The organism is Micromonospora sp. DSM 43699, assembly GCF_055517075.1.
The window spans coordinates 1-56,932 of record NZ_JBTMMT010000027.1; the positions used below are offsets into that span (position 1 = coordinate 1).

General features: G+C 71.2%; 56 protein-coding genes (1 of these 56 cut by a window edge). 30 read left to right on the top strand and 26 right to left on the bottom strand.

The features are described 5' to 3' along the window. The first annotated feature begins 154 nt into the window (after positions 1-154). Positions 155-1,060, top strand: coding sequence for a polysaccharide deacetylase family protein (locus AC0AIB_RS15430; protein ID WP_465096927.1), 906 nt, complete (start codon positions 155-157; stop codon positions 1,058-1,060). Between the two features lie 60 nt (positions 1,061-1,120). On the opposite strand, the gene corA is transcribed toward AC0AIB_RS15430, so the two are convergent. Next, positions 1,121-2,269: a magnesium/cobalt transporter CorA gene (gene corA, locus AC0AIB_RS15435; protein WP_328341188.1), complete on the bottom strand. Its 1,149-nt coding sequence runs from the start codon at positions 2,267-2,269 to the stop codon at positions 1,121-1,123. 484 nt (positions 2,270-2,753) lie between these two features. Then, on the bottom strand, positions 2,754-3,848 hold the full coding sequence (locus AC0AIB_RS15440) for an aminotransferase-like domain-containing protein (protein ID WP_328341186.1): 1,095 nt from the start codon (positions 3,846-3,848) through the stop codon (positions 2,754-2,756). 157 nt (positions 3,849-4,005) lie between these two features. Between AC0AIB_RS15440 and AC0AIB_RS15445 the strand changes: the two genes are divergently transcribed. The 7 genes from AC0AIB_RS15445 to AC0AIB_RS15475 all read left to right on the top strand — a co-directional run bounded on the left by AC0AIB_RS15445 (position 4,006) and on the right by AC0AIB_RS15475 (position 9,463). Next, on the top strand, positions 4,006-4,815 hold the full coding sequence (locus AC0AIB_RS15445) for a hypothetical protein (RefSeq protein ID WP_465096928.1): 810 nt from the start codon (positions 4,006-4,008) through the stop codon (positions 4,813-4,815). Positions 4,816-4,946: 131 nt separating this feature from the next. Next, positions 4,947-5,678 (top strand): phosphocholine cytidylyltransferase family protein, encoded by a 732-nt coding sequence (locus tag AC0AIB_RS15450; RefSeq protein ID WP_465096929.1) that lies wholly within the window; start codon positions 4,947-4,949, stop codon positions 5,676-5,678. Further along, positions 5,666-6,733, top strand: a complete 1,068-nt coding sequence (locus AC0AIB_RS15455) for an iron-containing alcohol dehydrogenase family protein (protein WP_328341180.1) — start codon at positions 5,666-5,668, stop codon at positions 6,731-6,733. Before AC0AIB_RS15450 ends, AC0AIB_RS15455 begins: the two co-directional genes overlap by 13 nt. Beyond that, positions 6,708-7,430: a CDP-alcohol phosphatidyltransferase family protein gene (locus tag AC0AIB_RS15460; RefSeq protein ID WP_328341178.1), complete on the top strand. Its 723-nt coding sequence runs from the start codon at positions 6,708-6,710 to the stop codon at positions 7,428-7,430. The genes AC0AIB_RS15455 and AC0AIB_RS15460 overlap by 26 nt, the downstream gene beginning before the upstream one ends. 313 nt (positions 7,431-7,743) lie before the next feature. Further along, on the top strand, positions 7,744-8,553 hold the full coding sequence (locus AC0AIB_RS15465; RefSeq protein WP_328341176.1) for a pectate lyase: 810 nt from the start codon (positions 7,744-7,746) through the stop codon (positions 8,551-8,553). Between the two features lie 173 nt (positions 8,554-8,726). Then, entirely contained in the window at positions 8,727-9,134 is a 408-nt protein-coding gene (locus AC0AIB_RS15470) for a ribbon-helix-helix domain-containing protein (RefSeq protein ID WP_465096930.1), read from the top strand. A 26-nt stretch (positions 9,135-9,160) separates the two neighbouring features. Further along, positions 9,161-9,463: a type II toxin-antitoxin system PemK/MazF family toxin gene (locus AC0AIB_RS15475; protein ID WP_465096931.1), complete on the top strand. Its 303-nt coding sequence runs from the start codon at positions 9,161-9,163 to the stop codon at positions 9,461-9,463. A gap of 168 nt (positions 9,464-9,631) precedes the next feature. Here the strand turns inward: AC0AIB_RS15475 and AC0AIB_RS15480 are convergent, their stop codons facing one another. The 5 genes from AC0AIB_RS15480 to AC0AIB_RS15500 all read right to left on the bottom strand — a co-directional run bounded on the left by AC0AIB_RS15480 (position 9,632) and on the right by AC0AIB_RS15500 (position 13,227). Next, the gene (locus AC0AIB_RS15480; protein WP_465096932.1) at positions 9,632-10,243 is read right to left on the bottom strand and encodes an RloB family protein; all 612 of its coding nucleotides are present in this window, start codon (positions 10,241-10,243) and stop codon (positions 9,632-9,634) included. Between the two features lie 7 nt (positions 10,244-10,250). Next, on the bottom strand, positions 10,251-11,579 hold the full coding sequence (locus AC0AIB_RS15485) for an AAA family ATPase (RefSeq protein ID WP_465096933.1): 1,329 nt from the start codon (positions 11,577-11,579) through the stop codon (positions 10,251-10,253). 259 nt (positions 11,580-11,838) lie between these two features. After that, the gene (locus AC0AIB_RS15490; protein ID WP_465096934.1) at positions 11,839-12,066 is read right to left on the bottom strand and encodes a helix-turn-helix transcriptional regulator; all 228 of its coding nucleotides are present in this window, start codon (positions 12,064-12,066) and stop codon (positions 11,839-11,841) included. 91 nt (positions 12,067-12,157) lie between these two features. Then, positions 12,158-12,331 carry a DUF397 domain-containing protein gene (locus AC0AIB_RS15495; protein ID WP_465096935.1) on the bottom strand — a complete coding sequence of 58 codons (174 nt, stop codon included), beginning with the start codon at positions 12,329-12,331 and terminating at the stop codon, positions 12,158-12,160. Between the two features lie 14 nt (positions 12,332-12,345). Further along, on the bottom strand, positions 12,346-13,227 hold the full coding sequence (locus AC0AIB_RS15500; RefSeq protein ID WP_465096936.1) for a helix-turn-helix domain-containing protein: 882 nt from the start codon (positions 13,225-13,227) through the stop codon (positions 12,346-12,348). Positions 13,228-13,373: 146 nt separating this feature from the next. Between AC0AIB_RS15500 and AC0AIB_RS15505 the strand changes: the two genes are divergently transcribed. Genes AC0AIB_RS15505 through AC0AIB_RS15515 form a run of 3 tightly spaced genes read left to right on the top strand, consistent with a single transcriptional unit; the run spans position 13,374 to position 14,969 of the window. Continuing rightward, positions 13,374-13,616: a hypothetical protein gene (locus AC0AIB_RS15505; RefSeq protein ID WP_465096937.1), complete on the top strand. Its 243-nt coding sequence runs from the start codon at positions 13,374-13,376 to the stop codon at positions 13,614-13,616. Then, positions 13,613-13,783, top strand: coding sequence for a hypothetical protein (locus tag AC0AIB_RS15510; protein ID WP_465096938.1), 171 nt, complete (start codon positions 13,613-13,615; stop codon positions 13,781-13,783). The genes AC0AIB_RS15505 and AC0AIB_RS15510 overlap by 4 nt, the downstream gene beginning before the upstream one ends. Beyond that, positions 13,770-14,969: a helix-turn-helix domain-containing protein gene (locus AC0AIB_RS15515; protein WP_465096939.1), complete on the top strand. Its 1,200-nt coding sequence runs from the start codon at positions 13,770-13,772 to the stop codon at positions 14,967-14,969. Before AC0AIB_RS15510 ends, AC0AIB_RS15515 begins: the two co-directional genes overlap by 14 nt. Before the next feature lie 269 nt (positions 14,970-15,238). On the opposite strand, the gene AC0AIB_RS15520 is transcribed toward AC0AIB_RS15515, so the two are convergent. Then, on the bottom strand, positions 15,239-16,513 hold the full coding sequence (locus AC0AIB_RS15520) for a glycosyltransferase (RefSeq protein WP_465096940.1): 1,275 nt from the start codon (positions 16,511-16,513) through the stop codon (positions 15,239-15,241). 80 nt (positions 16,514-16,593) lie between these two features. Here AC0AIB_RS15520 and AC0AIB_RS15525 point away from each other — a divergent pair, with 80 nt between their 5' ends. The 9 genes from AC0AIB_RS15525 (at position 16,594) to AC0AIB_RS15565 (ending at position 26,139) form a co-directional block, all read left to right on the top strand. Further along, on the top strand, positions 16,594-17,454 hold the full coding sequence (locus tag AC0AIB_RS15525; protein ID WP_465096941.1) for an Fpg/Nei family DNA glycosylase: 861 nt from the start codon (positions 16,594-16,596) through the stop codon (positions 17,452-17,454). A gap of 329 nt (positions 17,455-17,783) precedes the next feature. Beyond that, the gene (locus AC0AIB_RS15530; RefSeq protein ID WP_465096942.1) at positions 17,784-19,295 is read left to right on the top strand and encodes a sugar transferase; all 1,512 of its coding nucleotides are present in this window, start codon (positions 17,784-17,786) and stop codon (positions 19,293-19,295) included. A 40-nt stretch (positions 19,296-19,335) separates the two neighbouring features. After that, positions 19,336-20,559, top strand: coding sequence for a histidine kinase (locus AC0AIB_RS15535; protein WP_328341135.1), 1,224 nt, complete (start codon positions 19,336-19,338; stop codon positions 20,557-20,559). Between the two features lie 17 nt (positions 20,560-20,576). After that, on the top strand, positions 20,577-21,338 hold the full coding sequence (locus AC0AIB_RS15540; protein WP_328348963.1) for a LytR/AlgR family response regulator transcription factor: 762 nt from the start codon (positions 20,577-20,579) through the stop codon (positions 21,336-21,338). Positions 21,339-21,372: 34 nt separating this feature from the next. Next, positions 21,373-22,224: a siderophore-interacting protein gene (locus AC0AIB_RS15545; protein WP_328341133.1), complete on the top strand. Its 852-nt coding sequence runs from the start codon at positions 21,373-21,375 to the stop codon at positions 22,222-22,224. A 63-nt stretch (positions 22,225-22,287) separates the two neighbouring features. Continuing rightward, positions 22,288-23,226 carry an ABC transporter substrate-binding protein gene (locus AC0AIB_RS15550; protein WP_328341131.1) on the top strand — a complete coding sequence of 313 codons (939 nt, stop codon included), beginning with the start codon at positions 22,288-22,290 and terminating at the stop codon, positions 23,224-23,226. Beyond that, positions 23,223-24,272, top strand: a complete 1,050-nt coding sequence (locus AC0AIB_RS15555) for a FecCD family ABC transporter permease (protein WP_465096943.1) — start codon at positions 23,223-23,225, stop codon at positions 24,270-24,272. Before AC0AIB_RS15550 ends, AC0AIB_RS15555 begins: the two co-directional genes overlap by 4 nt. Then, on the top strand, positions 24,269-25,345 hold the full coding sequence (locus AC0AIB_RS15560) for a FecCD family ABC transporter permease (protein WP_465096944.1): 1,077 nt from the start codon (positions 24,269-24,271) through the stop codon (positions 25,343-25,345). Before AC0AIB_RS15555 ends, AC0AIB_RS15560 begins: the two co-directional genes overlap by 4 nt. Continuing rightward, positions 25,342-26,139, top strand: a complete 798-nt coding sequence (locus tag AC0AIB_RS15565) for an ABC transporter ATP-binding protein (protein ID WP_328348962.1) — start codon at positions 25,342-25,344, stop codon at positions 26,137-26,139. The genes AC0AIB_RS15560 and AC0AIB_RS15565 overlap by 4 nt, the downstream gene beginning before the upstream one ends. 128 nt (positions 26,140-26,267) lie before the next feature. On the opposite strand, the gene AC0AIB_RS15570 is transcribed toward AC0AIB_RS15565, so the two are convergent. The 3 genes from AC0AIB_RS15570 to AC0AIB_RS15580 all read right to left on the bottom strand — a co-directional run bounded on the left by AC0AIB_RS15570 (position 26,268) and on the right by AC0AIB_RS15580 (position 31,400). Continuing rightward, a complete protein-coding gene (locus AC0AIB_RS15570; RefSeq protein WP_465096945.1) occupies positions 26,268-27,644 on the bottom strand; it encodes a hypothetical protein in 1,377 nt (458 codons plus the stop codon). A gap of 77 nt (positions 27,645-27,721) precedes the next feature. Further along, entirely contained in the window at positions 27,722-29,836 is a 2,115-nt protein-coding gene (locus AC0AIB_RS15575) for a choice-of-anchor D domain-containing protein (RefSeq protein ID WP_328341123.1), read from the bottom strand. A gap of 184 nt (positions 29,837-30,020) precedes the next feature. After that, entirely contained in the window at positions 30,021-31,400 is a 1,380-nt protein-coding gene (locus tag AC0AIB_RS15580) for a hypothetical protein (protein WP_465096946.1), read from the bottom strand. A gap of 261 nt (positions 31,401-31,661) precedes the next feature. Here AC0AIB_RS15580 and AC0AIB_RS15585 point away from each other — a divergent pair, with 261 nt between their 5' ends. The 7 genes from AC0AIB_RS15585 (at position 31,662) to AC0AIB_RS15615 (ending at position 39,612) form a co-directional block, all read left to right on the top strand. Continuing rightward, entirely contained in the window at positions 31,662-32,090 is a 429-nt protein-coding gene (locus AC0AIB_RS15585; protein ID WP_442930591.1) for a hypothetical protein, read from the top strand. Position 32,091: 1 nt separating this feature from the next. After that, complete coding sequence (locus tag AC0AIB_RS15590; protein ID WP_465096947.1) at positions 32,092-33,732, top strand: sodium/solute symporter; 1,641 nt, start codon at positions 32,092-32,094, stop codon at positions 33,730-33,732. 124 nt (positions 33,733-33,856) lie between these two features. Beyond that, positions 33,857-34,621 (top strand): ABC transporter ATP-binding protein, encoded by a 765-nt coding sequence (locus AC0AIB_RS15595; protein ID WP_328341117.1) that lies wholly within the window; start codon positions 33,857-33,859, stop codon positions 34,619-34,621. Beyond that, a complete protein-coding gene (locus tag AC0AIB_RS15600) occupies positions 34,606-36,294 on the top strand; it encodes an ABC transporter permease (RefSeq protein WP_465096948.1) in 1,689 nt (562 codons plus the stop codon). Before AC0AIB_RS15595 ends, AC0AIB_RS15600 begins: the two co-directional genes overlap by 16 nt. Then, positions 36,294-36,824, top strand: coding sequence for an SRPBCC family protein (locus AC0AIB_RS15605; protein ID WP_465096949.1), 531 nt, complete (start codon positions 36,294-36,296; stop codon positions 36,822-36,824). Before AC0AIB_RS15600 ends, AC0AIB_RS15605 begins: the two co-directional genes overlap by 1 nt. A gap of 230 nt (positions 36,825-37,054) precedes the next feature. Next, the gene (locus AC0AIB_RS15610; protein WP_328341067.1) at positions 37,055-38,194 is read left to right on the top strand and encodes a tryptophan dimethylallyltransferase family protein; all 1,140 of its coding nucleotides are present in this window, start codon (positions 37,055-37,057) and stop codon (positions 38,192-38,194) included. Between the two features lie 26 nt (positions 38,195-38,220). After that, a complete protein-coding gene (locus AC0AIB_RS15615) occupies positions 38,221-39,612 on the top strand; it encodes a tryptophanase (protein ID WP_328341065.1) in 1,392 nt (463 codons plus the stop codon). A gap of 84 nt (positions 39,613-39,696) precedes the next feature. Here AC0AIB_RS15615 and AC0AIB_RS15620 read toward each other — a convergent pair whose 3' ends face one another. The 6 genes from AC0AIB_RS15620 to AC0AIB_RS15645 form a co-directional block, all read right to left on the bottom strand. Further along, positions 39,697-40,236: a GTP-binding protein gene (locus tag AC0AIB_RS15620; protein ID WP_328341063.1), complete on the bottom strand. Its 540-nt coding sequence runs from the start codon at positions 40,234-40,236 to the stop codon at positions 39,697-39,699. Between the two features lie 34 nt (positions 40,237-40,270). Then, on the bottom strand, positions 40,271-40,636 hold the full coding sequence (locus tag AC0AIB_RS15625) for a DUF742 domain-containing protein (RefSeq protein ID WP_328341061.1): 366 nt from the start codon (positions 40,634-40,636) through the stop codon (positions 40,271-40,273). Continuing rightward, on the bottom strand, positions 40,633-41,064 hold the full coding sequence (locus AC0AIB_RS15630; RefSeq protein WP_328341060.1) for a roadblock/LC7 domain-containing protein: 432 nt from the start codon (positions 41,062-41,064) through the stop codon (positions 40,633-40,635). Before AC0AIB_RS15630 ends, AC0AIB_RS15625 begins: the two co-directional genes overlap by 4 nt. Next, positions 41,061-43,469, bottom strand: coding sequence for a sensor histidine kinase (locus tag AC0AIB_RS15635; protein WP_328341058.1), 2,409 nt, complete (start codon positions 43,467-43,469; stop codon positions 41,061-41,063). Before AC0AIB_RS15635 ends, AC0AIB_RS15630 begins: the two co-directional genes overlap by 4 nt. Before the next feature lie 453 nt (positions 43,470-43,922). Continuing rightward, entirely contained in the window at positions 43,923-45,836 is a 1,914-nt protein-coding gene (locus AC0AIB_RS15640; RefSeq protein ID WP_328341056.1) for an EAL domain-containing protein, read from the bottom strand. Next, positions 45,823-46,446, bottom strand: coding sequence for an RNA polymerase sigma factor (locus tag AC0AIB_RS15645; RefSeq protein WP_328341054.1), 624 nt, complete (start codon positions 46,444-46,446; stop codon positions 45,823-45,825). The genes AC0AIB_RS15640 and AC0AIB_RS15645 overlap by 14 nt, the downstream gene beginning before the upstream one ends. Positions 46,447-47,219: 773 nt before the next feature. Between AC0AIB_RS15645 and AC0AIB_RS15650 the strand changes: the two genes are divergently transcribed. Beyond that, positions 47,220-47,933 (top strand): RICIN domain-containing protein, encoded by a 714-nt coding sequence (locus AC0AIB_RS15650; RefSeq protein ID WP_328341052.1) that lies wholly within the window; start codon positions 47,220-47,222, stop codon positions 47,931-47,933. Between the two features lie 223 nt (positions 47,934-48,156). Further along, positions 48,157-49,239 (top strand): NAD-dependent epimerase/dehydratase family protein, encoded by a 1,083-nt coding sequence (locus AC0AIB_RS15655; RefSeq protein WP_465096950.1) that lies wholly within the window; start codon positions 48,157-48,159, stop codon positions 49,237-49,239. Positions 49,240-49,365: 126 nt separating this feature from the next. Here AC0AIB_RS15655 and AC0AIB_RS15660 read toward each other — a convergent pair whose 3' ends face one another. The 4 genes from AC0AIB_RS15660 to AC0AIB_RS15675 form a co-directional block, all read right to left on the bottom strand. Continuing rightward, the gene (locus AC0AIB_RS15660; protein ID WP_328341048.1) at positions 49,366-50,115 is read right to left on the bottom strand and encodes a ZIP family metal transporter; all 750 of its coding nucleotides are present in this window, start codon (positions 50,113-50,115) and stop codon (positions 49,366-49,368) included. 103 nt (positions 50,116-50,218) lie between these two features. Beyond that, positions 50,219-51,427 (bottom strand): GNAT family N-acetyltransferase, encoded by a 1,209-nt coding sequence (locus tag AC0AIB_RS15665; RefSeq protein WP_328341046.1) that lies wholly within the window; start codon positions 51,425-51,427, stop codon positions 50,219-50,221. Between the two features lie 50 nt (positions 51,428-51,477). After that, on the bottom strand, positions 51,478-52,197 hold the full coding sequence (locus AC0AIB_RS15670) for a PP2C family protein-serine/threonine phosphatase (protein WP_328341044.1): 720 nt from the start codon (positions 52,195-52,197) through the stop codon (positions 51,478-51,480). An 85-nt stretch (positions 52,198-52,282) separates the two neighbouring features. Continuing rightward, entirely contained in the window at positions 52,283-52,843 is a 561-nt protein-coding gene (locus tag AC0AIB_RS15675) for a helix-turn-helix domain-containing protein (RefSeq protein ID WP_328341042.1), read from the bottom strand. Between the two features lie 69 nt (positions 52,844-52,912). On the opposite strand from AC0AIB_RS15675, the gene AC0AIB_RS15680 reads away from it, so the two are divergent. Further along, the gene (locus AC0AIB_RS15680; RefSeq protein WP_465096951.1) at positions 52,913-54,226 is read left to right on the top strand and encodes a benzoate/H(+) symporter BenE family transporter; all 1,314 of its coding nucleotides are present in this window, start codon (positions 52,913-52,915) and stop codon (positions 54,224-54,226) included. Here the strand turns inward: AC0AIB_RS15680 and AC0AIB_RS15685 are convergent. The 5 genes from AC0AIB_RS15685 to AC0AIB_RS15705 all read right to left on the bottom strand — a co-directional run. Then, positions 54,213-54,485, bottom strand: coding sequence for a hypothetical protein (locus AC0AIB_RS15685; RefSeq protein WP_328341038.1), 273 nt, complete (start codon positions 54,483-54,485; stop codon positions 54,213-54,215). The genes AC0AIB_RS15680 and AC0AIB_RS15685 overlap by 14 nt on opposite strands. A 672-nt stretch (positions 54,486-55,157) precedes the next feature. Beyond that, on the bottom strand, positions 55,158-55,520 hold the full coding sequence (locus tag AC0AIB_RS15690) for a hypothetical protein (RefSeq protein WP_328341036.1): 363 nt from the start codon (positions 55,518-55,520) through the stop codon (positions 55,158-55,160). Positions 55,521-55,588: 68 nt separating this feature from the next. Then, on the bottom strand, positions 55,589-55,837 hold the full coding sequence (locus tag AC0AIB_RS15695) for a hypothetical protein (RefSeq protein WP_328341034.1): 249 nt from the start codon (positions 55,835-55,837) through the stop codon (positions 55,589-55,591). 79 nt (positions 55,838-55,916) lie between these two features. Continuing rightward, on the bottom strand, positions 55,917-56,375 hold the full coding sequence (gene mscL, locus AC0AIB_RS15700) for a large conductance mechanosensitive channel protein MscL (RefSeq protein ID WP_328341032.1): 459 nt from the start codon (positions 56,373-56,375) through the stop codon (positions 55,917-55,919). Positions 56,376-56,415: 40 nt separating this feature from the next. Further along, on the bottom strand, positions 56,416-56,932 hold the 3' portion of the coding sequence (locus AC0AIB_RS15705) for a FadR/GntR family transcriptional regulator (RefSeq protein WP_328341030.1). It continues 167 nt past the right edge of the window; the window shows 517 of its 684 coding nt (coding positions 168-684); its start codon lies off the right edge, out of view; its stop codon occupies positions 56,416-56,418.

Consider the following 56,932-nt stretch of genomic DNA (forward strand, 5'->3'; position numbering starts at 1 on the left):
GCGCGGAGACGACCCACGGGTCGTCCCGCGCCGCCGACGTGTGACGGCCCGGGTCTTTCGGTAGGGCCCGGCCCCCGGAGCTACCGGCACATGCGGGTTTAAGCCGGAGCTTATGGGATCGTCCGGAGGGCGTCCGGCTCCTACAGTGCTGACTATGCAGACGCCGACCACCGACCCGGATCTCCCGGACCCCGAGCCGGTCCGTGCCCCCGCGGAGCCGGGCCGTGCCCCGGCGGCCAGGCGGGACCGGGCCGTGTCCCGGCGGCGGATCCTCTCCGGCACCGCTGCCGCGCTGGCCGGTGCGGGGGTGGCCCTGACCGGCGAGTTCGGGTACGCCGAGGCCACCGCCGGCAACAAACTGCCCGTCTACGGCGGGTACGCGGCCACCGTGCACGGCGACCGGCGTACCCCGCCGAAGTCCTCCCGGGTCGACGTGGTGTGGAGTGTGGACACCACCCGCCGGCTGATCGCGCTCACCTTCGACGACGGTCCGGCGCCGAACTGGACCCCACGGGTGCTGTCGATCCTCGAGGAGACCGACACCCCGGCCACCTTCTTCATGGTCGGTCGCCGGGCCCGCGAGTACGGCCGCCTGGTGACCCACCGGCTGGACCGGCACGAGATCGGCAACCACACCTGGGACCACCAGGACCTGGCGAAGATGACCTACGAGCAGGCCTGTGCCGCGATCGGCCGGGCGCACAACGAGCTGACCCGGCTCTGCGGCCGGGAGCCCACCCTGCTCCGCCCGCCGTACGGGCACCTGGCCGGCAGCACCCTGCTCGCCGCCAACGACCTCGGCTACCAGGTGGTCCTCTGGAACCGGCAGATGCTCGAATCCCGGTTCACCCAGAATCCGGACGGCCTGGTCGACTACGTGGTCGACTCCTGTGACCCGGGCACCATCCTGCTCGCCCACGACACCGGGCCAGCCGACCGGCTGGTGGCGATCCGGGGGCTGGCCGCGATGATCACCGGTCTGCGGCGGCGGGGCTTCGAGTTCGTCACCGTCTCCGAGCTGCTGGCGGCGGCGAACCCGGCAGCCACACCGGCCGGCTGAGCGGCCACCGGCCCGGCCGAGCGGACCACCGGGGGTGCGGCCCGGCCGGCCGAGCGGCGGTCAGAGCCAGCCGTTGCGCCGGAACCACCGGTACAGCGCCAGCGAGATGGCGAGCATCAGCGCGAGCACCCCCGGATAGCCGTACGTCCATTTCAGCTCGGGCATGTTCTCGAAGTTCATGCCGTAGACCCCGGCGAACGCGGTCCAGACCGCGGCGATGGCGGCCCAGGCGGCGATCTTGCGCATGTCGTTGTTCTGGTCGACGGTGACCTGCGCCAGCCGGGCCTGGAGGATCGAGTTGAGCAGGTCGTCGTAGGAGTTGACCTGCTCGACGGTGCGGCTGAGGTGGTCCTGCACGTCGCGGAAGTAGCGCCGTACCTCCTGCGGCACCTCCCGGTGCACCTGCGCGGTAAGCGTCATCAGCGGCCGTTGCAGCGGGATCACCGCCCGCTTGAACTCCACCAGCTCACGCTTCATCTGGTAGATCCGCTGGATCCGCCCGCTGCTCTGCCGGTCGAAGACGTCCGCTTCGAGCACGTCGAGGTCGTCCTCAAGCTGGTCGGCCACCTCCAGGTAGAGGTCCACCACCCGGTCGGTGATCGCGTACGCCACCGCCCACGGCCCGTGTCGCAGGAGGTCCCGCTTGGCCTCCAGGTCGGCCCGGACCGGCGCCAACCGGCAGGCGTCCCCGTGCCGGACGCTGATCAGGAAGTTCGGGCCGATGAAGAGCATCACCTGGCCGGTCTCGACCACCTCGGAGGTCTCGGTCAGCTCGGTGTGCTCGCAGTACCGGGCGGTCCGTAGCACCAGGAAGCTGACCTCGCCGAAGCGCTCCAGCTTGGGCCGCTGCTGGGCCTTCACCGCGTCCTCGACGGCCAACTCGTGCAACCCGTACGTCTCGGCGATGGCGGTCATCTCGGCCAGCTCCGGTTCGTGCAGCCCGAGCCAGACGAACCCGTCGCGCTCGTCGCGGGCGGCGGCCAGCGCCTCGGCGTAGTGCCACTGGCCGGGGCGGCGTTCGCCGTCGACGTAGAGGCCGCAGTCCACCACCCCGCTGCGCCCGGGGCCGACGGGGGCGGGGTTACGCGGGGAGCCGTCGGCGTTGAGGATGCGCGACATCGCCCGGACCGGTGAGACCCAGGCGCGGGGATTCAGCACCCGGCCGCCGTGGAGTGTCGCCGACCGCTCCCGTTCCGCCCGGTCCGTCATGGCGTTCCCCCTCCCGGGTGTGCTGCTGCGGCTTGCAGGCTACGCCGCCACCGGCCCGTGCGACCCTCGGACGATCGGTGACCTCCGGTGCCGGACGGGCGGCGGAGGGTCGACGGGCGTGATCCTGGTCACGGCGAGCGGACGGCTGCGCGTTCCATCCGGGACCGGTCGGCCGGGACCGGCCCGCGTCGGCCGGGAGCGGGGCGGTTGCGCCGGTCCGGGCGGGGCGGCAGCCGGGAAGGTCGACCGGGTGGTGGTACCGGGCGGGTCGGGCCGCGTTCAGGGGGGTGAGGGGGCGACCCGACCCACCCGGCACCGTTGGGGCGGGGGGTAAAGCTGCGGCGTCGTCGTCCGCCCGGCGGCGGTGGGGCTGGTCACCGGTCGAACGTGAGCGACGCTCGCAGCATTGTGGGTCGCCGGGCCGGTCGAGGCGAGCCCTCGACCGGCCGACGCCGTACTTTTGTCGGAAACCCGACAGATATTGTCAGCCGCGGACGGCTGCCACCGCGTCCGCCAGCCGACGGACGCCCTCGTCGATCCGGTCCGCGGTCACCGCGGAGAACGCCAGCCGCAGCGCGTGCCGCCCGCCGTCGACCATGAAGTCGCTGCCCTTGACCACGGCGACGCCCCGCTCGGCGGCGGCCGGGGCCAGCCGGTCCACGTCCACGTCGTCCGGGAACTCCACCCAGAGGAAGTAGCCGCCGTCCGGCTCGACGAAGGTCACCTCGGGCAGGTGCCGGCGCAGCGACTCGGCCAGCACCCCGGCCCGCTCGCCCAGCGCCGACGACACCGTGGCGATGGACCGCTGGACGTCACCGGAGACGCAGAACTGGTGCACGATCGCCTGCGCCACCATGCCCGGCGAGATGTAGAGGCTGGTCGCCGACTTGGCGATGTCCGCGATCAGGCTCGCCGGCCCGACCAGGTAACCGACCCGGACCCCGGGGCAGACGGTCTTGGTGAAGCTTGACGCGTGCACCACCACGCCCCGGGTGTCCATCGACAGCATCGACGGCAGCGGCTCACCCCGGAACCGGATGTCGGCGTACGGGTCGTCCTCGAAGATGGTGAAGCCGTACTCGGCGGCGAGGTCGAGCAACTCCCGCCGCTTGTCCAGGGAGAGGGTCACCCCGGCCGGGTTCTGGTAGTTGGGGATCACGTGGGCCAGCCGGGGGCGTACCCCGGATTCGAGGAGCTTGCGCAGCTCGGCGGTGTCCAGACCGTCCGGCTCGATGCCCACGCCGTGGATCTCGCCGCCCATCCGCTGGAGGTTGAGCAGGGTCCGGTCGTACGTGGGCCGCTCCACCACCACGGCGTCGCCGCGCCGGACCAGGTGGTCGAAGAGGAACGCGTCGGCCTGGAGCGAGCCGTTGGTGACGAGCACCTGATCCGCCTCGACGCCGTGCTTCTCGGCGATCCACTTCCGCAGGGGCGGGTAACCGACGGAGGTGCCGTACGCGGTGACCCCGGCGGGGTCGGCGTCGAAGGCACGGACGGCGGCGGCCTTGAGCCCCTCGACATCCACGATGTCCAGCGAGGGCGCGCCACGGGCGAACGAGATCAGCTGCTCGGCGGTCATGCGCACGAGCCTAGGGCCTGGCCGGGGCGCTCCGGCCGGCATACACGCCAAGTTCAACATGCGGGCACGACCGCCGGGCGGAACCGGTCGACCCCGGTGCAGGTCGGGACAGGACCGGACATCGGCGCGGGCGGTCGGCGCTCGCTACTGTCGAAGTGTGCCCACCGAGCCCCTCCGCTGCGCCGGCGCGTTGATCGTGGACGATGGCGTCGAGCTCGCGCCGCACCGGTTCGCCGGTCTGGTCGCCCCGGCGGTCGAGCGGGCGTTCGTGGCCGGGATGCTCGCCGGCCGCGACGGTGGCGGCGCCGAGCTGAGCCAGCGGTACGGCGGACCGGCCGCCACCGGTTTCCTGGTGGAGTTCCGCACCCGGCTCGCCGCGCCGGGAGGCGTCGTCGACCGGGCCGGCTTCGCGGCGGTCAACCGCTACCGCGACCCGGCGACCTGCCAGCGGGCGCTTGACAAGCAGGTCGCGCACGGCATGATCGCCCGCCGGCCGGACGGCGGCTTCACCGCCACCGAGCGGGGCGTCGACTTCCTCACCGAGCTCTACCAGGTGCACGCCGAGGTGACCGAGGAGCTGTGGGCCGGGCACGATGACCGGGTGCACCGGCTGGTCGAGGCGTGCGGCCGGGTGCTGGCGTACGCGGTGCTGCTGGCCGGTGAGCCGGCTGCCGAACCGGGGCCGGCGTTCGCCGCGATGGCCCCGCCGTACGAGCCGGACGGCACCCCGTCGGGGGTGCTGCTGCTCAACCGGATCGGCACGCTGCGTTACCACCGGGCGGACGCGCACGCCGCCGCGTGGACCGCCGCCGGGCACACCGCGACAAGCGTCGGGGAGCTGCCGGACGGGCCGGAGCGGCGGGCCATCGAGCTGGAGACCGACCGTCGGGCGGCCGGCCCGTACGCGACGTTGACCGCCGACGAGCGGCTGGGCGTGCTCGCCGACCTGGCCGCCCTGCCCGGCTGAGCCACCGACCCGCCCTGCCCGGCTGAACTCCCGGTTGGCGGCGGGTGCCCGGTGACGCGGGGCTATCCTCCACGGTGACCTGGAACGGTGACCCGCAAAGGTGACCTGGAGTCGTACGAGGGAGGCCCCGCATGATCGGGATGGTGCTCGCGGCCGGTGCGGGGCGCCGACTGCGCCCGTACACCGACACCCTGCCCAAGGCGTTGGTGCCGGTGGACGGTGAGACCACCATCCTGGACATCGCGCTGCGCAACCTGGCCGAGGTGGGGCTCACCGAGATCGTGATCGTGGTCGGCTACGCCGCCGACGCGGTCGTACAGCGGCAGCCGGCCCTGGAGGAGAAGTACGGCGTCACCCTCAGCCTGGTGCACAACGACAAGGCCGAGGAGTGGAACAACGCCTACTCGCTGTGGCTGGCCCGGGAGCACTTCGCCCGGGGCGTGCTGCTCGTCAACGGGGACACCGTGCACCCGGTGAGCGTGGAGAAGACCCTGCTGGCCGAGCGCGGGCCGGGCATCCTGCTGGCCGTGGACACCCTCAAGGCGCTGGCCGAGGAGGAGATGAAGACCACCTTCGACGCCGCCGGCCAGCTCACCCGGATCACCAAGCTGATGGATCCGGGCGAGGCGTACGGGGAGTACATCGGCGCGACGCTGATCGAGCCGCAGGTGGCCGGGGCGCTCGCCGACGCGCTGGAGGCGACCTGGCGGCGGGACCCGAACCTCTACTACGAGGACGGCTACCAGGAGTTCGCCGACCGGGGTGGCGAGGTGCGGGCCGCGCCGATCGGTGACGTCTCCTGGGTCGAGGTCGACAACCACGACGACCTGACCCGGGCGCGGGAGATCGCGTGCCGCTACTAGCCCGTACCATCCTGACCCCGCTGCACATCGACGTGCGGCGCGGGGCGGTCGCCGACCTCGCCACGATCCTGGCCGACGGGCGGATCTCCGCCGGCGGCGACGTGGCGGTGGCGGTCGGCCCCGGGCAGGGCGAACAGATCGCCGAGCTGATCCGGCCGTCGCTGCGCTCGGCGGACGTGTTCACCGTGGCCGGCGGCACCCTCGACGCCGCCGACGAGTTGGGCGGCAAGCTCCGCGAACGCTCGTACGACGCGGTGGTCGGCATCGGCGGCGGCAAGACCATCGACGTGGCGAAGTACGCCGCCACCCGGCGCGGGCTGCCGATGGTGACCATGGCGACCAGCCTCGCCAACGACGGCATCGCCTCTCCGGTGGCCAGCCTGATCAACGGCGGCATCAAGGGCTCCTACGGGGTGCACATCCCGATCGCGGTGATCGTCGACCTCGACTTCGTGGCGGCCGGGCCGGACCGGCACAACCGGGCTGGCATCGGCGACGTGGTGAGCAACATCAGCGCCCTGGCCGACTGGGAACTGGCCCGCCGGGTACGCGGCGAACCGGTCGACGGCCTGGCCGCCTCGCTGGCCCGGATGGGCGCGGAGGCGGTGCTCGCGCACACCGGCGACATGACCGACGACGCGTTCGTCACGGTGCTGGCCGAGGCGCTGATCTCCAGCGGCCTGGCGATGGCGGTCTGCGGCAGCAGCCGACCGGCCAGCGGCGGCTGCCACGAGATCATGCACGCGATCGACGCCCTCTTTCCCGGCACCTCGTCGCACGGCGAGCTGGCCGGGCTCGGCGCGCTGTTCTGCACCTACCTGCGGGGTGACCTGCGGCGCTTCGCCGAGATGTCGGCCTGCCTGGGCCGGCACGGGCTGCCCCGGCACCCCGCCGACGTGGGCCTGACCGACGACCAGTTCGTCGAGGCGGTGCAGTTCGCCCCGGCCACCCGCCCCGACCGGTACACCATCCTGGAGCACCTGGCCATGTCGGTTACCGAGACGCGGGAGCGGCTGGCAGACTACGCCGGTGCACTCCGCGACCACTGTGGCTGAACCCCGTCCCACCGTTGCCGACTTCCACCGGGTAAACCGGGGCGGCGGCCTGTTCAGCGAGTCGGTCAGCCAGTGGCTGGGTGCCGTCTTCGCCCTGGTCGCCCAGCGTCTCGGGCTGCGCCCGACCGCGTTGACCATCACCAACCTGGTGCTCGGCCTGGCCGCCTCGGTGACGGTGGTGGCGCTCGCCGACCGGGTCGCCGCCGGCACCGTCCCGGCCTGGGTAGTCGGGCTGGTCGCGCTCGTCGGCTGGCAGGTGGCGTACGCCCTGGACTGCGCGGACGGGCAGCTCGCCCGGGTGACCGGGCAGGGCAGCGCGGCCGGTGCCCGGGTCGACGTGCTCTGTGACGTGGCCGCCCAGATCGCCCTGGTCGCCGCCCTGTCCGCCACCGCCGTGGCGCAGCGCCCGGAAACGCCGACCTGGCTGATCGCGACCTTCGCCGGCACCTGGATGGTCAACCTGGTGACCTCGGTGATGCAGTCCGGCCCGAACGCGGCCAGCATGGTCACCTCGACCTCCCTGCCGGTACGCCTGGCGAAGCTGGTCCGCGACTACGGCGCGGTGATCTTCGTGGCGGGGTTGGTGCTGATGCTCGCCCCGGCGCTGGTGTTCTGGGTGATCGTGGCGTTCACCATCGTCAACGGCGGGTTCCTGCTGGCCAGCATCGCCTTCTCGGCCCGCGCCTCGCTGCGCTGACCCACACTCGCGCGGGCCATGTCGGCCCGCCCGGCTTGATCGACTCAGCTGGGTCGATGGAGTGGTATCAAGCGCTCCGATACCGCTACATCGCACCATCGAGTCGGGTTGATCCCCTGCACGGGCGCGCTGATCTCTGGGCAACAGAATCTTGGCTTCCCCGAGCGCAGACCCTTCCAAGAAATCGACGTTTATCGTAACGTGACACCTTGCAGGCAAGCGCTTTCCCGAGGTGTACGGCACGCCGGTGAGCGCCCTGCGGCGCGGACCCGTCCGCCACCACCACCCGTCCCTTGATCCATTCGGAGGACACGTGAGCACACGTGAGAACGGCGCACCAGCACGCCACCGGCGGTGGCGACTCGCCCTGGTGCCGCTCGCCACCGTCGGGCTGGTCGCTGCCGGCCTGGTCGTGACCCAGACCGGTGCCCAGGCCGCCACCTGGCCCACGGCCAAGAGCACCACCACCGTCACCAGCACCCAGTCGGTCAGCGGCACCAAGGACTACGGCCTGGTGCGCTTCAAGGCCGGCGGCGCGATGGGCGACGGCGGCCAGAGCGAGAGCCAGAAGCCGATCCTCGAACTGGCCGACGGCGCGACCATCAAGAACGTGATCATCGGCTCGCCGGCCGCCGACGGCATCCACTGCAAGGGCACCTGCACGCTGGTCAACGTGTGGTGGGAGGACGTCGGCGAGGACGCCGCCACCTTCAAGGGCGGCTCGTCGGCGAACTACACGGTCGACGGCGGCGGTGCCCGGTCCGCCTCCGACAAGGTGTTCCAGCACAACGGCGGCGGCAAGCTGACCATCAAGAACTTCGACGTCAGCAACTTCGGCAAGCTGTACCGGTCGTGCGGCAACTGCTCGACCCAGTACAAGCGGACCGTCGTCATCCAGAACGTCACGGTGACCGCCCCCGGCAAGGTGCTCGCCGGCATCAACACCAACTACGGCGACACCGCGACGTTCTCGGGCATCACCATCTACGGCGACAGCAGCCGGAAGATCTCCATCTGCGACCGCTACACGGGCAACAGCTCCGGTGCCGAGCCCGTCAAGACCGGCAGCGGGCCCGACGGTACGTACTGCAAGTACACGTCCTCGAACATCGTCTACAAGTAAGCCGGCTTCCCGCACCTGCAAGTAGGGTCCGGCATCGAAGTTCGGCCATCGCCCAGGCGGGCCGCGCACGTACCCCGAAGGGGTGTGCGCGGCCCGTCGCCGTCGACAGCAGAGCAGGTCAGCGCCGCGCGGGAGGGTTTGACGGACCGATCAGATCGCGCCATACTCGCTGTATGACACCTGTACGACAGGAGCTGCCGGCCGGCAGCAGTGGAAAGGCGCGGAAGCCAGCCAAGGACCCGACCAAACTGGGACGCGCCGCTGCGAGCGCTGCGAGCGCGGCCAAGAAGCGTTCGGCGCGTGGAAAGGGGCAGGGCGCGACGTCCGGCACCAAGGTCGCTCAGGTCCGCCTCCAACCGGACGAACTGGTCAACCTGGAAATGGTGGTACGGCAACTGAACCTCGGCTCCACCTCCGAAGCCCTGCGGGAAGGGCTCCGCCTACTGGTCCGCGAAGCGGCGGAAGACCAGGCCGCGGAGGAGATCCGCGCGTACTACAAGGGCGAGCAGGCTCCCCGCCCCGCAGGCGTGGCCCCCGCCACCGAGGCAGAACTCCAGGCAGCGGACGACGCCCAGTGGTAGGTGTCGACACCGCCCTGCGGGGTGAGGTGTGGGTGTGCGCGATGCCGCAGCCGATCGGGCCGCATCCTGTGCTCGTGCTGACCGTCAACCGCATCGCCCTGCCCCTGTCGTCCGTCACGGTCGCGCTGGTGACCGGCACCGCCGGGCCGTCGGCGACCCATGTTCCGGTCGGACGCGAAGCCGGCCTGACCAAATATGACCAGTCATACGTGAACTGCACCGACCTGCACACCGTCGACAAACCTCGGCTACGCCGACGACTCGGCCGGCTGGCACCCGCCGAGCTTCGTCGCATCGAAGAGTGCATACGGCAGATTCTCGGCCTATAGCCGGGCGGGATGTGTGCTGACGGCCCTCAGCTCAGTGCTGCCATTCACTCCGGCCGTGAGATCGGGGTTGGGTCAAAGTAGCGGTATCGACCGCGCTCGTACACCTCTACTTCGCCCCCACGTAGGCGTACCAGCCGGCCGGGGCCGTTCAGCCTTCGCAGCTATCGACTAAAAGGCGCCGAGCGCCCGTAGCAGGTGATGCATCCCGGAGGACGGGTTGTCATCCGGGAAAGACGTGCCATTTTTCTCGTGCCGACGTTCCAGTTGCTCGGCACGGCGGGCCGCTTGCTTTCGTAACGGCAGGTAGATGCTGGTGTCGATGCTCTTTCCTGGTCGGCCGTCAAGCTTGCGGCTCATCTTCTCGGCTTCCGCCGTGTCGACGAACTTGGTGTGCTCGCAGTGGTGCAGGATCAGCCACAGCTCGAAGCACGGGTTCGAGATCACCAGCCCGACACCCTTGGCCTGAGCGAGCTGCTTGGCGCGATGCAGGTTGGGGTGGTTCTTCGGCCATTCCACGTCGAAGATGCACCAGCATTCGTCCACCTCCGGGTCGGTCAGGCGTTCGGCCGCCATCTGCACGAGCGTGAGCGGGACGCCCTGGTCGGGGTGGATTTCGAGGTTGAGGGCGGTGTTGTCCGCGATTTCGGGCAGCTTCTTCAGCCCGTTGATGTAGTCGGGCTCGGAGTTCCTGCCCTCGCAGAACACGACGACCGTGCGCAATTCTGGGCGTCGAGCGACGGTGCGCTTGAGCGGTTTCGTTTCCCGGCGGCGTGGGCTCATCGTGTTATCAGCCGATCAGACCGAGCGCCCGCAGGAACTCCGTCTGGTCTACCTGGGGGAGCGCGCCGAACCGGCCGTGCAGGTAGGCGCTTTCGATGTTCTGCGATTTCCGCACCCGCTCACCGGCGAACTCGGCGAGCGCGCCGAGCCGGGTGGAGCCGTCAGGCTGCTTTTCCGTGAGCCAGACCTCGTCCCGGTTCAGGTGGTTGAGCAGGCTGGTGTCATGCGAGGTGAAGATGAGTTGAGCGCCGTGGGGGTTGGTGACCGGGCTCTGGAAGACCCGCAGCAGCTCTGCGGACAACGTCGGATGCAGGCTGGCGTCCAGCTCGTCGAAGATGACGATCGACCCTGCCCGTAGCGCGGTCAGCACCGCCCCGATCAGGCCGAACCACGTTTTTGTTCCTTCCGATTCGGCAGAGAAGTCGAGCGGCGCGGAATCGTTTCCGGATCTGTGCAGGAGTCGTAGACGGCGTTGGGCCATCGTCCCGCCGCCGGCAGAGACAACTTCCTGCATGTCGATGACCACATCTTCGATGCCCAGGTCGGCAAGGCGCAGTAGTGCCAGTGCCTGTTGCCGACTGCTCAGCGTCGACCAATCTTTCCCCTCGTCGCCGGGGGCGGTTTCTCCTTCGCTGACGAAGGGAACCAGTAATGGCTGTTCGTTGTCTGGTCCATCGAACCAGCGGGCCGTGTCGGGCTTGCCGGAGTGCCGCGGCCTAAACAAGTTGTAGAACGCTCCCGGCCGGCGCGGGCGCGGCAGTTGGCCGAGCACCTGAATGCGCAGGATCTCTCTGGCGAAATTCGTGACGAGCGGCTCGTCGAAGCGGCGCGCGGCGGACAGGGCGAGTGTACTTTCCGTCAGCAACTCGCGAGTCCCGGACAGTGCGCCCAGCCCGCGCTGGAGCTTAAGCTCGGAACCCTCCCGCTCAAAGATCCGGCGTTGCTTCTTCTCGGGATAGTGGAAAAGTCCCTCGTAAATGATGTGGCGGGCGTCGAGTTCGACGACGTATTCGAAGCGCACACCGCCCACTGTGGTTTCTATGACGAACTCGCTGGACCTGGCCGGTGCCGGGCCGAAGGCGAAAGGCTCCAGCGGAATCTCGTCTTCCCACAGCCGGAGTGAGTTTTCAACCGCGTCGCGCAGCCAGGCGAGCGCGCCGACGACGTTGGACTTGCCGGAGGCGTTCGGCCCGTAGATCGCGGCTCGGGTCAGCAGGCTCTCGCCGAGGTGCGGTGCGTCCCGGGCCGCCTCGCGGTCGCGGTCCACCGCCACCATCGACAGCTCGACACCTTCGGCGATCGACCGGTAGTTGCTGGCCTCGAACCTGATAAGCACATCTGCACGCTACCGCAGGTCAGGCCGCAATCACGGCTCACGCTTCGCAGGATTCTGACGAAAACGGGGCTGTTCCTGCATCGGGGGCGCGGTGTGGCTGGCTTCCGCGTCCCGTCAACGGGCACTGATCGACCGCCCATGCGCCGGCCGACCGGCAAGCCCGTGTTGATCGACTTAGTGAGGCCGAAGTAGCGGTATCGACCGCGCCCGGACACCGCTACTTCGCCCCAACACAGACGGATCAGCAGGCCGGGGCCGCTCAGATCTCCGATGGTGGGGGTTCGTCCGCACCCCGGGCCTTCCATGGTTGGTGCTCGGTGATCCAGGCTTCCACGTCGTCCACCAGCCAGACCGATCCGCCGGCCAACCGGTCGAAGGGGTCGGGGAAGTCGGGGCGGCTGGTGAGCTGGACGATGCGGACGCGTGACACGCCCAGGCGCTGCTGAAGCTCGGCGTTTCCGTAGAGGTTCCGCCGCCAGCCCGTCATCGGGCTTCGACCATGCGGGAAAGCAGCGCGCCCCGGCCTCCGCGACGGGGGCCGGGGCAGGTCACTGCCGCATTCGGTACGACGGGCGGAGTCAGTTGTGCTTGAGGGAGTCGACGAAGGTACGCCAGCCCCGGGCGTCGAAGGCCAGCGTGGGGCCGGTCTTGTCCTTGCTGTCCCGGACGGCCACCCCGTCGCGAAGGTCCGCCACTTCGACACACTGGCCGTTGCTCTGACTCCTGCTGCTCTTGCGCCACTTCGGCCCCACGATCGCCTCCCTCTCTACGCCAGGCTTTTGGCTACCTCGGCGATCAATTGACGGGACTTCGTCGAGCTGAGCGCCGAGCTGTGCAGATGTGTATAGGCCAGGGTAACTCGGCGCATGTCCTCCTCACGCTCCAGATACACGTCACCGCCGAAGCTCTCGACGTAGGCGACCGGGGTGTGGACGTCCTGCGGGAACTCCAGGATGGCGACCGAGCCGAGCATTCCCGGGTGGGCGCCCTCGGCATAGGGAAGTACCTGGATGTCGATGTTGTCGCGCTCGCTCATCTCCACCAGGTGCAGGAGTTGCTCCCGCAACACCTCCCGTCCGCCGACCTCACGGTGGAGTGTGCTTTCGTCGATGATCGTCCAGAGGTTGAGCAGCGGCTCCTCGGTAAGACAGACCTGCCGCGCCATCCGCACCTGGAGTCGCTTCTCCCGTTCGGCCACGGCCTCGGTCATCCGTTGCTGATCGAAGATCGCTCGGGCGTATCGCTCGGTCTGGAGGAGGCCCGGCACGGCCGCCAGCTCGAAGTTTCGGATCGCAGTCGCTGCGGACTCCAGCCCGATGTACATGCTGTACGGGTTGGGGAGCTGTCCGAACTTCGCCCACCAACCACGCTCCTTGCCCTGGCGCTGGAGGTCGAGCGCGGCCTGTCTTGTCTGTTCATCGCTGACGCCGTATCGGGTCAGCATCACGAGCACATCGGCCCTGCTGACGCCTACATCACCCGACTCGATCTTGTAAATCTTCGATTCCGAGCAGCCCAGCTCGGTCGCAACCTCCTTGTGCGAGACACCGGCCGCTTCACGGAGCCGATGCAGCTCTCGGCCGAGTTGCCACCGCGCGATCGTCGGACCGCTCGTCCTCGCCACGTCTACCTCCAGGATCGTGAACACAGCCAGTGTTCTCCTCTCCACCTCCGAGATCAAGGACCACGGAGCGAACTCGAAAACTCAGGGAAGAACTTTCCATGTAAGTCTAGACTTCTCGGATCACTTTTGTCACTCTCAGTTTAGAGGTCCTTACGTGACAGGAGGTGTCCATGGCTCGGCATGCGAAGGAATCGGCGTACCCCGGTCTGCTGGCGCGGTGCTGGTGGCCGTTTTGGCGGCGACGGGTGAACCCGCTCGACCGCCTCCGGCCGGCGACGAACCATGCGGAGCGCCTGGCGGCGTACCGGGTGATCGGGGTGGCGCGGGTGCCCCACCTGCCGGAACGGCCGCTGCTGCCGGAACGGCCGCTGTTGACGCTGGCGGGGGAGTACCGGGCGGGGTGCTGGTCGTGACGGCGCGGCGCAGGCCCGACGGGGAGAACCGGGGCGAGCAGATCCAGGCGGCGGAACGCGAGGCGGCCCGGCAACGGATCCTCGCCCAGGCCGAGGCGGAGCGGATACCGGCCGAGGAGACCACCAGGGCGGTGCCGGATCGGCGGTGGCGTCGTGGACAGCAGTGAGCTGCTGCCGGTCGGCCGGCGGGTGGCGTACTGGCGGGGGCGGCGCAGGTTGTCGCAGCAGGTGTTCGCCGACCGGCTCGGCAGGTCGAAGTCGTGGGTCGACAAGGTCGAGCGCGGTATCCGGTCGCTCGACAAGGTGTCGACGTTGCGGGAGATCGCCGCCGTGCTGCGGATCGACGCCGCCGTGCTGCTCGGCAGGGACACCCGACCCGCCGTGACGGCTCAGGGGGTCGAGAGGGTGGAGCGGATCCGGGAGGCGCTGTCGGCGTACGAGATCGCCCTGGGTCGACCGGCGGCCCGTGGGGTGCCCTCTGCCGACCGGGTGGTCCGGGATGTCGAGCACACCTGGGTGCTGTTCCAACATGCCCGGTATCCGCAGGTGACCGACGTCCTGCCGGGTCTGCTGGCCGGCGTGCAACGGGTCGCCGCCGACGATCACGAGCGGAGCCGCCCGCTGCTGGTGGAGGTCTACCGGCTCACCGCGTCGCTGCTGGTGAAGCTCGGCGAGGCCGAGCTGGCCTGGCTGGCCGCAGATCGGGCCATGGCAACCGGGGCCGGCGACCCCCTGCTGGTGGCCGCCGCCACGGTGCAGCTCGGCCAGGTGTTCCGCGCCTCGGGGCGGCCACGGGCGGCGGTGTCGGCGGCGCTCGCCGCCGCGTACCGGATCGCCCCGCTCGAACCCGAGGACGGTGACCCTGGCGAATTGTCGTTGTGCGGGACGCTGCTGGTGCAGGCCGCCCTGGCGGCGGCCTGCCGGGGTGACGACCGCGCCACCGGCGAACTCCTCGACGAGGCCGCCGACATGGCCGCGCAGGTCGGCGAGGGCCACGATCACCACCGGACCGCGTTCGGGCCGACGGCGGTCGACCTCGCCCGTACCGCCGCCGCCCTCGACCTGGGCCATGCCGGCGAGGCGGTGGCCTGGCACGAGAGGACGACCCGGCGGGACGCCTGGCGGTGGCTGCCGCCGGAACACCGGGCGGCGCACCTGATCGACGCGGCCCGCGCCTACCTCCAGGCCGACGACCCGGCCAACGCCGGCCGGGTGCTGGCCGACGCCGACCGGATGGCACCCGCCGAGGTACGCCACCGACCGGTCGCCCGGGACGTGCTCGGCCAGGTGGCCCGCGCCCCGCACGCCCCGACCAGCATCATCCAGCTCACCGCCGCCCTCGGAGTGACCTGACCATGACCGCGCCGCATCGGCCGCCGCCCGCGACGTCATCCACGCCGCCGCCGCTGTCCGTACGGCGGAAGAGAGCACCAAGAGACACACCTGCTGAAGAGCGGTATGCCTGTCCGTCATAAATATGCCAGCCAGTCATATCACTTCAAGTGGATACGTTAGCCAGGCGCGACACGCCCGACCGCCCGGCGGGTCCGGAGATCGGGGCAGGGAACGGCCCCGGGAGGGGCCATCGAGATGGCGTGAGGTCTGCGCTGGCGGCGACCGGGTCAGCGGGGGCGGGTGAGGGCGGCGTAGATGGCGAGGTGCCGCTTGAGGACCACGTCCGGGTGGAAGGTCTGCTCGTACCGCAGCCGGGCCGGGGCGGAGAGCAGCGCGGCGCCGGCCCGCGCGACCGGGAGCGCGGCGGCCAGCGCGGCCGGGTCCGGCGGGACCACCCAGCCGGCGGTGCCGGAGAGCAGGCCGGCCGGCACCGCGACCGGACCGGCCGGCGGCGGGGCGTGGCCGGCGACGGCCGAGGCCACGGCGGCCGGGCCGGTGCCGGCGGGCTCGTGCGGGAGGTCCGCACCGACGAGGTACGGGATGCCGCCGAGGGCGGTGCCGAGCACCGGCCGCCCGCTGGCCAGCGCCTCGATGATCACGGTGGGCAGCACGTCGTGCCACATCGACGCGGCGATCACCACGGCACTCGCCTCGACCGCGGCGCGCACCCCGGCCCGGTCGAGTTGGCCCAGGTAGACGACGTCGGCGCGCTCGGCGGCGGCGGCCTCGACAAGCGGGCGCAACTCGCCGTCACCTGCCACCCGCAGCGTGCCCAGGGTGCCCACCGGGTGCCGCCGCCAGGCGTCCAGCAGCAGGTCGACACCCTTCTCCGGGGTCAGCCGGGCCAGGAAGAGGAAACCGTCGCCGAGCGGCGTGGGGGCACCCGGGTCGGGCACCGCGTTCGGCTTGACCACGATCCGCTCGGCCGGGATGCCGTAGTCGGTCAGGTGGTCGGCGATGGCCGAGGTGAGCGCGATGAACCGGTCCACCGAGCGCCAGGTGCCCCGGTGCACGGCCAGGGTGGCGGCCATCAGCGCGCTCTGCGCCCGCGAGTCCCGGTAGCAGCGGTGCACGATCGACGGCACCGCCAACGCCCGGCCCTTGCAGTCCTGGCAGATGACGCCGTCGCGGAAGTAGATCCCCGAGGAGCAGACCTGCCGGTAGTTGTGCACCGTCTGCACCACCGGCACCCCGTGCTTGTGCGCGGTCCGCACCACCCAGGGCGACAGCAGCGGGTACGGGTTGTGCAGGTGCAACACGTCCGGCCGGTGCTCGGTGAGCAGCCGGGACAGGTCCTGCTGGGCGCGCGGGGCGTAGATCGGTGAGATCGGCAGCAGCGCCTTGGCCGACTTCGGCATCGACGGGATCTCGTCCGAGCTGCGGATGAACGGCAACACCTCGACCCCGGCGGCGGTGAGCTGCCCGATCTCCGAGTCGACCATCGTGTTCTCACCCGACGGCTGGGCTTCCCGGTACCGGTTGTGCGCCACCACGATTCTCACGGGGCTTGTCCTTCGTTCGCGACTGCGGGACTCGCAAGCTCATTCCTCGCGCTCACGGGAACGAAGGCTACCGTGAGGGGGTGCCCGAACTACCGGAGGTGGAAGCGCTCGCCGGCTACCTGCGTGAGCGTGCCGTGGGGCGACGTGTCGACCGGGTCGAGGTCGCCGCGATCAACGCCCTCAAGACGTACGAACCGGCGCCCACTGCGGTGTCGGGCCGGGCGGTGGTGGACGCCCGGCGGCACGGCAAGTTCCTCGACGTGATCTTCGACGGCGACCTGCACCTGGTGGTGCACCTGGCCCGTGCCGGCTGGCTGCACTACCGGGAGGCGTTCCCGTCCACCGTCCCGCTACGCCCCGGCAAGGGGCCGATCGCCCTGCGGGTACGCCTCGACGACGGCTCCGGGTTCGACCTCACCGAGGCGGGCACCCAGAAGAAGCTCGCCGCCTACCTGGTGACCGACCCGGCACAGGTCCCCGGGGTGGCCAAGCTCGGGCCGGACGCGCTCGACGCCGACCTGGCCACCTTCACCGAACGGCTGCGCAGCCGACGGGGGCAGGTCAAGGGGGTGCTGACCGACCAGGCGGTGCTCTGCGGCGTCGGCAACGCGTACTCCGACGAGATCCTGCACGCGGCGAAGCTGTCCCCGTTCGCGATCACCGACCGGCTCACCGACGACCAGCTCGCCACCCTGCACGCGGCGACCCGGACGGTGCTCGGTGAGGCCGTCAGCCGCTCGGCCGGGCACCGGGCGGCGGAGCTGAAGGGCGAGAAACGCTCCGGGTTGAAGGTGCACGCCCGCACCGGGCTGCCCTGCCCGGTCTGTGGCGACACGGTGCGGGAAGTGTCGTTCGCCGACTCCAGCCTCCAGTACTGCCCGACCTGCCAGACCGGCGGAAAACCGCTCGCTGACCGTCGGTTGTCCCGTCTCGTACGGTGAGTGACGGCTCGTCATTGTTACGGAGAGGTATCGCCCTCGGCGCGTGAAACCTCCCCGTCCGCGTTCTACCCCGGTGGCCGTCCATCGGTATAGTGGCTCGGTCCCCGGCTTCGAAAACTGACGTGAAGTCGGCCGGTTCCTCGTTGGCGACGCCAGACGCAAGGTCCCTCGGGTCCGCGTTTGACCCGCTGCCAGCATGGGGAGACGGGAACGGTGGGCGACCCGGGCCCCTCACGGCGAGTGAGCGGCGCGGGTCATGCGGGAGGACATGGGTTGAGGTGACGACAAGCCTCCAGCGCCCGGTAACCAACACAGGCCGGAGCAAACTCGTGCGGCACGTGGACAGCTTCGAGATCCAGCCGCCGACACCACCGTCACACAACGGGGTGCCCAGGTCGGCGTGGGCTCGCGCCCGCCGTCGGGTCTCCACCTGGCACCGCCCGTACACGGTGGCGCTGCTGCTGCTCGACTTCGCCGCCGTGGTGCTTGCCGACTGGATCGCCCAGGAGGCGTTCGGTCAGGCCCGCGCCGGCTTCTACAACGCACAGGCCGACCCGACCTGGTTCTACACTGTCGTCTTCCTGCTGGTGCCGCTCGGCTGGCTGGGGGCCCTGTGGGGTAACCGGGCCTACGACAGGCGTTACCTCGGTCTCGGCCCGGAGGAATACAAGCGGGTCATCCGGGGCGGCGTCGCGGTCGCCGCGACCGTCTCGTTCGTCGCCTTCGCCACCAAGACCGACCTGTCGCGTTACACGGTGGGTTTCGCCCTCGCCGGGGCGTTGGCGCTCGTCCTCTTCTTCCGGATCTCCGCGCGGTTCGTGCTGCACCGCATCCGGGGTCGGGCCGGGCACGCCGGGCACCGGATGGTGCTGGTGGGCACCCTGCCGGAGTGCCTGGAGGTCTACGTCGCGGTCACCCGCAACCCGAGCGCCGGCCTGGTGCCGGTGGCCATCCACATCACCGACGGGTACGCCGCCGCCCGGGGCATCGAGACCCCCGTCCCGGTCTACGCCGGCCGGGACGTGCTGGCCCTTGTCCGGGAGGTCGGCGGGGACACCATCGCGGTCTGCGGCTCGGCCAGCGCCGAACCGGGCGAGTTGCGCCGGCTGGCCTGGCAGTTGGAGGGCTCCGGCGTCGACCTGGTGGTCGCCCCGCAGCTCACCGACATCGCCGGCCCCCGGGTGCACATCCGCCCGATCGAGGGCCTGCCGCTGCTGCACGTGGAGGAGCCGACCCTGTCCGGGCCGGCGCTGCTTGCCAAGAACCTGCTGGACCGGGTCGCCGCCGGGCTGGGCCTGCTGCTGCTGGTGCCGGTCTTCCTCGCCATCGGGCTGGCCATCCGGCTCTCCGACCCCGGCCCGGTCTTCTTCCGCCAGCCCCGGGTCGGCCACGAGGGGCACACCTTCCGGGTCTGGAAGTTCCGCACCATGTACGTCAACGCCGAGGAGCGGCTGGCCGGCCTGGTCGACCAGAACGAGACCGACGGCATGCTGTTCAAGATGAAGCAGGACCCCCGGGTGTTCCCGGTGGGCCGCTTCCTGCGGGCCTCCTCGCTCGACGAGCTGCCCCAGCTGATCAACGTGCTCTGGGGAGAGATGTCGCTGGTGGGGCCGCGTCCGCTGCCCGCCGACGACGGCGACTTCCTGGGCGACGTACGGCGTCGGCTGCTGGTCCGCCCCGGGATGACCGGGCTGTGGCAGGTCTCCGGCCGCTCCGACCTGTCCTGGGACGAGGCGGTCCGGCTCGACCTCTACTACGTCGACAACTGGTCGCTGGCGTACGACCTGAGCATCCTGTGGCGCACGGTGGGCGTGGTGCTGGCCCGCAAGGGCGCGTACTGAAACCCTTGGCGTGGCGGGCCGGACAGGCCAGGATCGCGGGGTGGGTGGCAACCTCTCCGCCGTGATCGGCGTCGTCTCGATGGTGACCGCGCTCGCCGCCGCGTTCTGGGCGGCGCTACGGCTGCGCGGTCGACGGGGCATCGCCACCGCCACCCAACGGGCCACCTACGAGGTGCTGCACACCGCCGGGCTGGCCGCCGAACCGCTGCGTACGGGGCTGCACCCGGCGGGCGCGGCGAAGGCCGTACGCCATCTGCGGGCATTGGTGGGGGCGGCCGGGTTGGCGTTGACGGACGCCGACGCGCTGCTCGCCCTCGACGGGCGCGGCGGGCACCACGGCGACCAACTGCTCGCGGCGGCCCGGCGGGTCGCCGAGACCGGGCGGTCGACAGTGCTGGGCGAGTCGGAGCTGCACTGCGACCGGGTCGACTGCCTGGTACGCGGGGCGGTGGTGGCACCGTTGTCGGCCGACGGCCGGGTGGTCGGGGCGCTGGTCGCGGTGGCCGACGGGCCACCCGCGCCCGGCCTGGTGCAGGCCACCCTGGAGACGGCGCACTGGGCCGGCAACCAGCTCTCGCTGGCCGAGCTGGACTCGTCCCGGGAGCGGCTGGCCCGCGCCGAGATCCGGGCGCTGCGGGCGCAGATCAGCCCGCACTTCATCTACAACGCGCTGACCGCGATCGGGTCGTTCGTGCGCACCGACCCGGAACGGGCCCGGGAGCTGATCCTGGAGTTCGCCGAGTTCACCAGGTATTCCTTCCGGGCGCACGGCGAGTTCACCACCCTCGCCGAGGAGTTGCGTTCGATCGACAGGTACCTGACCATCGAACGGGCCCGGTTCGGCGACCGGTTGCAGGTGCGGCTGCAGATCGCCCCTGAGGTGCTGCCGGTGACCCTGCCGTTCCTCTGTCTGCAACCGCTCGTGGAGAACGCGGTACGGCACGGGTTGTCGCGCAAGCCCGGTACCGGCATGGTGAGCATCGAGGCCCGGGACGCGGGTGCCGAGTGTCACATCACTGTGGAGGACGACGGAGTGGGGATGGATCCGGCAACGCTGACCGCGGGGATCGCCGAGCTGACCCGGGCCGGCAGCGACCCCACCGACGACCCGGGCCAGCACGTCGGCCTCTCCAACGTCGACGAGCGGCTCCGCTCGGTCTTCGGCGACGGGTTCGGCCTGGTCGTCGAGACCGGCCCCGGCTCGGGCACGAAGGTGAGCCTGCGGATCCCGAAGTTCCACCCGGGCGTACGGGCCGGCGCGTGAACGAGCGGGCGGGCACGGTGAACGCGTCCGGGTTCCTGCGGGTGCTGGCGGTCGACGACGAGCCACCGGCGCTCGACGAGTTGGCGTACCACCTGCGGGCCGATCCCCGGGTGGCCCGGCTACACACGGCGGGTGACGCCACCGAAGCGTTGCGGGTGCTGCGGGACGCCGACGTGGACGTGGTCTTCCTCGACATCCGGATGCCCGGCCTGGACGGGATGGAGCTGGCCCGGGTGCTGCGCCGGTTCGCCAGGCCCCCCGCGATCGTCTTCGTCACCGCGTACGACGACGGCGCGGCGGACGCGTTCGACCTGGGCGCCACCGACTACGTCCGCAAGCCGGTACGCGCCGAACGGCTGGCCGAGTCGCTGCGCCGGGTGATGGGTTCCCGGGTGGTGCCGTCGCACCCGGCGGCCCTGGCCCGCGCCGAGGAGGACCCGACGATCCCGGTGGAGCTGGCCGGGACGACCCGGATGCTGCCCCGCTCGGCGGTGCGCTGGGTGGAGGCGCAGGGCGACTATGCCCGGCTGCACACCGCCGACGGGTCGCACCTGGTCCGGGTCTCGCTTGCCACCCTCGCCGAACGCTGGGCGGACGCCGGTTTCGTGCGGATCCACCGGTCGTACCTGGTGCAGTTGCGGCTGATCGCGGAGCTGCGCCTGGTCAACTCGGGATACGTGGTGCTGATCGACGCCGCCGAGCTGCCGGTGAGCCGCCGGCACACGCGGGAGTTGAAGGACAAGCTGGTCCGCGCCGCCAAGCAGGACTGGGGGCGGTGAACAGACCGGGCGCGGCCCGCTAACCTCTGCCGGCATGGCTACCTTCCGGAACTCGCCGAACATCTTGTTCGAGACAGTCGTGACGGCGACCCGACGCCTGTCGCCCGGTTTCGTCCGCGTCACCCTCGGCGACGAACGGCTGCGGGATCTGGCTCCGCACCAGCTCGACCAACGCATCAAGATCATGCTGCCGGTCACCGGTGACTACCCGGCCGAGCTGCGGGCTGGGCAGCCGGAGCAGGAGTGGCGGCGGGAGTGGCGGTCCATCCCCGACCGCGAGCGTCCATGGCTGCGTAGTTACACCGCGTACCGGGTCCGGCCGGCGGCGGGTGAGCTGGACCTGGACTTCTACCTGCACCAGCCGCACGGTCCGGCGAGCGGCTGGGCGGAGGCCGCCCGCCCGGACGACCGGTTGCTGCTGTCGGGCCCGCACGTCCAGGCCGGTCAGCCCGGGTACGGCGTGCAGTGGGAGCCGGGGCCGGCGGACCAGGTGCTGATCGCGGCGGACGAGACCGCGTACCCGGCGGTGCGGGGCATCCTGCCCAGCCTCGGGCCGGGGGTGCGGGCGACGGTCCTGCTGGAGGCCGGCAGCACAGCGGACGCCGCCACCCTCGACGACGTGACCACCGGCCACTCGGTCGAGGTCCGGTTGCGCCGCGAGGCGCGGGGCGGGACGGCGCTGACCTCCATGGTGGGCGACTGGTTGGCCGAGCACGGTGCGGCGGCGGCCGGGGCCGGGGCTCGCTTCTATGCCTGGGTGGCTACGGAGAGTAGCAAGATTGCTCGGGTACGGCGGCTCTTCGCTGAGTCGCGCATCACCTCGGCGCAACTTCACACGCAGGGCTATTGGCATGATCGCCCGGCCCGCGAGGAGTCGGCAGATTAGGTTACGCTAACCTAATGCGCTGAGGCATCATCACCGTAAGTCGCCAGACGGGAAATCCGCACCATGCGCTCGCCAACCCCTCGAACAATCCACCGACGCCTGCTCGCCCTCACCGTCGCCTCGACGATGGCGTTCGCCGTGGCCGCCTGCGGCTCCGCGGACTCCGACCAGGCGAGCGGCGTCGGTGACACCAGAAGCGTCGAGCACGCGCGCGGCAAGGCCGACGTGCCGGCCAAGCCGGCCCGGGTCGTCGTCCTCGAACCGGTACAGCTCGACACCGCCATCGCCCTGGAGATCACCCCGGTCGGCGCGGCCGTGCTCAACGAGGCCGCCGGGGTGCCGAAGTACCTGGGGGACAAGGCCGCCGGGATCACCACCGTCGGCACCGTCCAGGAACCCAACGTGCAGAAGATCGCGGCCCTCAAGCCCGACCTGATCGTCGGCACCGAATCCCGGCACTCCGCCCTCTACGACCAGCTCAGCGCCGTCGCCCCGACGGTCTTCATGGCCTCGCAGACGGACCCGTGGCAGGACAACGTCCGGTTCACCGCGACCACGCTCGGCGGTGCGGACTCCGCTGACAAGCTCCTCACCAGCTACCGGCAGCGGTGCGCGGAGATCGCCGACAAGTTCGGCACCGCCGGCAAGACCGCACAGCTCGTCCGCCCCCGGGACGGCGTCCTCACGCTGTACGGACCCACCTCCTTCGCGGGCAGCGCCCTGGAGTGCGTCGGCTTCAAGACCCCGCCGCGCGACTGGGAGAACTCCATCTCGGTCGACATCTCCCCCGAACGGGTGCTGGAGGCCAAGGCCGACCACGTCTTCGTCACCACCGTCGACGTGAACGACCGCAGCACCATCCCGGCCTCGGTCAGTGCCAACGCCGCCGCCTTCCCCCGCCTGCACCTGGTCGACCAGTCGTTCTGGATCACCGGGGTCGGTACGGTCGGCGGACAGACCGTCCTCGACGACCTCGAACGCATCCTCACCGCGTCGAGTTGACCACCACCGCATCCGCGCGCGCGGCACGGCCGACCACCGGCCGCGCCGCGCGCCGCCGTACCACCCGGCGCTGGCTGGCCGGGGCGGTCGCCGTGCTCCTGGGCTCGCTGGTGCTGTCGATCTTCGTCGGTGCGAACCCGGTGCCCCCGTCGGACGTGTGGGCGGCGCTGCGGGGTGCGGGCACCGAGACCGCGCAGTACGTGGTCTGGGGACAGCGCCTGCCGCGCACCCTGGCCGGGTTGCTGGTCGGTGCCGGGCTCGGGGTCGCGGGTGCCCTGATGCAGGCGTTCACCCGCAATGCGCTCGCCGAACCGGGCATCCTCGGCGTCAATGCCGGTGCCGCCGCGTTCGTCGCCGCCGGCATCGCCTTCTTCGGGGTGACCTCGCCGGCCGCCTACATGTGGCTGGCCCTGCTCGGCGCGCTCCTGATCGCCGTCGCCGTGTACGCCGTCGGCGGGGCCGCCGACCTGCGGGCCACCCCGAGCCGGCTGCTGGTGACCGGGGTGGCGACCGGCGCGGTGCTGGCCGGACTGACCACCGGAATCACCCTCACCCACCCCGACACCTTCGACCGGATGCGCGGCTGGAACGCGGGCAGCCTGCTCGAACGCGACACCGCCGTGCTGCTGCCGGTGCTGCCACTGATCGCAGCCGGGCTGTTCGCGGCGCTGTTCGCGGCGCGCAGCCTGAACGCGTTCGCACTCGGCCCGGACCTCGCCGCCGCGCAGGGAGTGAGCCTCGTCCGGACCCGACTGCTCGTGCTGGGCGCGGTGACCCTGCTCGCCGGTGGGGCGAGCGCCATCGCCGGCCCCATCTCGTTCGTCGGGCTCGTGGTGCCGCACCTGGTGCGGTGGGGCGTCGGTACCGACCAGCGCCGAATCCTCGCCGGCTCCATGCTGGCCGGCGGCGTCCTGGTGCTGCTGGCCGACGTACTCGGCCGGGTCGCCGTCCTACCCAGCGAGATGCCGGTCGGCATCGTCACCGCGTTCGTGGGTGCGCCGGTGCTGATCGCGCTGGTCCGACGCCGACAGGCGACCGCACTGTGAGCGTCGGGAACCGGCCGGTCCGGCTCACCGGTGGACGCCGCCGGCTGGTGATCGGCACCGACCGTCGGCACGTGGCCGTCGGTGTGCGGGAGGCCGCCGTCTGCGCCGTCGTGGCGCTCGTCGTCACGGCGCTGGCGGTGGTCGGTCTCTGGGCGGGTGACTTCCCGCTCCGCTTCGACGAGGTCCTCGGTGTGCTCGGCGGCCGGATCGACGGGCTGACCCGCACGGTCGTGCTGGAGTGGCGGTTGCCCCGCATCGCCGCCGCCGTCACCTTCGGCGCGGCGCTCGGCATCGCCGGTGCGATCTTCCAGACCATCACCCGCAACCCGTTGGCCAGCCCGGACATCATCGGCCTGGCAAACGGCTCGTTCTCCGGAATGCTCATCGCCCTGCTGCTGCTCGGCGGCGGCTGGCACCTGCTGATGCTCGGCTCGCTCGCCGGTGGCCTGCTGGCCGCCCTGGCGATCTACCTGCTCGCCTACCGGGACGGGCTCTCCGGGTTCCGGTTCATCGTGGTGGGTGTCGGGGTCTCTTCGATGCTCGCCGCCACAAACACCTGGTTGTTGCTCCGTGCCGACCTGGAGACGGCGCTCTTCGCCGCAGCCTGGGGCGCCGGCTCACTCAACACCGCCACCGCCGAAGTGGTCTGGCCCGCCGTCGGGGTCATCCTGGCGTTGCTGGCGATCACCGGCCTGTGGTCGGCGGCCCTGGCCCAGCTGGAGCTGGGCGACGACGTCGCCGCCGCCAGTGGAGTCGCTGTCGACCGGAACCGCGCCGCCCTCGTGCTGATCGCGGTCATCCTGGTCAGCGCCGTCACCACGGTGGCCGGTCCAATCTCCTTCGTCGCCCTGGCCGCCCCACAGATCGCCCGCCGGCTCGTCCGGACACCGGGCATGCCGCTCGCCGCCACCGCCGTGGTGGGGGCGTTGCTGCTGCTCGGCTCCGACCTGGTCGCCCAGCACGTGATCCCGCTGACCGTGCCGGTGGGGGTGGTGACGATCACCGTCGGCGGCGGGTACCTGCTCTGGCTGCTCGTCCACGAGATCAGGAGGGCCCGATGGTCGACCAGTTGAACGCCCGACTCCGCGCGGAACGCGTCACCCTCCGCTATGACCAGCGGATCGTCAGCGAGGAACTGTCCTTCGCGGTCCCGGACGGCTCGTTCACCGTGCTCATCGGGCCGAATGCGTGCGGCAAGTCGACGCTCCTGCGGTCGCTGTCCGGGCTGCTCCGCCCCGCCGTGGGGCGGGTCCTGCTGGACGGAGCGGACCTGGTCGCCCTGCCGGCGAAGGAACGCGCCCGCCGGATCGCGCTCCTACCGCAGACCATGACCGCGCCCGAGGGGATCACCGTCCGGGAACTGGTCGGCCGGGGCCGCTACGCCCACCAGCGGGTGCTCCGCCGCTTCTCGCACGCCGACGAGGAGGCCGTCGAGTCGGCCCTCGACTCGACCGGCACGACCGACCTGGCCGACCGTCGGGTCGACGAACTCTCCGGCGGGCAACGACAGCGGGCCTGGATCGCCATGGTGCTGGCCCAGCAGACCCCGGTCGTCCTGCTCGACGAGCCCACCACCTACCTGGACGTGGCGCACCAGATCGACGTGCTCAACGTGCTGCACCGCCTGGTCGCCCAGGGCCGCACCGTCGTGGCCGTGCTGCACGACCTCAACCACGCGGCCCGGTACGCCACCCATCTCGTGGCGATGCGCGACGGCCGGATCGTGGCCGAGGGTAGTCCCGCCTCGACTGTGGGTGCCGAACTCGTCGCCGAGGTCTTCGGGATCCCGAACCAGGTCGTCCCCGATCCGGTCACCGGAGCACCGCTGGTCGTACCGGCCGACACCCGGGATCCGGCCGCCGGCTGAGCCCGGGGAACCGCGCTGGCGGCCGCTGCCCGTCGAACCGGCGGTGGCCGGACGCGGGGGACGGGTTGCCGAACGGCCGAAGGGCGTCCCGACCGAAGCCGGGACGCCCTTCTGTTCCGCCGGGTCGGTCAGCCGAGCGCGATCGACCAGCCGCTGCCGGCCACCGCAGGCTTGCCAGTGGTACGCCGGGTGCCGGCCGCCGTGCCCGGATACACGGAGAACGTGCCGACCACGTCGGCCACCAGGTTGGTGCTGCCCGACAGGTTGCTGACGTAGAACGCGTCCTGTGGGCCGAGCACCCCCAGCACCCCGTTGGAGACGACCTGACCCGGCGCGGGGTTCAGGTTGCTCGCGGTCGGCTTCGACATCCCGGTGTCGGCGGGCCAGACGGTGATCACGGTGTTGGCCGTGGGAGCGACAGCGGTGACGTTCATCGCCAGCACCTGGGTCGCCTCGGTCAACAGCACGGCCGGCGCGGTGACCTTCCCCGCCTCGTTCGCTCCGAGCGCCGCCGGCAGGCCCTGCCCGATCCGGCTGTCCACGATGCGGGTCGGGCTCGTCGGGGTGAATCGCATGCCGTCGACCTCGGTGCCGTCGTCGATCACCCCGACCAGGTCCACCACGATGTGGGTGGTCGCCGACGTGTAGAACCGGTAGCGCGCCGCGCCGGTAGCCCCGTTGCAACCACCCGAGGGGCACGGCACCGTCTTCACGTACGACAGGTTCGGCACCACCTTGCCCGCCGCGTAGTTGACGGTGGAGGAGTTCGGTCGGGCCCCCTCACCCGACCAGACGGTGAGGAAACCGGCCTTCTGCGGGCTCACCGCCGTGACGTTGAGGATCAGCCCCTTCACCTTGGCGTTGTAGGCGTGGAAGTCGATCCAGGCGTTGAACTCGCCCCCGGCGGGGATCACCCCCCGGGTGCGGGTGTCCATGATCCGGTACGGCTCGTACCACTGCACCTGACCGCCCATCCCGCGCTCGGCCATGATGCTCTCGTCACCGGCGTAGAAGCCGACCACGTCGATCACCACGTCGGTCTCGCCGTTGCGGTTGTAGACCGACACCTTGCCGCCGGCACCGAGCTTGACGGTGGTGTTGTTGGAACCCAGCCAGCCCTTGGCGAAGTTGACCGTGGAAGCCGTCGGCAGCGCCTCGCCGCCCGGGTAGACGGTGACGAAGCTGTTCGCCGTGGGGCCGCTGACTGTCACGTTCAGGACCACCGCGCCGATGCCGGTCGCCGGCAGCCCGCTGCGACCGGCCACCTGAAGATCGATCTTCCGACCCGCACCGATCTTGCCCTTCGGCGCACCGTTGCCGGTACGCGTGTCCAGGATCCGGGTGGGCGTCGCCATCGGGTAGTAGGTGCCGACCACACTGGGGAGCGCCGACACCTCGACCGGGGTGAGGACTGTTGACGGCGCGGCGAGCGCCGACGCCGGTATCGCAGTGGCCGCGCAGACCCCGGCGACGAACACGCCGAGTAGAACGCGAATTCTGTTCATGATTACCCCCGTGGTGAGAGAAGGAGATGGCCGGGGACGGGCACGGTCGAAGGACCGGTGCCCGTCCCCGGATCGGATCAGCGTCGGGTCGGGGGAAGCGCGCCCGCGCCCACCACCGTCGGCCGCCCGGTGGTGCGGGCGGCGCCCCTGCCGTACCGACTGTCGGTGCCGGAGTACCTGTAGAACGTGCCCACCACATCCGCCACCAGGTGGACGTTGCCCGAGAGGTTGTGCACGTTGAACGCCTGGTTCGGTCCCAACTGGCCGAGAACGGCGTTGGACACGGTCTGTCCCGCGGCGGGGTTGAGGTTGCTCGCGTTCGGCCTGGGCTTCGCCGTGTCCGCCGGCCAGACCGTGACCACGGTGTTCTTCGACGGAGCCACGGCTGTCACGTTCATCGCCACCACCTCGGTGGTGTCGGTGAGCAGGGCCGGTGGCGGGCTCACCTTCCGGACCGAACCCGGACCGAGCGCCCCGGGGATGCCCTGGCCGGTGCGGCTGTCGACGATCCGGGTGGGGCTACGCGGAGTGAACCGGAGCCCGTCCACGATCGTCGCGTCGTCGATCACGCCCACCAGGTCGACCACGATGTGCGAGGTCGCCGAGGTGTAGATCTCGTACGACGGAGCCCCGTACGACTCGCCGTCGCAGTACTCCGCGAAGCAGGGGCTGGACTCCACGATCGCGAGGTTCGGCACCACCTTGCCCGCCGCGTAGTTGACAGTCGAGGTCAGCGGCACGTCCGCCATCCCGCTCCAGGCGGTCAGGTATCCGTTCTTCTTCGGCGAGACGGCCGTGATGTTGAGAACGTAGGCCCGCACGTGGGACTTGAACTCCGGCACGAAGTCGACCCAGGCGGTGATCGACCAGCCACCCGGCAGGGCCTTGCCGCCGCCCGCGCGGGTGTCGAGAATCCGCACCGGGTTGAACCACTGGTACTGGCCACCCATGCCGCGGCTGGCCACCACCGTGTCGCTGCCCGCGTACCAGCCGACCACGTCGACCACGGCGTCGGTGGAACCGGCGTGGTTGTAGACCGACACCTTGCCACCCGAGCCGAGCTTGACGGTGACGTTGTTGGAGCCCAACCAGGACTTCGGGAAGTTGATCGAGGAGGCGGTCGGCCGCCCCTCACCTGCCGGGTAGACCGTCAGGAAGCTGCTCGCCGTCGGGTTGGCCACCGTCACGTTGAGCACTACCGAACCGACACCACCCGACGGCACCCCGCCCCGCCCGGTGATCTGGAGGTCGACCTTCTGCCCCGGCCCCAGCTTGCCCTTGCGGACGCCCAGGCCGCTACGGGTGTCCATCACCCGCGAAGGACCCACCGGGTAGTAGGTCCCCACGGCGGTGTCGGTCGCGGTGAACGTCAGGCGCACCAGTCGCTTGCCGTAGGCGCTGTCGTCGGCAAGCACCAGGTTGGCGGCGAAGGTGCCGGCCCGCCTGGCCGTGGCGGACACCGTCATCGTGCAACTCGCCCCGGGGGCGAGGGTTCGACCGGTGCAGGCGTTGGTGGCGATCTGGAAGTGCGCGGGATCGGTGCCGGCCAACGTCGCACTGCCGAGGGTCACCGGCAGGGTGCCCTCGGAACGGTAGGTGACCGTCCGGGTCTCGGGCGGGCTCTCGACCTTGAGCTGACCGAAGTCCACAGGCGCGGGGGCGGACACCAGGGCTGCGTACTCGACGTCGGAGTTCCACCGGATCTCGCCGGTGGCGTCACCACGGTTGTCGCAGTTGTAGGAGTAGGAGGCGGCCAGGCTGGTCAGTTGGTCGGTCAGCGGGTCGATACCGGCGGCCCGGACCGTCAGGCTGCCGGTGGGATTGCCACACCCGTAGTCGGACGTGATGTCCAGCCGGGCGGTGCCCTCGTCGCCGAACCTCGTCGTGGGGTAGGTCCGGCCGGCGACGAAGCTCTGCCCCAACGGGGCCCTGACCTGGAGCGACAGCCGGGAGTCCGCCGGGCCGTTCCGGAAGTACATCCACGTGCTGCCGTCGGTCTGGGGCAGCACCGAGACGGTGAACGTGGGAGCGGAGAAGACCCCCGACTTCACCGCCGGTGAGGAGGTCTCGCCGATGTCGAGAGTGACGACCGTGTACGGCGCGGTGGGTGCGGCGAGCGCCACCCCCGGCAGTACGGCCAGCGCACAGGCCCCGGCGACGCTCATGCCGAGAAGAGCGCGGAAAATGCGCATGAATACCCCGTGGAAAATGAAGAGTGATTGTGGACCACACACTATGGGTGGTGATCACCAGCGGCAAGGCCGTATTGATGGAATGCCAAGAAAGGGCATTGTGCACTTACCGGATCGTCGACCGCCCGGATGCGAGAGCGCCCCGACCGAACGGTCGGGGCGCCCTGCGGTGTTACCGGTGTCGTCAGCGCCGGTTGGCGGAAGGGACCGCGTCCGACGTGGCCGTCTTGGCCGTGAGCGACTTGGCCGTCTTGGAGGCGGCCGGGTAGTAGAACGTGCCGACCACGTCAGCGACCAGGTGGGTGCTGCCGGAGAGGTTGTGCACGTTGAACGCGGCGTTCGGGCCGATGACGCCGAGCACGCCGTTGGAGACGACCTGGCCCGCGTACGGGTTCAGGTTGCTCGTGTCCGGCTTGCCGATGTCGTCGAAGTCCGCCGGCCAGGTGGTGACGACCGTGTTGTTGGTCGGGGTGACCGCAGTGACGTTCATCGCCAGCACCCCGGTGTCCTCGGTGACCAGCTCGGCCGGCGCGGTGACCTTGCGGACCCCGCCCGCCGGGATGGCCCCGGAGATGCCCAGGTTCGTCCGGCTGTCCACGATCCGGGTCGGGCTCAGCGGCGCGAACCGCATGCCGTACGGGGACTCGCCGTCGTCGACCACGCCGACCAGGTCGACCAGGACGTGCGCGGCCTGCGAGGTGTAGATCTTGAACTTCGGCGCACCGGGGGTGCACCAGTTGTACTGCTCGGTGCCGGTGCAGGGGGTGGTCTGCACGAAGGACAGGTTCGGCACGTTCTTACCGGCGAGGTAGTTCACCGTCGAGGCGGTCGGCCGGGCGCCCGCACCGGACCACGCGGTGAGGAAGCCGGACTTGGCCGGCGAGACGGCGGTGAGGTTGAAGACCAGCGACTTGACGTGCGGGTTGTAGGCGTCGTCGAAGTCGAGCGAGTATTCCAGCACCTGACCGGCCGGGGGCTTGCCCTCCGGGTCCTCGCGGGTGTCCCAGTAGCGCTTCGGCAGGTACCACTCGTACTGGCCGCCGTTGCGGTTGGTGAGGTTGTCGTTGCCCGCGTAGAAGCCGACCACGTCGACGATCACGTCGGTCGAGCCGCTGTTGTTGAAGACCGAGACCTTGCCACCGGCGCCGAGCTTCACGGTGACGTTGTTGGAGCCCAGCCAGCCCTTGGCGAAGTTGACCGAGGAGGCGGTGGGCCGGGACTCGCCCGCCGGGAAGGCGGTGAGGAAGCTCGCGGCGGTGGGACCGGTGACGGTCACGTTCAGCACGACCGCGCCGACGTTGCTGGCCGGTACGCCACCACGGCCGGCGACCTGGAGGTCGACCTTCTTGCCGGCGCCGATCTTGCCGACCGGCGCACCGGTGCCGTCGCGGGTGTCCAGCAGCCGGGCCGGCGCGACCGGGTAGTAGGCACCGGTGACGTCGTCGAGGGCCGCCGACTTCTGCAGCGGCGCGGAGGCCGGAGCCGCGGACGCCGTGCCCGGCACCACGGCCAGTGCACATGCTCCGGCGAGAGTGACGCCGAGAATAGTGCGGATTTTGCGCATAGAGACCCCGTGTTCGAAGAGGAAAGGATTGGCTGCCCCAGCGTAGGGGCCTGGGTCAATGCCGGCAAGGTCGATACAGATGATCTCCGGGTGACGTTCCGGTGAGGACGAATCAGACGTAATGCCATCTTCGCCGTCGGCTCGCCGTCGTCGTCCACAGGGCGGTCGCGTTGTCCACAGGCCTGGCGTGTTGTCCACAGGTTGTCCACAACCCCGGTGGACGACACTTGACATTCGGGCCGGGCAGGCGAGACTGCCCGGGTGACCGCCCACGACGATCCCGGACCGACGCCCCGGGACCCCGGGCCGCCGGCCCCCCGGCCGGGCGGGCGGGTACGGATCGTGCTGGCCGGGGTGACCCGCCGGGACACCCGGGCCGACCACACCCGCACCGAGCTGGCCCAGCAGACCCGGGTCGGCGAAGCGCTGGTCCGGGGCCTGGTCCGGGCGCAGCTCACGCTCGCCCTGCGGATGAGCCTGCTGGTGCTGATCGGGCTGGGCGGGCTGCCCTGGCTGTTCGCCATCGCACCCCCGGTCGGCCGGGTCACCGTGCTCGGCGTCAACCTGCCCTGGCTGCTGCTCGGGGTGGTCTCGTTCCCCTTCCTCATCGCCGTCGGCTGGGCGTACGTGTGGCTCGCCGAACGCAACGAGCAGGACTTCGTCGACCTCGTCCAGCGGCCGGAACGCTGAGATGGGCAACGGGTACGTCGTACCGGCGATCGTCGCGGTCACCCTGGTCACCGTCGGCATCGGCTTCTACGGCCTGCGGCTGGCCCGGACCACCTCGGACTTCCTGGTCGCGTCCCGGTCGGTGAGTCCGACCTGGAACGCCGCCGCCATCGGCGGGGAGTACCTGTCGGCGGCGAGCTTCCTCGGCATCGCCGGGCTGATCCTCAAGTACGGCGTGGACGTGCTCTGGTACCCGGTCGGATTCGCCGCCGGCTACCTGGCGCTGCTGCTCTTCGTCGCCGCGCCGCTGCGCCGCTCCGGGGCGTTCACCCTGCCCGACTTCTGCGAGCTGCGGCTCGGTTCCCGCCGGCTGCGCACCCTGGCCACCGTCTTCGTCATCTTCATCGGCTGGCTCTACCTGGTGCCGCAGTTGCAGGGCGCCGGGCTCACCCTGGCCACGGTGGCCGGCTCGCCGTACCCGGTGGGGGCGCTGCTGGTCGCGGCGGTGGTCACCGCCAACGTGGCGCTGGGCGGGATGCGGGCGATCACCTTCGTGCAGGCTTTTCAATACTGGCTCAAGCTGACCGCGCTCGCCGTACCCGCGATCTTCCTGGCCCTCCAGTGGCAGGCCGACGCCCGCCCGGCGGTGACCCCGCCCGACGGGCCGGCGTTCCGCACCGCGACCACCGTCGTGGTCGAGCACCGGGCGGCCCTCACCTTCCCCGACGGCACCATCCGGGAGGTACGCCCCGGCGACGAGCTGAGCTTCGCCGCCGGTGACCCGGTGCCCGAGGTGTCCGGGGTGGCCACCGGGGCGGCCGACTGGCTGCTGCCCAGCGCCGCCGGGGACGACGACCGGGGCCTGTTCGCCACCTACTCGCTGATCCTGGCCACCTTCCTCGGCACCATGGGGCTGCCGCACGTGCTGGTGCGCTTCTACACCAACCCCGACGGCGCGGCGGCCCGGCGGACCACGCTCGTGGTGCTGGCCCTGGTCGGCGTCTTCTATCTGCTGCCCACCCTCTACGGCGTGCTCGGCCGGATCTACACCCCGCAACTGCTTGTCAGCGGGCAGACCGACGCGGTGGTGGTGCTGCTGCCCGAGGCGGCGCTCGGCGACGGCGTCACCGGGCGGCTGCTCGCCGCACTGGTCGCCGCCGGGGCGTTCGCCGCCTTCCTGTCCACCTCGTCGGGGCTGCTCACCAGCGTCGCCGGGGTGATCTCCACCGACGTGCTGGGGCGCGGCTCGGTACGCGGCTTCCGGCTGGCCACGGTGATCGCCGGCGGGGTGCCGGCGGTGCTCGCCCTCAACGTCTCCGGGCTGGACGTCTCCCAGGTGGTCGGGCTGGCCTTCGCGGTCGCCGCGTCCAGCTTCTGCCCGCTGCTCGTGCTCGGCATCTGGTGGCGCGGGCTGACCGACCTCGGCGCGGCGGCGGGGGTGCTTGTCGGCGGCGGGGCGGCGATCGGCGCGGTGCTGGTCACCGTGCTCGGGCCGCCGCTGGCCGGCTGGCCGGCCACCCTCACCACCCAGCCGGCGGCCTGGACGGTGCCGCTCGCCTTCACCGTGATGATCGCGGTGTCGGTGGCGACCCGACGCCGCACCCCGGTCGACGTCGGGGCCACCATGCTCCGCCTGCACGCGCCCGAGTCACTGCGCTCCTGACTTTCTGTCCGGTTGGCCGGCGTCATCTCCGGGGTGGTGCGGCTCACCCCGTCCGTCTCGGGGATGAGCCGGGATCGTCCCTCAGCGGGTGCGGCCACTCGCCCGGTCCGGATACGGTCGACACATGACTGGTGAACACCCCGCGCTGGCACTCCGCGGCCTGGCCAAGCAGTTCGACGGCAAGGTGGCGGTCGCCGGGGTGGACCTGGCCGTCCCCGCCGGCTCGTTCTACGGCCTGCTCGGCCCCAACGGCGCCGGCAAGACCACCACCCTGTCGATGGCCGTCGGGCTGCTCCGGCCCGACCACGGTGCGGCCCGGGTGCTCGGGCACGACGTCTGGGGCGACCCGGTCGAGGCCAAACGGCTGCTCGGCGTGCTGCCCGACGGCGTCCGGCTGTTCGACCGGCTCACCGGGGCGGAGCTGCTGGCGTACCACGGTCTGCTGCGGGGCATGGACCCGGCGGTGGTCGACCAGCGCGCGGCGGAACTGCTCGACGTGCTGGCCCTCACCGACGCCGGCCGGACCCTGGTGGTCGACTACTCGGCAGGCATGAAGAAGAAGATCGGCCTGGCCTGCGCGCTGCTGCACGGCCCCCGGCTGCTGGTGCTCGACGAGCCGTTCGAGGCGGTCGACCCGGTGTCGGCGGCGCTGATCCGCGACATCCTGCACCGGTACGTGGTCGGCGGCGGGACCGTGGTCTTCTCCAGTCACGTGATGGAGGTCGTCGAGCGGCTCTGTTCGCACGTGGCGATCCTCGCCGAGGGCACCATCAAGCGGGTCGGCACCCTCGCCGAGGTACGCGGCGAGCGGTCCCTGGAGGACGTCTTCGTCGAGGTCGTCGGCGGCCGGACGGCGACCGGTGAGGAGCTGGCGTGGCTGTCCCGGTGAGCACACCCGCCGAGCGGGTACGGGCGGTCTCCCCGCGCCACTTCGTCCGGCTCAAGCTGCGGGTGATGGGCAACAACTTCCGCGGTCAGGGCTGGCGGGTCGCACTGTTCGTGACCGGGGTGCTGGTCGGGCTCTGGTTCGCGGCAGGCGGCTTCCTGATGTTCGCCGCCCCCGGCTTCGCCGACGAACCCCGCTACGCGGTGATGGCGGCATCGTTCGGCGGCGGCGTGCTGGTGCTCGGCTGGCTGCTGCTGCCACTTGTCTTCTTCGGCGTCGACGAGACCCTCGACCCGGCCCGCTTCGCGCTGCTGCCGCTCACCCGCCGCACCCTGGTCACCGGGCTGTTCACGGCGGCGCTGGTCAGTGTCCCGGTGTTCGCGGTGCTGGTCGCCGTGGCCGGGCTGGTGGTCAGCGCGACGCTGCTCGGTGGTGCGGCGGCCGGCGTCGTCGCCGCCCTCGGGGTGGTCGTCGGAGTGCTGCTCTGCGTCGCCGCCAGCCGCGCGGTGACAAGCGCGTTCGCCACAATGCTGCGGTCCCGTCGGGTACGCGACCTGGCCGCCGTGCTGCTGGCCGTGGTGGCCGCCTCGATCGGCCCGTTGCAGCTCGTGGTGCTGGCCGCGGTGCGGTCGACCGACTGGGACCGGCTGGTCGGGGCGGCCCGGATCGTCGGCTGGACCCCGTTCGGCGCGCCCTGGACGATCGGCCTGGACGTGGCCGAGGGCCGGGCCTGGGCGGTCCCGGTGAAGCTGCTGATCACCGCGGCGACCATCGGGGCGCTGCTGTTCTGGTGGTCCCGGTCGCTGGAGTCGGCGATGGTCGGCGCGGCCAGCGCCGCCCCGACGAAGGCCCGGCGGTCGCCGACCGGTGGCCCGGTCGCCCAACTCTTCCCCCGGGCGGTCGGCTGGACCCGTCGGGACCGGTTCGGCGCGCTGGTGGCCCGGGAGTGCCGCTACTGGTGGCGGGACGCCCGACGGCGGGCCAACCTGATCACCATCGCGGTGGTCGGGATCTTCGTGCCGGTGATGGTCAACCTCGGTGGGGCGGGCTTCACCGCCGGCGCGGAGGGCTTCGAGGTCGCCGGGGACTCGTCGCCGGTGCTGCTCAGCATCTCGATGCTCTTCGTCGGCGTGCTCGCCTCGGTGACCCTGGCCAACCAGTTCGGTTTCGACGGCAGCGCCTACGCGGCGAACGTGGTGGCCGGGGTGCCGGGTCGGCTGGAGCTGCGCGCCCGGATGACCGCCTTCTCGGTGTACGTGCTGCCGATGCTGGGCGTCGTCGCCCTGATCATCAGCGTGGTGCTCGGTCGGCCGGAATGGTTCGGGGTGGCGGCGGGCGCGCTGCTCGCCGCGTACGGTGCGGGGCTGGCGATCAACGGGTTCATCTCGGTGCTCGGGGCGTACTCGCTGCCGGAGACGAGCAACCCGTTCGCGATGAACACCGGTTCCGGGATCGCCAAGAGCATGCTCACCCTGCTGTCGATGGTCGCCTCGGCGGCTGCGGCCGTACCGATGGTGGTGGCCGCCGGGTTGCTCGGCGACGGTTGGCTCTGGCTGGCCCTACCGGTCGGCGCGGCGTACGGGGCGGGGGCGGCGCTGCTCGGGGCGTACCTGGCCGGGGACGTGCTGGACCGCCGGATGCCGGAGCTGCTGTCGGCCGTCACGCCCCGCCGCTGATGCCTGTCGTCGAGGCGGTGACCACCGTCGGAATCCCACCGGAGCTGGCCTTCGCGGTGTCGCAGACCGTCGCGCCGGTGCGCTACCGGTGGGACCCGTTTGTCCGCGAGCAGCACTTCACCGACGGGGCCACCCGTCCCGGCAAGGGGGTGCGCACCTTCACCCGGTCCCGGCACGGTCTGGTGATGATCAGCGAGTACGTCTCCTTCGCCCCGCCGACGAACGTCGGAATGAAGATGGTGCGCGGGCCGTGGTTCTTCGAGATGTTCGCCGGCGGCTGGCGGTTCGCCCCCGCACCCGAGCCGGGCCACACGGTCGCCACCTGGCGCTACAGCTTCCGCTGCCGGCCAGCGTTCCTGCGCCCGATCGCCGACCGGATCGGCGTCCGACTGCTCACCAGGGACATCCGCCGCCGCATCGCCGGCTACGCCGTAGGCTGCGCCGACCCGGAGGTGCTGGCCGCTGCCCGCGCCTCCCTACCGGACGCCCCGCCCTCCGCCGGGGGTACGCCGGCCGGGGGTACGACCTGACGTCGTGGCGACGGCGCGACCCGGGCGACTCAGTGTCGTCGATCCACGTCCCAGCGCAACCATCAACGTGTTGTAACGTGTCCTGTACGCCACGCTGAGTGGTTAATCAGGGGCGATTTGCCATTTTCGATCCTGCTATGTCATTGCAAGTTGTGATCAATCTTGACCTTGTGGCGAAATCATTCCTAAGGTCTCTTTCGGTCAGTCGGCGTGATCGGGAGAGGGAACTGATGGACGAGGTGTTCCTTTCCGATCGACTGGGTGACCAGTTGCGGCGCTTGTGCGCGGCCGTCGGGATCGGTGCGGCGGAGCCGCTGGAACTGTTGGAGGGCCTGCTCGGCCCGGCCGGTCCGCAGCCGTTGTCGGCCCCGCCACCCTGGCCGTCCAACGTCGCCGACGACCACACCCCTGTGGAGTTCTCCGTCGCCTTCAGCCCCACCGAGCCGCCGACGGTACGGATTCTGGGCGAGACGCTGGGAGCGCCGCCGGGCCGGTTGGCCAACATGCTCGCCACCCAGCGGTTCCTGGACACCCAGGCGCACCGCGCCGGCCTGTCGACGTCCCGGCTGGATTCGGTGCGCGACCTGTTCGCCACCTACGACCCGCAGGGCGTGTTCGCGCTCTGGTGCTCGCTGGTATTCCGCAGCGGCCGGCGACCGGAGTTCAAGGTCTACCTCAACCCGGAGGTCAGGGGGGTCGACCGGGCCCCGAGCCTGGTGTCCGAGGCGCTGCACCGGCTCGGGCTGGGCAGGTCCTACCAGACGATGCTCGACCACGGCATCCGGCCGGGCGAGCTGGGCCACCGGGACCGCCTGACGTTCTTCGCCCTCGACCTGCACGACAGCGCGCAGGCGCGGGTCAAGCTCTACCTGACCCACCACGACGCCCAGGTGCGGGACGTCGTCCGGGCGGCCGGTGTGGTCGACGACGTCGACGCGAGCCGGCTCGCCGAGTTCTGCGCGCTGGCCGGTGGCGACCGGACCCGGTTCGTCGGCCTCCCGCTGGTGGGTAGCTACACCCTGGTCGAGGGGGTCGACCGGCCCGTCGGCTACAGCCTCTACGTGCCGATCCGGGGTTACGTCGAGGACGACGAGGAGGCGTACGACCGGGTGGTGGCGGTGCTGGACCGCTACGGGTTCGACCGCACGGTGCTGGACCGGGCGCTCGCCGCGGTGGCCCGTCGACCACTGCGCGACGGCGTCGGGCTGATCCCGCACCTGTCCCTGCGGCTGGGCGCACCCCGACCGGGGGTGACCGTCTACCTGTCCGCCGAGGCGTACCAGGTGAGTCCGCCGGCACGCCACCGGTCGACCGTGGACGGTGCGGCGCTGGCGGCTCCGACCGGCTGGGCCGGAGCAGGACACCTCTGAATCCCCTCGGAAAGCGAGTTGTGGCCGTGGACGCGTACAAGATGCTGCCCCCGTACCGGATCAAGGTGGTCGAGCCGATCCCCTTCCTGAGCCCGCAGGAGCGGCAGGAGGCCCTGGCGGAGGCGGGGTTCAACCCGTTCAACCTGCGCGCCGACCAGATCACCATCGACCTGCTGTCGGACTCCGGCACCGGGGCCACCTCGGCCGCGCAGGAGGCTGCCGCCGCGCTCGGCGACGAGTCGTACGCCGGGGCGCGCTCCTGGTTCCGGTTCCGGGACGAGGTCCACGACCTCACCGGATATCCGCACATCCTCCCCGTGCACCAGGGCCGGGCCGGCGAACGGGTGCTCTTCACCAGCCTGTTGAAGCCCGGCCAGCTCTGCCTCAGCAACACCCACTTCGACACCACCCACGCCAACGTCAAACTGGTCGGCGCGGAGCCCCGGGACCTCCCCTGCCCGGCCGCGTTCGACCTCGACGGCACCGACCCGTTCAAGGGGAACATCGACCTCGACGCGTTGGAACGCACCCTCACCGGGCCGGAACGGGACCGGGTCGGGCTGGTCCTGATGACCATCACCAACAACGGCCTCGGCGCGCAACCGGTGTCGATGGCCAACCTCACCGCCGTACGCGACCTGTGCCGCCACCACCGGGTGCCGTTCTTCCTGGACGCGGCGCGGTTCGCCGAGAACGCCTGGCTCGTCGGGCAGCGCGAGCCGGGCTATCAGGACTGGACGCCACGGCAGATCGCCACCCACGCCTTCGGGCTCGCCGACGGCTGCGTGGTGAGCCTCAAGAAGGACGGCCTGTCGGCTATCGGTGGGCTCATCGGGCTGCGCGACGACGAGCTGCACGCCCGGTGCGAGGCGAACCTGATCGCCACCGAGGGCTTCTCCACCTACGGCGGCCTGGCCGGTCACGACCTCGAACGGCTCGCCCAGGGGCTGCGCGAGGTGGTCGATCCCGCATACCTCGGGGCACGGGCCGCCTCCACCGCCCGGCTGGCCCGGCTGATCAACGACGCCGGCGTGGACACGGTGCAACCGCCGGGCATCCACGCCCTCTACCTCAACGCCGGCCGGTTGCTGCCCCACCTGTCACCGCAGGAGTTCCCCGGCCACGCCCTCGGCTGCCAGCTCTACCTCGACGGTGGCATCCGCTGCGCCGAGTTGGGATCGCTCTACCTGGGCGGGATGGACGACAAGCACCGGCTGGTGACCCCGGCCCCCTTCGAACTGGTGCGCCTGGCCATCCCGCGTCGGGTCTACACCGACACCCACTTCGAGTACGTGGCCGCCGTGCTCGCCGACATCGCCAAGGAACCCGAGCGGGTCACCGGCTACCGGGTGGTCTCGTCGCCACCCCTGCTGCGCCACTTCAAGGTGCGGCTCGCGCAGCTCCCGACGAGGCGGTGAGGCCGGGCGTGCCGGGCCGCCGGGCCGGCGGGCCGGCGTGGCCCAGGCGGTGGCCTGGCCACCCGGCCGCCGGGCCGGCGTAGCTCAGGCGGTGGCGGGCAGCCGGGCCAGCGCGTGCCGGACCAGCTCGATCAGCGCCTGCTTGCTGGAGGCCCGGTCCCGCGCGTCGCACCACAACAGCGGCACTGTCGGGTCCAACTCCAGCGCGGCGCGGATCTCCTCCTCGGTGTAGGGACACTCGCCGTAGAACCGGTTGACGGCGGCGACGAACGGGATGCCCCGGCGCTCGAAGTAGTCGACGGCCGGGAAGCTGGTGCCGAGCCTGCGGGTGTCGACAAGCACGATCGCCCCCACCGCCCCCTGCGCCAGCTCGTCCCAGATGAACCAGAACCGGTCCTGCCCCGGGGTGCCGAACAGGTAGAGCACGACGTCGTTGCTGATGGTGATCCGCCCGAAGTCCAGCGCGACCGTCGTGCTCGTCTTGCCCTCGACCCCGGTGATGTCGTCCACACCGATGCTGGCCTGGGTGAGGACCTCCTCGGTGACCAGTGGCGGAATCTCGCTGACCGATCCGACCAGGGTGGTCTTGCCGGTGCCGAAGCCGCCCGCCACGACGACCTTCACCGATTTCCGATCCACGTGTATCAGTCCCTCTTGTCTATATCCGCTGGAGGCCGGCGAGAACCGTCTCCAGCAGCCACCGGTCGGCGATCTTCTCCTGTGCCGGCGAGCCGATGTCCAGAAACCCCTGTTCGTGGAGCACGTCGACCATCACCTTGGTGATGGCCAGCGGGCGGTGCAGGTAGGCACCGATCTCGGCGATGGAGATCCACCCGGTGCACTGGTGGAGGATGTCCCGGTATTCCAGCTCCAACCGGCTCTGATCGGCCGGGAGGGCGATCACCTGGGTGGCCAGGTCCAGGCTGGTGTTCCGGGGGCTGGTCCGTCCGTTGACGAGAATGTACAGCGGCACGAGACGGCCGGCCTCCGCCTCGTCGTCGCCGTCCCACACGTCGTACGTCATGATTTCGACCCGGGACGATCGGCGAGCACCGCGCCGTCCAGGCGGGCCTCGGAGCCGAGGTAGTCGCCGATCCGGGTGACCAGGCGACTCATCTCGTACGCGACGGTGCCCATGTCGACGGACTGTTCACAGAGCACCGCCAGCCGGGCGTTCTGACCGGCGGCGGCGACGAACAGCGTCCGCCCCTCGTACTCGATGATGACCTGTTGCACCGGCCCGCTGTCGAAGCGTCGGCCCATCCCCGCCGCGATGCTGTGCAGGGACGACGCGCCGGCGGCAAGCAACTCCCCGGCGTCCTGCGGGAGCGACGTGGATTTCTGCACGATCAGCCCGTCGGTGGACAGGACAACCGCGTAGACAACGTCAGGGACCTCTACCAGATCGTCCAGGATCCAGGTCAGATCGTTCTGCGATGCCGAGTAGGTCATGCTTTCCTGCCTTGGTCGTCTCTGCTGGCTGAGTCCCCGTTTTTCGCCGCCCGACCAGCGGCCCAGGCCCGCTGGTACCTGGTGAACCGGTCCCGGGCCTCCTCCGGTGACCGGGCGGCGGCCGGCGCCGCGTCAGGGGCCTGTCCGGGCAGGCCGTCCTCCCGCAACTCGGGGGCGAGGTGTTGCTGCGGCCGGCGGTGCGGCAGGGGCGGACGGTCGGCGACCTGGGGAGCGGACGAGTCGCCGCGGACCGCGCCACGCTGCGTCGGAATCTCGGTCATGGTGCCCCCGGTGCGGTCGGGCCGTCGGTCCCCGGCGGGGTCGGCCGGCGCCTGCACCGAGCCGCTCACCGCCGTCGTCGCCATCGCGGTGGGCCGGGCCCCCGCGGCGGGGTGCAGCTCCCGTCGGCCACCGCCGACCGGCAGCACCGCCCCGACGCCGGGGCGCGACATCGCCGTGGCGACGGCGCCGAGCGGGAGGACGCCCGGGTCGGTGCGGTCCAGGTCGGTGGTGAACGGGTCGGTGGCGATCACCCGGTCGGGCAGCAACACGATCGCCAACAGACCCCCGTACGCCGAGGCGCGCAGGCTCACCTGGATGCCGTCCCGCTTGGCCAGCTCCGCCACCACGTGCAGACCGACCTGGGCACCGTCCTTGAGCGCCGTCACGTCCGGAGTGGGCGCGGTGGCCAGCAGCTCGTTCGCCCGCTCCAACGCGTCCGCCCGCATCCCCACCCCGGCGTCCTCGATCTCCACCGCGATACCGCGCTTGACCTCGATGCAGGTGACCCAGACCGTGGTCTCGGGCGGGGAGAACGCCAGCGCGTTGTCGAGCAACTCGGCCACCAGGTGGACGGTGCCGGCCACCGCCGGGCCGAGGACCGCCACGTCGGGTGCGCTGCGCAGGGTGATGCGTTGGTACTGCTGGGCCTCGGCGAAGGCCGCCAGCAGCACCCGCCGTACCGGCACCGGATTCTGGAAGCGCCTGCCGATCTGGCCGCCTGCCAGGATGACGAGGTTCTCCAGGAAGCGGCGGGTCTGGGTGAGCTGGTGGTTGATGTCGAAGAGCTCCGCCAACAGCTTCTCGTCACCGATCCGGTTCTGCAGGTCCTCGATGACCTTCAGACCGCGTTGCAGCGGGCGTTGCGGACGCCGGGCGACACCCATCAGCATCGCGATACCCGCCGCCCGGGTCTTCGCCTCGTCCACGGCAGCGCCCGCCGCCGCCTGCAACGAGCGGTTGATGACCTCGGCGACCCGGCCGATCTCGTCGCTGCCGTACTCCTGGAGGGGCAGCTCGGCAGCGAGGTCGACCTTCTCCCGTCGGCGGAGCCGGTCCATCATGGCGGGCAGTTGCTTGTCGACCACCGCCTCGGCGTCCCGACCGAGCTGGGCGAGGCGGACCGACAGCGCCCGGTCGACCAGGATCTGCGACTGGCGGATCGCCCAGATGATCGCGGCGATGACGACGAGCAACGCGATCAGACTGCCCAGCGAGGCGGTCAGCAGCTGGGTGTTGCCGGTGCGCAGGGTCCGGGCCGAGACCTTGTCGGCCTGGACGACGGTCAGATTGATCAGCTCGTCGGAGACCTGCCGGGTGAGGGTCTCCCACTGGGTCCGGTTGAACGTCAACGCGCGGGGTGTGCCGGAGCGCCATGGGCCGCTGCTGACCAGGGCACTCTCCGCTGCGGCGAGCTCCTTCCACGATCCGCTCGCGGTGATCGCGGCAAGGCGCTGGCGGGCGTCCGGCTCCAGGTGCGGCGCCACGTTGGTCAGGCCGGCATGGTAGGCCCCCACCAGCCTGGTGAAGTCGAGGTGATCCTCCGGGCTGAGCGTACGGGCACCGAACGCACCGTCGATCGTGGAGCCTGCCCGCGACATCAGGTCACTGGCGCGGAACGCCTCGGTCGCCGCGATGCCACCCTGGGCGGCGGCGACGTCGGGGACGATTCTCGCCTGGGTGTCGAAGAGGTCGGTGGAGGCGTCGAGCAGCCGGTTGTAGAAGTCGTAGACACCCGATCCGTTGGCCGACCGGGAATCGATGGTGCTCCGTATGCTCGGCAGTTCGTCGAGCAGGCCCGCCAGTGTCCGCCACCGTGACACGATCGAGTCCGGGGCGCTGGCCAGCGCGGAGTCGGCGACCGGGCGCAGGGCGGCCACCCGCTGATCGGTCTGCTGCCGTTGCTCGATCAGCCTGCCCAGGTCCCGGGACGGCTGGGTCAGGTAGCTGACGCTCAACCGCCGCTCCTGCTGGATCGAGGACAGCGCCGACACCGCCGGGATCGACACCTGCCGGACACTGTTCGCGACCTGGCGGTTGTAGAAGCCCTGGAAGATGAGATAGCCGGAGGCGACGAGCCAGACGACCAGGGCGACGACGCTGGGAATGAGCACCAGCCTGATCACGCGACGTTTGATCGACTGCGGTCGACCGGCACGCCGACCCGATGTCGTCGGTGGGGCCTGATCGTCTGAGGCGCGGCGCGGGTCTTCGCGATCGGCCTGATTGTGCGCCAAGTCGTCGTATCCAATCCTGGTCAAGCCTAATACACCAGACGTCGAGCGCCACTGGCCGACGCCGATGGGTGCCAACCTTACCGTCTATCCGGTCGCGCACCCGGCCGCGATTCGACAACTGTGGACGGTTCCGTCCCTTTGCGCTGGTCAGCGATCGGGACGCAATGTGGCCGAGGCGTTCCTGACCGACCGCGGGCGCTGGACGCGCCGCGGTCGGCGAATCCTGGCGGGCTGCTGAGGGTGGCACCCGGTCGGTCCGGCCCCGTCGGGCACCTCCGGTCGGCTGGCCGACCATGCCGTGGACCGCGGGATGCCGGGCCGGCCGAGGGCCGGGCCTCTCAATCAGCCCATGGCGATCTGCTCCGGCGGAAGCCGCAGCTCGAGTTCGATCGTCTGCACCTGTTGCTTCGGGTTCACCGCTATCGGCTCAGGCCGCCCGGTTCCGTAACCCTGGGCGAAGTCGACCCCCCAGCTTCGCAGCAGTTCGAGGGTTTCCTCGTCCTGCACGTACTCGGCGGCCACATGGATACCGAGGGTGTGACACAGCTCCACCAGTTTCGACACGACCGCCTGGTCGGCCGGTGACCGGCAGAGGTTGACGACGAACATTCCATCGATCTTCACCAAGTCCACCGGAAGATATCGCAAATGGGCGAGGGCGCCGTATCCCGTGCCGAAGTCGTCGAGCGCCAAATGGCAGCCGGCCTGCCTGATCCCGGTGGCGAAGGCCAGGGCTTCGTTGCGATTCTCGATGAGAGCGGTCTCGGTGATCTCGAAGGTCAGGCACTCCGGCTTGACCCGGTGGCGACGGATCGCCTCGTTCACGTAGTGGAGCAGGCCCGGGTCGGCGAGCGACTTGCCGGAGACGTTGATCTGGTAGTGGGAGGTCTGCGCACCCCGACCGATGAGTGCCAGGGCGTGGTCGATGACCCACTTGTCCACGGCGAGGATCTCACCGACGCGTTCGGCCATGTCGAGGAAGGCCCAGGGCGCGGTCGGTTCGCCGATGTCGCTGCGCACCCGGAGAAGGATCTCGTGCCGGGTGACCTGGTTGAGGCGAAGGTCGACGATGGGCTGGGCGTAAAGGGCGAACCTGTTGGCCGACACCGCACCTCGTACCCGGGAACGGCACCGGTCGGTCCGGTCGTCGGCGGCAACCGGTTGGTCGAGAACCGTGATCGGGGCGGCGTTGCGGCGCGCGTCCCGGGCCGCATGCTCACCGTCGACGAGGAGGTCGAACCCGGTGTCGGCGATACCGCTGCCGAAGTGCACCAGACCCGCCCAGGTGTTGAGGCGCAGGGTCCGCTGACGGACGCTGAACAGGTGGCGTCGGAACGTGTCGACGAGTCGGGTCGCCAGGGTCTCGGCAGCCTCCGGGTGCCCGTCGGCGCGACCGAGCAGCACCCCCCACCAGCCGGAGCCGACCGGACCGCAGGTCACGTCGGCACCGACGGTCTCGCGTAGGAGGTGGGCGATCGCGGCTGCCAACTCGTCGCGGTCGTCATCGGTGAGGGCGTCGGGTAGCCGGGTGGCCGGTTCGGTCGCCACGACGACGACCGCCCCGCCGGTGGTCCGGCGTGCCCGGTCCACCTCGTCGATGAGGTAGCCACGCGTCGGCAGTCCGGTCACGGTGTCCTGCACGGCCAGATCGGCACAGAGCATCCCACGTCGAACGGCGAGCCGCTGGCGCTCCTGTCGGGCCAGCTCACACGCGGTGACGTCCGCTCCGGTGGCGATGATCCCCGACGGTTCGTCGGCGGTGGTCAGGATTTCGAGGTGGCAGCGTACGTGACGGACGCTGCCACCCGGATGGATCACCCGGAACTCGACGTCGTCGGGCCTGCTCTGCTGCCATGCCGTCCGGACGGTCCGGCGCAGCATCTCCACGTCCGCGGGATGAACGAGATCGACCAGGCTCTCGGGGGTGAGGTGGAGGGTTCCAGGCGCCTGTCCGAAGATCATCGCCATCTCGTCCGACCAGCAGAGGCGTCCGGATCCTCGGGCGCCGCCCCCGCCGGGCGTCCAGGTGATCGTGCCCTGCTTCGCCAACTGGGCGGCACGGGCGACCCTGGTCGCCTCGTCGACATCTTCGCTCAACGGGTCGAACAGATCGCTGTCGACGAATATCCGGTAGCCGTCGGCGACGGCGGAGTCGTAGTGCCCCTGCGCTGCCCGCGCCACGCGGCGGGCGCGGGCGAGTTCGAGAGGACTGGGCCGGCCCGTCTCGGCCAGCGCCAGAATGTCATCGAGATCCACGACTTCCTCCCTGACGCCGTCTGCCTTCCGGATTCGTGTAACCCGCCTTCTCGGCCAGTTCACGCAGCTTTCTCCTCGCGGCGACCTTGTAGGTCCGGACGCTGTTCTCGGTCAGGCCGAGGATGCGGGCGATCTCCAGATTGGAGAACCCCTCGCGCGACATCTGGAACACCTCGGCGTGCCGCGAGGGAAGCTGGTGCAACCAGTTCCGTAACGTCTCCCGCGCCTCCCACACGTCGGCGATGTCGGAGTCCGGCGCGGGTGGCAGGTCTTCCGGCGCGACTGCGGTTTCGCGCTGACGTCGTTGGCGGTCCTTGCGGATCTTGTTCCGGGCCGTGGTGATCACCCAGCCGACCGGCTTGGTGTAGATACGGATCTTGTGCCACTGGTCGCGCCCGTGCGCGTACGCCTCGTTGAGCGCGTCCTCGACCGCCTCACGGTCCCGGCACTCCGCCCGGAGAATTCGTTCCACCGTGTGGTAGGAGGCCTCGGCGAAGCTGGCGAATTCCTGATCGTGCCTGGCTTTGAGACGCGCGGCGTCCGCCTGTCGCATCGCCTCCTTGTCGACCGGTTCCGGCGTCCGGGCAGCGGTGCCCTCGATCTCGATCATGCGGCCTCCCCGGGGGTCTCGCACCGCTGCATGCCACAGGCTCCCAGCTCCACCCTGCGGTGCCCGTCACGATCACGCTCCACGATTCGCACCACGTCATGCTGAACCGCTGCCAGCCTTACCAGCCCCCTCATCCGGGCCGCGGCACGTGTCGACGCCTCACGTTCCTCGTGTAGACGTGTCCGGTGCGCAACATAGGCCCGTAGCAAGCCCGCTGCCGTCGCGGCAACGGCCAGGGTCGCGGCCATCGCTTCGGAGCCGGAGAGCGTCTCCGCCAGCGCTTCGTTCATCATTCTCCCTAGTCGCCCTCGGTCTGCAATTACTATCCGTGGCGAGGCCGGAATGTAGATGCCGCACTGTCCACAATCTTCACAGAGATCCATGATCAAGCGTTTAAGCTGGCTACACAGCCTAAAGTCATGTCTGCGACACGCTGGGCGATAGGGTGTTCGGGCGGAGCCGGGGTGATTCTCCGTCACTTCTCATCACTGTGTGTTTCTGGATAATCACCTCAGCTCGCGGCTCCAGGCTCGTCGAGCCGAGCCGGCGTGCCGACACCGTCCGGTTCGGACCATCGCACTGCGCCGGCCACCGCGACTGGCCGCGGCGCGGCGGCCCGGCGGTGCCGACGATCTCAGGTTCTTCCGGGTACGGGGAAACCGGCGGGTGACCACCGGCGTCCAGTCTGTGCTGCGGCGCTTTCAGCGCCGGTGTGAGGTTCAGGTGTGGAGAGCTCCGCGCACCCGTGCGGGGTCCGGTTTGAGGAGCACAGCATGTTCAAGGTGAAGTGGGTTACCGGGGTGGCGTTGCTGGCATGCTCGGGCGCGTTGGCGGCCTGCGGGGACGGCACCGGGACGCCCACCGACGCCGCGTCGGCCAGCGCGACGCCGTCGGGCACCGTGACACCCACCGGTGCCGTGACGCCCAGCGGTACGGCAGTGCCCGGCGAGCCGGTGACCCCCTCGGCGACGGCCACGACACCCCCCAAGCCCACCGCGAAGCCGTCGGCCACGGCCGGTTCCGCCGGGTCCGTGCTGTCCGGCAAGCGGGAGGTGACCATCGTCCGGGTGCAGTCGACGGAGTCCGGGGTGGCGCTGGACGGCGGCACCCTCGTCGAGGTCGACGACGACAGCGGACGCCAACTGTTCGTGCCGACGCCGACCGGTGCCGGCAAATACCTGATCAAGTCGTACGGCAGGCGCGACAACCACCCCGCCAGCGACGACCCCGCCTGCTGGCAGGTGGTCAACCCGGCCAACGGCGGGTCGCTCACCGTCGAGGGGGCGGCCTGCGACTCCCGCAAGCCGGCCCAGCTTTTCACCATCGCGAGCGCGGGCAAGGGCGCGTACGCGATCAGCAACAACTCGGCGTTCCTCCAGTTCTCGCCGAGCCGTGGCCTGATCCTGGAAGAGCTGGGGGACGCACCCCTGCTGAGCACGTTCCGCCTGGTCGACAACGGTCCGGCCCGTACCCCGGCGGGCGGCTGACCCACGACCGGGCCGCCCCGGGCGGTGGTCCCGCCACGGCGGCGAGCTGGCGGTGTCCGGTCGACCGGACACCGCCGGCCACGGTCCGGGCCGTTGTGGTCCGGGCCGTTGTCAGGTCGTGCCGTTGTGGTCCGGGCCCGGGTGGGTCGAGCCGGGGTGGGGCAGTCGGGGCCGGTAGGGCGGTTCGGGGTTGGGGTCGGGCTCAGCGGGTACCGCAGCCGGCATGCGGATCGTGATCGTGGGGGCCAGTGGCAACGTGGGCACGGCGGTGCTGCGTCGGCTGGGCCGGGAACCGGGGCTGGACCTGGTCGGCGTCGCCCGCCGACTGCCCGCCCCGGACGCCGGCGCGCCGTACGACGGGGTGCGGTGGCACTCCTGCGACATCGGGGCGCCGGACGCGGTCGACACGCTGACCGCGATCTTCGCGCGGGCCGACGCCGTCGTGCACCTGGCCTGGCAGATCCAGCCCAGCCACGACCAGCGCACCCTGCACAGGACCAACGTCGGCGGCAGCCGCGCGGTGACCGAGGCCACCGTGCGGGCCGGCGTCCCCGCCCTGGTGTACGCCTCGTCGGTCGGCACCTACGCGCCCGGCCCGAAGGACCACCCGGTCAGCGAGCGGTGGCCGGCGACCGGGGTGCCCGGTTCGTCGTACAGCCGGGACAAGGCCGAGGTCGAGGCGATGCTGGACACCGTCGAGGCAGCACATCCGCAGCTGCGGGTGGTCCGGCTGCGCCCCGGGTTGATCTTCCAGCGGGACGCGGGTACCGAGATCACCAGGTACTTCCTCGGGCCACTCGCCCCGGTGCGGCTGCTGCGCCACGGGCGGATTCCGCTCGTACCGGCCAACCGCCGGCTGCGGATGCAGGCGGTGCACGCCGACGACGTCGCCGACGCGTACGCCCGGGCGGTCCTCGGTGATGCGCGCGGCGCGTTCAACGTCGCCGCGGACCCGGTGCTGACCCCGGAGCTGGTGGCCCGGCACTTCAAGGGCTGGACGGTGCCGGTGGCCGCTCCGGTGCTACGTGTCGCCGCCGCGCTGACCTGGCGGTTCCGGCTCCAGCCGGTGGACGCGGGCTGGGTGGAACTGGGCCTCAACGCGCCGCTGATGTCCAGCGCTCGGGCCGAGACCGAACTCGGCTGGCAGCCGCAGGTCGACGCGGTGACCGCGCTGAAGGAGTTGTTCGCCGGGATGGCCCGCGGCGCGCACACCGGCGGTCCGCCGATGTCCGGTGCCCCCGACCTTCCCGGTCGTCCCGCCGGCCTGCTCCGGGGCCGCGCCCCCGGCCAGGGCAACCCCTACTGACCAGCGACGCCCCGCCCCTCGGCCTGCTCGTGTGCGGGGCTGCTCGTGTGCGGGGCTGCTCGTGACCTTGCTGGGCGGGGTGCGGACTGGGCGGGGCGCGGGATGTGGGTGTGAGGTGGGGGTGGGTCAGGTGTGGGAGAGGGCGAAGGCGGTGAGGAAGCCGAGGACGGTGATCAGGCCGACCAGCAGGTGGGCGTCCTCGAACGCCTCCGGAACCATGGTGTCGGTGATCATCGCGAGGATCGCCCCGGCGGCCAGGGCGGTGATGGTGGCCAGCACCTCCGGTGGCGCACCGCCCAGCAGGGTGTTGCCGAGCAGCGCCGCGATGCCGCTGATCAGGGTGATCGCCGTCCACAGAGCGAAGACGTACCGGCGGGAGCGGCCGGCCCGGCGCATGCCGGCGGCGCTCGACAGCCCTTCGGGCACGTTGCTGAGGAAGACCGCGACCACGGTGACCAGGCTGACCGGGCCGCCGGTGAGCAGGCTCGCGCCGATCACCACCGACTCGGGTACGCCGTCCAGCAGCGCACCCACCGCGATCGCCGACCCGGAGCCGGGCTGCTCCTGCTCGGAGGGTTGTTCCTCGCCGGACCGCTTCCGGTGCCGGGCACCCCGTCGGGCGAGGAGCAGGTTCGCGCCGGTGTACGCCAGCGCCCCGCCCGCCGCCCCGATCACGGTCGGCAGCAGCCCGCCCTGCTCGTGCGCCTCGGCGATCAACTCGAACGAGACCGCGGAGAGCAGTACGCCCGCACCGAACGCCATGATCGACGCGACGACCTTGCGGGGCACCCGGGCGAAGAACCCGACGGCGGCCCCGACCAACAGGGCGGAACCGGCCAGCAGGCCCCACGCCCCGGCTTGCAACCACTCCGGCATTCCGGGGACCGTACCCAGCCCCGTCCCGCGGCAACCCGGCCCCGTCCCGCGCCAACCCGGCTTCGGCCTGGGGCAATCCGGCCCTGGCCTGGGGCAATCCGGGTCAGAAGTCGGCGAAGAGGTAGGGGAGGGCGCGCGGGAAGAGTCGTCGCAGCTCGACCGCTGCCTCCGGGCCGACGTCGCCCAGCCCTCGGATGTGCACCTCGGCCGGGTCGAGCACCCCGTACGCCAGCGCGGACAACCCGGCGGCGGTGAGCGTCGCCTCCGGTACCGGACCGCCTGAGGCCACCGCCGACCGGCCACCGGGGGTCAGCTCCAACCGGCCACCGGTGCCGGCGAGCAGGTGGATGCCGGCGAGCCAGCGGTCGTCGACCAGTTCCACCCGGACCCGGCCGGGTCCGGCGGGCAGCCCGGCGAGGACGTCCACGCTGAGCAGGCGGGCCATCGGCGCCGGTGAGCCGGGTCGGGTCACCCGGGCCTCGACGTGCACGGCCAGGTCGGTCAGCCACAGCTCGGGCAGGTCGTCGGCGGGGATCTGGAGGCTGATCCGCTCCACCTGGTCGACGTGCCGGGCGAGGAACTGCAACAGCAGGGCGCGGGCGTACGGGTCGGCGGCGAGCAGGTCGTCCCCGACCAGCTCGCCACCGTGGTCGTCGATCCGGTAGGTGAGCGCGCCGACCACGCTGCCGTCGATCGTCGCGGTGATCAGCCACCTGTCGTCCCGGTCGCGCAGGCCGACGTCCCGGAACTCGGGGAAGATCGCGAAGCCGTGCCGCTCGCGCAGGCACCGCTCGATGAACGACCGGTAGCGGGCGTACCCGGCGCCGATCTGTTCCCAGCCCACCGTGCCGGGCAGTTCGGTACGTAGCAGCGGGGCCAACTCGGCCGGAGAGAACCGGACGGTACGCGCCCGGGGCAGCCCCACGTAGCCGAACCGCTCGTAGAAGCTGGCCCGGAACGGGTACAGCGCGCTCACCGGGTGCCCGCCGTCACGCATCTCGTCGAGGAGTTGGCACACCAGGGCGCGGACATACCCCTGCCGGCGGGCCAGCGGGTGGGTGGCGATCCCGGCGACCCCGGCCATCGGCAGCACCGCACCACGCAGGTTCTGCCGCATCGGGATGGCGCTGGCGGTGGCCCGTGCCTCGCCCCCCTCCTCGACCACGAGCGTCCGGTTGCCCTTGTTGTACGGCAGGTACCTGTGGAACGCGTCGACGCGCTCCCTGCTCAACGGGGACGCCTCGAAGGCGTACGCCTGGATCGGGAAGCTGGTGGTCAGTCGTTCCTCGGCGGCCAGGCGACGGATGAGCATCCGTCCATCCCAACCCGGCCGGCGGTCCGCCGCAACCCGGTTGGCCCGGTTCAGCCCTCGGTGACGTCGGAGACCACCACTGTGACGTTGTCCGGTGCGCCGGCCTGGTGGGCCAGCTTGACCAACTGCTCGCCGCAGTGCTGTCGGTCCTGGTAGGTGCCGAGCGCACCGTGGATCGCCTCGTCGGCGACGTAGTCGGAGAGCCCGTCACTGCACAGCAGCACCCGGTCCCCGGCGAACACGGTCAGCACGCCGATCGCGGGTGGCGCGTCCGCCCCCTGTACGGCCCGGGTCACCAGGGACCGCTGCGGGTGGTGGCGGGCCTGGTCGGGGGAGAGCGCACCCTGGTCGACAAGCGCCTGGACGAAGGTGTCGTCCCGGGTGAGCTGGGTCAACTCGCCGTCACGCAGCAGGTAGCAGCGGGAGTCGCCGACCTGGGCGAGGACCAGGGTGTCCCCGGCGAGCAGGGCGGCGGTCAGCGTCGTACCCATGCCCTCGCGGGCCGGGTCGGCGGAGATGGCGGCGCGGATGCGTCGGTTGGCGGTGGAGACCACGGCACGCAACGCCTCGGCGGCCTCGTCGGTGCCGGTGGGCGGGACCAACTCGTCCAGGATGCGGATGACGATCTCGCTGGCCACCTCACCTGCGGGGAGCCCACCCATGCCGTCCGCCACCGCGACCAGGCGTTCACCGGCGAGGGCTGAGTCCTCGTTGTTGGTGCGGACCAGGCCGACGTCGTTGATGATGGCCGAGCGGAGGATCAGCGTCATACGACAAGCTTGCCGGATACACCCTCCATTCGTCTCTACGCACTGGTGCGTGGGTGGAAGAAATGAGCCCCGTGTCGGTGGTGGGTCAGCTACGGGGATAGCGCAACAGCAGGCTGGCGGCGACATCCTCGTCGCCGAGGGCGGCGTAGCCGTGCGGGACGTCTGAGGTCCAACGCAGGTGGTCACCGGTGGAGGCGGTCTGCGGGGCGTCCACCGGGCCGGCGCGCAGCACCCCGGCGAAGACCGTGACGTGCTCGGTGACTCCCGGTCGGTGGGCGGGGGAGACCTGCTCCCCGCCGGGGCGGACCCGCAGCCGGTACAGCTCGTAGCTGGCATCGGTGTCGGTGAACGACTCCAGCAGGGTGGCGACGACCGTGGCGCCCCGGACGGTCGGGGTGGCGGCGGGTCCGGCGAGTACTGCCGCCAGCGGTACGCCGAGCTGGGCGGTGATCGCGTAGAGCGTCTCCAGGGTGGGGTTGCGGGTGCCGTTCTCCAGCGCGGAGAGGGTGGCCTTCCCGACCCCGGCGGTACGGGCCAGCGCGGAGAGGGAGACCCCGCGCTCGGTACGCAGGGCGCGGAGCCTGCGGCCGACCGCCTCGGCGTCGGCGTCGAGTGGTGGCCGGCGGGCTGGGCGGGGCCGGGTCATGCCGCTATGGTGCTACACGACCGTTGTTCCGTAAACGGAACGATGGTCGACGGCGCGAGGGAGGCTGTGGTGGGGGATCGGCTGCAACCGGTGCTGGCCGGGGTGGTGACCGCCGTGGTCGGCTTCGCCAGCTCGTTCACCGTGGTACTCGCCGGTCTGCGGGCGGTCGGCGCCAGCGAGGCCCAGGCCGCCTCGGGGCTGCTCACGGTGAGCGTCGCCGCCGGGATCTGCGCGGTCTGGCTCGGGTTGCGGCACCGGATACCGATCGCGATCGCCTGGTCCACGCCGGGTGCGGCCCTCCTGGTCGCCACGGGGCCGGTCCCCGGGGGTTGGCCCGCCGCCGTGGGGGCGTTCGCGCTGTGCGGGCTGCTCATCGTCGCCGCAGGCCTCTTCCCCGCCCTGGGCCGGGCGGTGGCCGCCATCCCCGCCCCGGTGGCGGCGGCGATGCTGGCCGGGGTGTTGCTGCCGCTGTGCACCGCCCCGGTACGCGCGCTGGTCGAGGTGCCGGCGTTGGCCGCGCCGGTGATCGTCACCTGGCTGGTGCTGCACCTGTTCGCCCGCCGCTGGGCGGTACCGGCCGCGCTGGTGGTGGCGGCTCTGGCGATCACGCTGACCACGTCGGGCGTGGGGGTGGGCATCGGTGACCTGCGGCCGGTGGTGTCGCCGACCGTGCCCACGTTCACGCTGCCCGCGGTGGTCGGCCTGGCGCTGCCGCTGTTCCTGGTCACCATGGCCGCGCAGAACGTGCCCGGCACGGCGGTGCTGCGCGGGTACGGCTACCGGCCGCCGCTCGCCCCCGCGCTGCGTACCACCGGATTGGCAAGCGCGCTCGGTGCCGCCACCGGTGGGCACGCGGTCAACCTCGCCGCGATCACCGCCGCCCTGGCGGCCAGCCCGGACGCCCACCCCGACCCGGACCGGCGCTGGATCGCCTCGGTGACCGCCGGCATCGGCATGGTGCTGCTCGGACTCGGCGCGGGGGCGGCGACCACAATGGTGCTGCTCTCTCCACCGGTGCTCATCGAGGCGGTCGCCGGGCTCGCGCTGCTCGGTGCGTTGGCCGCCGCCCTCTCCTCGGCCCTCGCCCCCTCCCCTGCACCCGCCTCCGTTGCCTCTCCGGCAGCCGTTGCCTCTCCGGCAGCCGCCCCCTCCCCGGTGGCTACCGACCCGCAGAGCCGGGAGGCTGCCGTGGTCACCTTCGTGGTCACCGCCTCGGGGGTGAGCCTGCTCGGCGTGGGTGGGGCGTTCTGGGGGCTACTGGCCGGCTGGTTGCTGCTGGTGCTCTTCCGCCGCCGGACGCCGACCACGGGGCTGCCGGGTTTGCCGGATCCCGAGGGGACCTCGGTTGCCGGGGGTCAGGCCGGGCAGGTCACGGTGCGCTGACGGTCACCTCGACCGCCATCACCCGCAGCCGAAGGTCCGGCACGTACTGTTCGACGGTGGCCGCGAACTCCAGCGCGTGCTCCCGGCTGTCGAGCAACACCAGGGCGTGCCCCGTCTCCCGGTCCGCCTCGTCCGGCCCCCACCAACCACGGACGAACCCCGGGCTCTGCCGGACCACCTCGGCCATGTGCGCGTACTGCTCCTGTCGCGACTGCGCCGTACCGGCCGGCATCCGCTGCTCTCCGATGACCATGTACATCGGTCCACACTAGAACGCACGACCTCGACTCCGCGGGCCCGCGGAGACGACAGGCCGGACGGTCGCCCTTCCCGCCGCATCCTGGTGGCGAATCCCCGTTGCTGGTGGCGAATTCCGGTGCTGGTGGCGAATCCCCGGTGCTGAGGGTGAATCCCCGGTGGGCAGTAGCACCTCTACGGGTCCTTTCGAGCTGATGACGTCAACGACTCACCGACAGCAGGACGGCAAGCGCATCGACGCGCCCACCTCGGCGGACGGGCCGCCGAACAGGCGGAACCGGACCGTCGCAGCGAGGATGCGACCCGCCTCGCCGTGCCCCTCGGTCGCCGGCGCGATGGTGATCTGCTCGGGTCTGCTTCCGGGGTCGGCGACCCGGCGCGGTCCGGCGTGGTCCGGCGTGGTCCGGCGACCGGTTCGGGTGTCAGTCGATTGGCCCGCATCAGCGCGCCCACCAAGAACAGCCCGCCGCGGACGATCTGCTGGCGCTGCCACCGATGACTCGTCTACGTCATCAGCTCCAAAGGACGCGCGACAGGATTGTCGGCCCCCAGGCGATGCCGTTGACCGGCGTGCGTGCGTAGTAGAGATCTCCGCACGCACGCCGGCATACCCAAGCAGAGCGCGGCCGACCAGCGCCGGGCCGGGCAGGTGGTGTGGGGAGGAGGGGGTGGATTACTCCTCGGGGGGCAGGTCGCCGACGGGAACGCTCAGGCGTACCCGGTCGTCGACGACCGTGGCGATCTGGTCGGCCAGCACGTACACCGCGCCGGTGCGGGCCAACTCGGTAGAGACCTTGAGGTAGCCGGTCCGCAGCAGGCGGGCGGCCAGGTCGGCCGGGACGTCCGGCTCCTCGACGGCCGCCGACTCGATCAGCTCGTCCAGGCTGCCGCCCGGATCGGTGGCCGTCGAAGCCTGCACGGCCACCGCGTTCGGATCACCCCGCTGGACGAGGTCCACCGTGCCGACCTCGACGCCGACGGTGTCGACCACCCGCATGCCGGTGGTGACCCGGGAGATGACCGCCTGTTCTGCCATGCCCTGCTGCTCCATCCACGGGCGGTTCCCTGCTCCGCCCGACGCTAAACCGCCCCCGCGCCCCGACGCTAGACCGCCGGGCCCCAGGCGCTGGGCGGCCGTGGGGACAACTCCCGCCAGGCGTCCGCCCCCTCCAGCAGGGCCCGGACGGTCTCCTCGGCCTCGTCCGCGCTGCCGTACTCGTAGAACTGGGAGACGCCCTCCGCGCCGCCGGCCCGCTGCTCGACGTGCCACCGGTCGGCGTCGACCCGGAGGAACACGTCCCGCCGTGCCAGTCGTCCCCATTTGCCGTTCCACCAGTGCCTACGCTGCTCCATGGCCGGACTCTATCGAACATGTGTACGACAGGAACCGGCCCCTGCGGGAATTCCGCAGGGGCCGATGTGCGCCGGTCGGTCAGCGCGGGGCGGGCGGCTCCGGACGCCGACCGAGCACGTCGTCGAGTGCGCCGCGCTGCCCCGGAGCGACGTGGCCGCCGGCCAGCAGTGCGTCCCGGATCTCGGTGAGCAGCTTGACCTCCTCGCTCGGCGCGGCCGGCGGCGGCTCCTCGCCCCGCTTGCGCCGCTCGGCCAGCTTGTTCATCGGGAACACCACGAGGAAGTAGAGAACCGCTGCGGTCAACAGGAACGTGATCAGGGCGTTGAGGAAGCCGGCCCAGTCCATGTAGTTGTCCTCGGTGATCTCCCACTTCCCGGCGAACTGGCCGGTGCCCCCTCCGACCGCCTTGATCACTGGTTCGAGGAACGACTTGGTCAGTTGGGTGACCACGCCCGTGAACGCGGCGCCGATGACGACACCGACCGCCAGGTCGACGACGTTGCCGCGCATGATGAAGTCTTTGAAGCCCTTGAGCATCCGTACTCCTGTGCCGTCCCGATTCTCCGTCGGGGACAACCTATGCCCCGGACGGCGGCTCCAGGAAAGCACCGGCCTCGATCGCCGCCCGCCCGGGATCACCGTCCCGGATCGCCGTCACCAGCCGGCCGTGGTCGACGTACCGCTGGGGTTGCAGGGTGTCACCGATCGCGTGCGCGACGGTGCTGCGCAGCGCCGCGCCGACCGAGGCGTACAGCTCGGCCAGCATGGCGTTGTGGGCGGCGGCGACCACCGCCGTGTGCAGCGCGACGTCCGCCTCCACGAACTCACCGACCCGGCCCGACCGCCAGGCGGCCTCCCGGGCGGCGAGCGCGCCGTCGAGCGCCACCAGGTCCTCCGGGGTACGCCGCAGCGCGGCCAACCGGGCCGCCTCGACCTCGAACGCCCGGCGTACCTCCACCACCTCGGCCATCCGGTCGTCGGTGAGCCGGCGGGCCACCACCGGGGCCAGCTCGTCGGTCGACACCACGTACGTCCCGGAGCCCTGCCGGCACTCCAGCACCCCGGCGTGCACCAGGGCCCGGACCGCCTCGCGG

Coding starts and splice junctions, on each gene's coding strand:
- AC0AIB_RS15590 (WP_465096947.1), top strand. CDS start 32,092: ATGGGCAACGGGTACGTCGTACCGGCGATCGTCGCGGTCACCCTGGTC.
- AC0AIB_RS15505 (WP_465096937.1), top strand. CDS start 13,374: ATGGCTCGGCATGCGAAGGAATCGGCGTACCCCGGTCTGCTGGCGCGG.
- AC0AIB_RS15655 (WP_465096950.1), top strand. CDS start 48,157: ATGCGGATCGTGATCGTGGGGGCCAGTGGCAACGTGGGCACGGCGGTG.
- mscL (WP_328341032.1), bottom strand. CDS start 56,375: ATGCTCAAGGGCTTCAAAGACTTCATCATGCGCGGCAACGTCGTCGAC.
- AC0AIB_RS15665 (WP_328341046.1), bottom strand. CDS start 51,427: ATGCTCATCCGTCGCCTGGCCGCCGAGGAACGACTGACCACCAGCTTC.
- AC0AIB_RS15670 (WP_328341044.1), bottom strand. CDS start 52,197: ATGACGCTGATCCTCCGCTCGGCCATCATCAACGACGTCGGCCTGGTC.
- AC0AIB_RS15695 (WP_328341034.1), bottom strand. CDS start 55,837: ATGGAGCAGCGTAGGCACTGGTGGAACGGCAAATGGGGACGACTGGCA.
- AC0AIB_RS15570 (WP_465096945.1), bottom strand. CDS start 27,644: ATGAACAGAATTCGCGTTCTACTCGGCGTGTTCGTCGCCGGGGTCTGC.
- AC0AIB_RS15595 (WP_328341117.1), top strand. CDS start 33,857: ATGACTGGTGAACACCCCGCGCTGGCACTCCGCGGCCTGGCCAAGCAG.
- AC0AIB_RS15630 (WP_328341060.1), bottom strand. CDS start 41,064: ATGACCTACTCGGCATCGCAGAACGATCTGACCTGGATCCTGGACGAT.
- AC0AIB_RS15490 (WP_465096934.1), bottom strand. CDS start 12,066: ATGACGGGCTGGCGGCGGAACCTCTACGGAAACGCCGAGCTTCAGCAG.
- AC0AIB_RS15625 (WP_328341061.1), bottom strand. CDS start 40,636: ATGACGTACGACGTGTGGGACGGCGACGACGAGGCGGAGGCCGGCCGT.
- AC0AIB_RS15660 (WP_328341048.1), bottom strand. CDS start 50,115: ATGCCGGAGTGGTTGCAAGCCGGGGCGTGGGGCCTGCTGGCCGGTTCC.
- AC0AIB_RS15430 (WP_465096927.1), top strand. CDS start 155: ATGCAGACGCCGACCACCGACCCGGATCTCCCGGACCCCGAGCCGGTC.
- AC0AIB_RS15685 (WP_328341038.1), bottom strand. CDS start 54,485: ATGTACATGGTCATCGGAGAGCAGCGGATGCCGGCCGGTACGGCGCAG.
- AC0AIB_RS15610 (WP_328341067.1), top strand. CDS start 37,055: ATGGACGAGGTGTTCCTTTCCGATCGACTGGGTGACCAGTTGCGGCGC.
- AC0AIB_RS15580 (WP_465096946.1), bottom strand. CDS start 31,400: ATGCGCAAAATCCGCACTATTCTCGGCGTCACTCTCGCCGGAGCATGT.
- AC0AIB_RS15545 (WP_328341133.1), top strand. CDS start 21,373: ATGGCTACCTTCCGGAACTCGCCGAACATCTTGTTCGAGACAGTCGTG.
- corA (WP_328341188.1), bottom strand. CDS start 2,269: ATGACGGACCGGGCGGAACGGGAGCGGTCGGCGACACTCCACGGCGGC.
- AC0AIB_RS15645 (WP_328341054.1), bottom strand. CDS start 46,446: ATGATCGAGATCGAGGGCACCGCTGCCCGGACGCCGGAACCGGTCGAC.
- AC0AIB_RS15450 (WP_465096929.1), top strand. CDS start 4,947: ATGATCGGGATGGTGCTCGCGGCCGGTGCGGGGCGCCGACTGCGCCCG.
- AC0AIB_RS15550 (WP_328341131.1), top strand. CDS start 22,288: ATGCGCTCGCCAACCCCTCGAACAATCCACCGACGCCTGCTCGCCCTC.
- AC0AIB_RS15440 (WP_328341186.1), bottom strand. CDS start 3,848: ATGACCGCCGAGCAGCTGATCTCGTTCGCCCGTGGCGCGCCCTCGCTG.
- AC0AIB_RS15675 (WP_328341042.1), bottom strand. CDS start 52,843: ATGACCCGGCCCCGCCCAGCCCGCCGGCCACCACTCGACGCCGACGCC.
- AC0AIB_RS15650 (WP_328341052.1), top strand. CDS start 47,220: ATGTTCAAGGTGAAGTGGGTTACCGGGGTGGCGTTGCTGGCATGCTCG.
- AC0AIB_RS15470 (WP_465096930.1), top strand. CDS start 8,727: ATGACACCTGTACGACAGGAGCTGCCGGCCGGCAGCAGTGGAAAGGCG.
- AC0AIB_RS15605 (WP_465096949.1), top strand. CDS start 36,294: ATGCCTGTCGTCGAGGCGGTGACCACCGTCGGAATCCCACCGGAGCTG.
- AC0AIB_RS15480 (WP_465096932.1), bottom strand. CDS start 10,243: ATGAGCCCACGCCGCCGGGAAACGAAACCGCTCAAGCGCACCGTCGCT.
- AC0AIB_RS15575 (WP_328341123.1), bottom strand. CDS start 29,836: ATGCGCATTTTCCGCGCTCTTCTCGGCATGAGCGTCGCCGGGGCCTGT.
- AC0AIB_RS15690 (WP_328341036.1), bottom strand. CDS start 55,520: ATGGCAGAACAGGCGGTCATCTCCCGGGTCACCACCGGCATGCGGGTG.